This window comes from Pengzhenrongella phosphoraccumulans, from assembly GCF_045689905.1.
Classification (GTDB): Bacteria; Actinomycetota; Actinomycetes; order Actinomycetales; family Cellulomonadaceae; genus Pengzhenrongella; species Pengzhenrongella phosphoraccumulans.
Genome location: NZ_CP144210.1, coordinates 4,907,659 through 4,958,599, shown reverse-complemented (window position 1 = coordinate 4,958,599; position 50,941 = coordinate 4,907,659). Strand labels below are relative to the sequence as shown.

General features: G+C 65.8%; 31 protein-coding genes and 1 pseudogene (1 of these 32 cut by a window edge). 20 read left to right on the top strand and 12 right to left on the bottom strand.

What is annotated here, in order from left to right; translation table 11 throughout:
* The first annotated feature begins 551 nt into the window (after positions 1-551).
* A complete protein-coding gene (locus VTA80_RS23000; protein ID WP_407343383.1) occupies positions 552-719 on the top strand; it encodes a hypothetical protein in 168 nt (55 codons plus the stop codon).
* Between the two features lie 515 nt (positions 720-1,234).
* On the opposite strand, the gene VTA80_RS22995 is transcribed toward VTA80_RS23000, so the two are convergent.
* Positions 1,235-1,705 (bottom strand): hypothetical protein, encoded by a 471-nt coding sequence (locus VTA80_RS22995; RefSeq protein WP_407343382.1) that lies wholly within the window; start codon positions 1,703-1,705, stop codon positions 1,235-1,237.
* Positions 1,706-2,300: 595 nt separating this feature from the next.
* On the opposite strand from VTA80_RS22995, the gene mobF reads away from it, so the two are divergent.
* The 4 genes from mobF to VTA80_RS22975 all read left to right on the top strand — a co-directional run bounded on the left by mobF (position 2,301) and on the right by VTA80_RS22975 (position 11,635).
* The gene (gene mobF, locus VTA80_RS22990) at positions 2,301-5,846 is read left to right on the top strand and encodes a MobF family relaxase (protein WP_407343381.1); all 3,546 of its coding nucleotides are present in this window, start codon (positions 2,301-2,303) and stop codon (positions 5,844-5,846) included.
* Between the two features lie 173 nt (positions 5,847-6,019).
* On the top strand, positions 6,020-6,370 hold the full coding sequence (locus VTA80_RS22985) for a sulfate permease (RefSeq protein WP_407343380.1): 351 nt from the start codon (positions 6,020-6,022) through the stop codon (positions 6,368-6,370).
* A gap of 88 nt (positions 6,371-6,458) precedes the next feature.
* Positions 6,459-6,821, top strand: a complete 363-nt coding sequence (locus VTA80_RS22980) for a hypothetical protein (protein WP_407345844.1) — start codon at positions 6,459-6,461, stop codon at positions 6,819-6,821.
* A 281-nt stretch (positions 6,822-7,102) separates the two neighbouring features.
* Entirely contained in the window at positions 7,103-11,635 is a 4,533-nt protein-coding gene (locus tag VTA80_RS22975; protein WP_407343379.1) for a DUF3883 domain-containing protein, read from the top strand.
* Between the two features lie 9 nt (positions 11,636-11,644).
* Here VTA80_RS22975 and VTA80_RS22970 read toward each other — a convergent pair whose 3' ends face one another.
* Together VTA80_RS22970 and VTA80_RS22965 are read right to left on the bottom strand one after the other, a co-directional pair.
* Positions 11,645-14,416: an ATP-dependent helicase gene (locus tag VTA80_RS22970; protein ID WP_407343378.1), complete on the bottom strand. Its 2,772-nt coding sequence runs from the start codon at positions 14,414-14,416 to the stop codon at positions 11,645-11,647.
* A 13-nt stretch (positions 14,417-14,429) separates the two neighbouring features.
* Positions 14,430-14,999 carry a hypothetical protein gene (locus VTA80_RS22965; RefSeq protein ID WP_407343377.1) on the bottom strand — a complete coding sequence of 190 codons (570 nt, stop codon included), beginning with the start codon at positions 14,997-14,999 and terminating at the stop codon, positions 14,430-14,432.
* Positions 15,000-15,473: 474 nt separating this feature from the next.
* Between VTA80_RS22965 and VTA80_RS22960 the strand changes: the two genes are divergently transcribed.
* The 6 genes from VTA80_RS22960 (at position 15,474) to VTA80_RS22935 (ending at position 26,028) form a co-directional block, all read left to right on the top strand.
* Entirely contained in the window at positions 15,474-18,119 is a 2,646-nt protein-coding gene (locus tag VTA80_RS22960) for a hypothetical protein (protein ID WP_407343376.1), read from the top strand.
* Positions 18,120-18,121: 2 nt separating this feature from the next.
* Entirely contained in the window at positions 18,122-19,636 is a 1,515-nt protein-coding gene (locus VTA80_RS22955) for a hypothetical protein (protein WP_407345843.1), read from the top strand.
* A gap of 105 nt (positions 19,637-19,741) precedes the next feature.
* Positions 19,742-20,161, top strand: coding sequence for a hypothetical protein (locus VTA80_RS22950; protein WP_407343375.1), 420 nt, complete (start codon positions 19,742-19,744; stop codon positions 20,159-20,161).
* Positions 20,162-20,260: 99 nt separating this feature from the next.
* Positions 20,261-21,628 (top strand): ISL3 family transposase, encoded by a 1,368-nt coding sequence (locus VTA80_RS22945; protein ID WP_407341623.1) that lies wholly within the window; start codon positions 20,261-20,263, stop codon positions 21,626-21,628.
* 99 nt (positions 21,629-21,727) lie between these two features.
* Entirely contained in the window at positions 21,728-23,389 is a 1,662-nt protein-coding gene (locus tag VTA80_RS22940) for a site-specific DNA-methyltransferase (protein ID WP_407345842.1), read from the top strand.
* A complete protein-coding gene (locus VTA80_RS22935) occupies positions 23,386-26,028 on the top strand; it encodes a DEAD/DEAH box helicase (RefSeq protein WP_407343374.1) in 2,643 nt (880 codons plus the stop codon). The genes VTA80_RS22940 and VTA80_RS22935 overlap by 4 nt, the downstream gene beginning before the upstream one ends.
* 30 nt (positions 26,029-26,058) lie before the next feature.
* Here the strand turns inward: VTA80_RS22935 and VTA80_RS22930 are convergent, their stop codons facing one another.
* Positions 26,059-28,974 carry an ATP-dependent helicase gene (locus VTA80_RS22930; protein ID WP_407343373.1) on the bottom strand — a complete coding sequence of 972 codons (2,916 nt, stop codon included), beginning with the start codon at positions 28,972-28,974 and terminating at the stop codon, positions 26,059-26,061.
* A gap of 401 nt (positions 28,975-29,375) precedes the next feature.
* Here VTA80_RS22930 and VTA80_RS22925 point away from each other — a divergent pair, with 401 nt between their 5' ends.
* Entirely contained in the window at positions 29,376-30,770 is a 1,395-nt protein-coding gene (locus tag VTA80_RS22925) for an IS1380 family transposase (RefSeq protein ID WP_407343372.1), read from the top strand.
* Between the two features lie 348 nt (positions 30,771-31,118).
* On the opposite strand, the gene VTA80_RS22920 is transcribed toward VTA80_RS22925, so the two are convergent.
* Positions 31,119-33,923, bottom strand: a complete 2,805-nt coding sequence (locus tag VTA80_RS22920) for an AAA domain-containing protein (RefSeq protein WP_407343371.1) — start codon at positions 33,921-33,923, stop codon at positions 31,119-31,121.
* Between the two features lie 564 nt (positions 33,924-34,487).
* Positions 34,488-35,165: an NUDIX hydrolase gene (locus VTA80_RS22915; protein ID WP_407343370.1), complete on the bottom strand. Its 678-nt coding sequence runs from the start codon at positions 35,163-35,165 to the stop codon at positions 34,488-34,490.
* A 117-nt stretch (positions 35,166-35,282) separates the two neighbouring features.
* Here VTA80_RS22915 and VTA80_RS22910 point away from each other — a divergent pair, with 117 nt between their 5' ends.
* Genes VTA80_RS22910 through VTA80_RS22895 form a run of 4 tightly spaced genes read left to right on the top strand, consistent with a single transcriptional unit; the run spans position 35,283 to position 38,694 of the window.
* On the top strand, positions 35,283-35,771 hold the full coding sequence (locus tag VTA80_RS22910; protein ID WP_407343369.1) for a T3SS (YopN, CesT) and YbjN peptide-binding chaperone 1: 489 nt from the start codon (positions 35,283-35,285) through the stop codon (positions 35,769-35,771).
* Entirely contained in the window at positions 35,768-37,333 is a 1,566-nt protein-coding gene (locus tag VTA80_RS22905; RefSeq protein WP_407343368.1) for an ADP-ribosylglycohydrolase family protein, read from the top strand. Before VTA80_RS22910 ends, VTA80_RS22905 begins: the two co-directional genes overlap by 4 nt.
* 24 nt (positions 37,334-37,357) lie before the next feature.
* A complete protein-coding gene (locus VTA80_RS22900; protein WP_407343367.1) occupies positions 37,358-38,326 on the top strand; it encodes an IS481 family transposase in 969 nt (322 codons plus the stop codon).
* Positions 38,327-38,346: 20 nt separating this feature from the next.
* Positions 38,347-38,694 carry a hypothetical protein gene (locus VTA80_RS22895; protein WP_407343366.1) on the top strand — a complete coding sequence of 116 codons (348 nt, stop codon included), beginning with the start codon at positions 38,347-38,349 and terminating at the stop codon, positions 38,692-38,694.
* A gap of 94 nt (positions 38,695-38,788) precedes the next feature.
* On the opposite strand, the gene VTA80_RS22890 is transcribed toward VTA80_RS22895, so the two are convergent.
* Positions 38,789-40,285 (bottom strand): hypothetical protein, encoded by a 1,497-nt coding sequence (locus tag VTA80_RS22890; RefSeq protein ID WP_407343365.1) that lies wholly within the window; start codon positions 40,283-40,285, stop codon positions 38,789-38,791.
* A gap of 147 nt (positions 40,286-40,432) precedes the next feature.
* Positions 40,433-41,695 (bottom strand): vWA domain-containing protein, encoded by a 1,263-nt coding sequence (locus tag VTA80_RS22885; RefSeq protein ID WP_407343364.1) that lies wholly within the window; start codon positions 41,693-41,695, stop codon positions 40,433-40,435.
* 95 nt (positions 41,696-41,790) lie between these two features.
* Between VTA80_RS22885 and VTA80_RS22880 the strand changes: the two genes are divergently transcribed.
* Positions 41,791-42,300, top strand: a complete 510-nt coding sequence (locus VTA80_RS22880) for a helix-turn-helix domain-containing protein (RefSeq protein WP_407343363.1) — start codon at positions 41,791-41,793, stop codon at positions 42,298-42,300.
* 555 nt (positions 42,301-42,855) lie between these two features.
* Positions 42,856-44,514, top strand: a complete 1,659-nt coding sequence (locus tag VTA80_RS22875; RefSeq protein WP_407343362.1) for an NERD domain-containing protein — start codon at positions 42,856-42,858, stop codon at positions 44,512-44,514.
* Between the two features lie 835 nt (positions 44,515-45,349).
* Here the strand turns inward: VTA80_RS22875 and VTA80_RS22870 are convergent.
* Positions 45,350-46,567, bottom strand: coding sequence for an ion channel (locus VTA80_RS22870; RefSeq protein WP_407343361.1), 1,218 nt, complete (start codon positions 46,565-46,567; stop codon positions 45,350-45,352).
* A 1,307-nt stretch (positions 46,568-47,874) separates the two neighbouring features.
* Here VTA80_RS22870 and VTA80_RS22865 point away from each other — a divergent pair.
* The gene (locus VTA80_RS22865; protein ID WP_407343360.1) at positions 47,875-48,453 is read left to right on the top strand and encodes a helix-turn-helix domain-containing protein; all 579 of its coding nucleotides are present in this window, start codon (positions 47,875-47,877) and stop codon (positions 48,451-48,453) included.
* A 106-nt stretch (positions 48,454-48,559) separates the two neighbouring features.
* On the opposite strand, the gene VTA80_RS22860 is transcribed toward VTA80_RS22865, so the two are convergent.
* Both VTA80_RS22860 and VTA80_RS22855 read right to left on the bottom strand, forming a co-directional pair.
* Positions 48,560-48,712, bottom strand: coding sequence for a hypothetical protein (locus VTA80_RS22860; RefSeq protein ID WP_407343359.1), 153 nt, complete (start codon positions 48,710-48,712; stop codon positions 48,560-48,562).
* A gap of 160 nt (positions 48,713-48,872) precedes the next feature.
* On the bottom strand, positions 48,873-50,192 hold the full coding sequence (locus VTA80_RS22855) for a hypothetical protein (RefSeq protein ID WP_407343358.1): 1,320 nt from the start codon (positions 50,190-50,192) through the stop codon (positions 48,873-48,875).
* 448 nt (positions 50,193-50,640) lie between these two features.
* Between VTA80_RS22855 and VTA80_RS22850 the strand changes: the two are divergent.
* Positions 50,641-50,766, top strand: a pseudogene (locus VTA80_RS22850) (CpaF family protein); the annotation flags it as partial.
* 141 nt (positions 50,767-50,907) lie between these two features.
* On the opposite strand, the gene VTA80_RS22845 reads toward VTA80_RS22850, so the two are convergent.
* A protein-coding gene (locus VTA80_RS22845; RefSeq protein ID WP_407343357.1) for a recombinase family protein crosses the window boundary here: on the bottom strand, positions 50,908-50,941 show its end. The gene runs 587 nt beyond the window's last position; only the last 34 of its 621 coding nucleotides appear in the window; its start codon lies beyond the right edge, outside the window; its stop codon occupies positions 50,908-50,910.

Genomic DNA, 50,941 nt, shown 5'->3' with positions numbered 1-50,941 from the left:
CGCGCAGTTCCGAGATCACTCGCCTCGATGACGGCGCCGCGGGGGGACCTCTCCGGTGACCACGAGGACCTCGCTCGCCGTGGTGGTCGAGGTCCACACCCAAGCGATGGTCACCGATCGAGGGCCGCTGCAGCAAGGGCTGCGACAGCCACCGCGGGCGTCGGCGCATCCTCGGCAGCGGGCCGGTACTGGAACCGGGCCCGCCGCCTGTTCAGCGGTCTTGTCCCGTGTGTCGCTGTGCTGGTCATGTCCTGCCCCTCATTTGGTGGCGAACCTCGCGTGCGAGGTCACGAAGTCACGAGCACCTGCACTTCACCGATCGAGATCTTCACGGACTGGGTGAGTCCGTTCATGCGGATGGTCCCGGTCTGGCCCGCGCCGACCAGGCGATCACCCAGTCCGAGGTCGCCGTGACGGTGAACCTGTCGCCCGGCCTGAGCTCGAGGTCGTGTAGATGTGGCCGCAGTCAGGCGACTCGCGTGTCCATAGCTCGCGTTGTAGGGGGTGCGGCACTGCGGCACACCACGGTGCTGCCGTCGCCCATATCCCACGTGATCGCGTTGAGACTCGCGGTCGCGGTGATCGTGATGCCACCGGCGGATGCCGACGCCGTGACCGGACCGACCGTGCTGGGGACCGGGTCCGCCGCCCACATCCAGACGGGCATCCCCACGATTCCCACCGATCCCGGGCCGGCGGCGGCACGATGCCAACGGTGATCGAATGCAGGTCCATCGAGTCCACTGCCATCTCGGCGACCTGCCTCGGAGACGGGCCCGCACCCGACGCCGGTGGCGGGCTCGCCAGCCACAGGTAGACGCTGATGTCGAGGGGGAGCGGCTGGTAGCACTCGTAGATCGCTCCGCCATCGGCCGGAGCTGTGACCCTTCCACGCAGGGTCATCGGACCTGGTTGCGGGTCTACCGCTCGGACGTAGCACTGAGTTGAGTTTGACCAATACCCGTACTCACCGGAACAGAGGACCGGCCCGGCTGGGATCGACGGATTTCCCTGCTTCGACGGGTCGAAGAAGCACGACGAACCAGAGCCGCTGTCCGCAGGACCATCGGAGATCGGCCCCGCCACGGGCGGTGGCGAGGGAGGTTGAACCCATACGAGGCACGTACCGGTTCGCGGATTCACCGCGTTCGCAGGTGGGGCCCGTCGCTTTTTGCCGTCCCAGCCGTGAGGAACGTCAGACTCGCCGCGGCGAGGACGATGAGGGTTACGTGTGTCAGCCGGCTACGCATGGCGCCTGCTTCAGATCCACACTCGTAGACACGCGCCACCCGTCCGTGGGATCGGTGTCCCAGGAATAGTTGCTCACCGTGTGACGAACCCAGCCCGTGGCGGCCCGATCGGGCGTGACGACGGAGGTGCCACTCGCATCGAGTACATCGACGTCGGTGACGTCGAAACAGACGTCGACCTGAACAGCCGGGACGCGGCCCGTGGCTGGGTCAGAGTTGTCGAGGTTGACCGACTGAACCTCGAGCCTTGCGAGAGTGGTCGCGCCGGTCTGGTGCCACGCATCCCGTCGCTCGCGCTCGAACTGATGCAGCCAGATGGAGAGTTCCTTCGAGATCGCGACGGACTCGAGCTCAGAGAGCGGGCGGGATGGATCGATCGCAAGTTCGTCGATCACGCGGTAGTACTTGCGGACGAGGTCTTCGGCGTTCGCTGCAGCGAGCTCAGTCTCCGACATTGGAGACGGCGAGCTGCTCGAAGTCGGCACGGGCGACGTTGATGACTCGGTGATCGTCGGCGTCGGGGAGCGTCGTCGGGTGCCGTGACGCATGCCGAGACGACAGCGAGCACCGCGACCACCATCGCTACTGAGCCAATTCGGCGTCCACCCTGCATGCCCCCTGAACTCCCCCCAGAACGGCGCCGCCTGCGCCCCGTCGACATGAGTACAACCCCGTACCGCTGTGACGGCGTGGGGTCGTGCGCCCCAAGTCTGATCATGGGAACCGCACCTCCGCAATCGGTAGGTCGAGCGGCCAGCCGCCGGCGGGGGACCAGCACGCACCTTCATCTACCAGGTGTGCGCCCGGCACCACGCCGACCACCACCCGTTGCTGACCGATGGGGTCGGCGTCCGTAGCCCCAGAGGGCGAGCTCGGCTTGACCCGACGCTGCTGCTGCGTATCCCCTGGCGTATCCCCTGACACCGCTGCACCCCTCAGAGCGATCACACGTCTGGCAGTCGAGGATGACGCCGTGGCTAACGGCCTCGGTGACGGGCAGCGTGGGTCTCGGTGGTGACCCGCGCACACCTCCAATGAGGAGGTGCGCGGATGACGGTCTCGTTGCGGGTGATGACGGCCGGTGACGGCGTGGCGTATCTGTTGCGTTCGGTCGTGACCGGTGATGGTGACCGGTCCTTGGCGACGCCACTGACGCGGTACTACGCCGAGACCGGCACCCCGCCGGGGATGTGGATGGGATCCGGGGTAGGGGAGTTCGGCGAAGGCCAGCTCGCACCCGGCGATGTCGTCACGGCGCGTCAGTTGGAGAACCTGCTGGGTGGCGGTCGTGATCCCCTCACTGGAGAGCCGCTCGGGCGTGCTTTCGCGACGTACGAGCCGCTGCGCGACCGGATCGCTACCCGGGTTGCCACGCTCGACCCGCACCTGAGCGTGCTGCAACGCGCGAGTGCGGTCGCGCGCATCGAGGGCGAGGAGACCGGCTGTGGTACCCGGCGCGCGGTGGCCGGGTTTGACCTGACGTTCTCGGTGCCCAAGTCCGTCTCGGTGCTGTGGGGGTTGGCCGACGCAGGCACCCAGGCGATGCTCGTCGAAGCCCACCACGCCGCCGTGGAGCAGGTCCTGGGGTTCTTCGAGCGGGAGGTCGCCGCGACCCGGGTCGGTGCGGACAACGGACGAGGCCTTGTGGCGCGGGTCGATGTCGTCGGGGTCGCGGCCACCGCCTTCGACCACTACGACTCCCGGGCCGGCGACCCGCAGCTGCACACCCACGTCGTGGTCTCGAACAAGGTCAAGACCGCTGTTGACAACAAGTGGCGCACCCTGGACTCCCAACAGGTGCACGCCGCCGTCGTCGCGGTGAGCGAGTACTACAACGCCGTCCTGGCCGACCGGCTCACCGCCACCTTCGGTGTCGGCTGGCAGCGCCGCCAACGCCCCGGAGCGAACCGGTCCGAGAAGTGGGAGATCAGTGGCGTCAGCGAGGAGATCATCGATGAGTTCTCCAGCCGGTCCCGCGCCATCGACGTGGCCAAGGATCAGCTCATCGCCGACTTCGTCGCCACGCGCGGGCACCAGCCCTCGCGGCGGCAGATCATCAAGCTGCGCGCCCACGCCACGCTGGCGACCCGGCCCGAGAAGGAACTGCACGCCCTGAGTGACCTGACCGCATACTGGCGGAACCGTGCCCGGCCCGTTCTGGGCAAGGGCCCGACCGAGTGGGCACGTGACCTGACTACGAGCCGCAGACCAGCGATGCTCACGGCCGCGCAGATCGACCCAGACCTGCTGCGGGAAATCGGCGACCGCGTGGTGGGGATCGTGGCGGAGAAGCGGTCGACGTGGCGGCACTGGAACCTGTGGGCCGAAGCCTCCCGCCAGACCATGGGCTGGCGGTTCGCCACCATCGCCGACCGTGAGCGGGTCGTGACGATGATCGTCGACACCGCCGAGTCCCGATCGGTCGCCTTGACCCCACCGGAACTCGCGAGCAGCCCGGCCAACTACACCCGACCCGACGGCACCAGCGTGTTCCGCCCCAAGCACGGTGTCGTGTTCTCCTCGGCCGAGGTCCTTGCCGCAGAGGACCACCTGCTTGAACGCGCCGCGAGCCTTTCCGCTCCTACCGTCGAAGCGAGCGTGATCGAGCGCGCGGTCGCTCGCACGCACGACGGGCGCCGGCTGTCGGCCGAGCAGGCCAGGGCGGTCGAAGCGATCGTGACGTCGGGCAGGCAGGTTGACCTGCTCGTCGGGCCGGCCGGGGCGGGCAAGACCACGACCATGCGGGCCCTGCTCGCGGCCTGGATCGGCCAGCACGGCGCGGGTTCCGTCGTCGGCCTGGCCCCCTCGGCCGCCGCTGCGGCCGTCCTGGCGGACGAGCTCGCGATCGCCTGCGAGAACACCGCGAAGTGGCTGTTCGAGCACGACCGCTACCGAGCCGACTTCACTGCCGGGCAGCTCGTGATCGTGGACGAGGCCACCTTGGCCGGCACCCACACCCTCGACCGGATCACCAGCCTCGCTCAGCAGGCCGGAGCCAAGGTGCTCCTGGTGGGCGACTGGGCACAACTGCAGTCCGTCCAGGCCGGCGGCGCATTCTCGATGCTGGCCTCGGCCCGCACCGATGTCCCCGAGCTCGCAGAGGTGCACCGCTTCACCCACCAGTGGGAGAAGTCCGCGTCCCAGGCTTTGCGCACTGGCAGCACCGACGCGATCGCGGCCTACGCGCGACACGACCGGCTGCACGGTGGCACCACCGAACAGATGGTCGACGCTGCCTACGCCGCCTGGCACGCCGACCAGCTGGCCGGGCACGCGACCGTGCTGGTCACCGACTCCAGCGCGAGCGTCCACCTGCTCAACGACCGCGCCCGCGCCGAACGCATTGCCACCGGAGAGACCACCGCCGACCGCGACGTCGCGCTGGCCGACGACGCGCGCGCGTCCGTCGGCGACCTGGTGATCACCCGCCGCAACGACCGCAACCTGCGCACCGCACGTGGCGGTTGGGTGCGCAACGGGGACCGGTGGAAGGTCACCGACGTCCGCAAGAACGGCGCAATAGAGGTCCAACGCTCCGGCCGGCGTTTCGGGGCAAGGGTCGTCCTGCCGCCCGCGTACGTCGCTGAGCATGTCGACCTTGGCTACGCACTCACCGCCCACCGCGCCCAAGGCATCACCGTGGACACCGCGCACGTCGTCGTCACCGGGTCGACCACCCGGGAGAACCTCTATGTCGCGATGACCCGCGGCCGCGACACTAACACCGCCTACATCGCCCTGGACACCCCCGACGACCTGCACACCACACCCCAGGTCGACGACATCGACGCAGCGGCCGTCCTGACCGGTGTCCTGCACCGCTCCGGCAGCGAGCAATCCGCCCACCAGACCATCACCGCTGAGCAGAACACCTGGAGCGGCATCGCCCAACTCGCAGCCGAATACGACACCATCGCCACCGACGCCTCGCGCGACCGGTACGAGGCGATCATCCGCGACGCGCTCACGCGCTCTGGTGACCTGACTGCCACCGACATCGACACCACCATCGCGTCCGACACCTTCGGGCCGCTCGCCGCCCAGTTGCGCCGCGCCGAAGCCGCCGGGTTCGACCTCAAGACCATGCTGCCCGGTCTCGCCTGCGCGCGAACCCTGCAGGACGCCGATGACGTCGCCGCTGTCCTGCACCACCGCGTCGTGAAGGCCACCAACCAGCAGGTGGGGACCGGCGAGCTGGACCTCATCGTTGGCCTGATCCCCGCTGCCAACGGAGAGATGCCCGACGATGTGCGCCAAGCACTCGACGAGCGACGCGGACTCATGCAGACCCGAGCACGCACGCTCGCGCTCGACGCAGTACGAACCGGCGAGGCATGGGCGCGGAGCCACGGCGAGGAACCGATCCTCGGCGATTCGGTCGGGTCGTGGCTGCACCAGGTCGAGATCGTCGCGGCCTACCGGGATCGCTACGCAATCACCGACGACGACCCGATCGGCCAGGACCCGACGACACTCGTCCAGCAACGCGACGCCACACTCGCGACGACCGCCGGAGGCCGCGCGATCGAGATCGCCAGCACCCAGCAGGATGACGAACTCGACGATCCGCTGGGCAGCGGGCTCGAGTTCGCTTGAGCCATTTCCCGCAATCAGTCGTTGGCGCACCCTCATGTGCCGATTCTGGGATCAGGTACCCACACGGCACGAGAGGCCAAGCCGAAGTTGTGGATAACCATCAGGTGTCGGACCGACTGCCTAGCATCTCAAATCGGACGCTGACGACCATGTTGGCCCTAGGGAGGCTCCCGATGATTTGGTATTTCAGCTCGTGGATTGCTGGCGCGACGATCCGCCTCATGCAGGTCTACGCGCCGACGAACATCCTCGCGGGCTTCATCCGCACCCGGCGTGGACACATGTGGGGCATGCCCCTTGCTGCGGTACTCGTGCCCACGTACGCCTTCGCGTTCAGCCGCGTCGCGGACACCGCAACTGCTACGAACTCCGGCTGGCTTTACCTACTCGCACTACTCATGTTCTGGAACACCGGCAAGTTCGTCGCCCTAGGCATGCTCAGCGTCGTCTTGCTCATGCGCGCGGCAGCCCGCGAGTGGGCGTGGGACCGTCGGGCGCTCAGTGCGCTGCAGTTTGGGCGCTGAGGGTGGAGACGTGTCCGACGCGCGCGGGATCGTAGACGTGAGGGAGTCTGCGCACCGCAAGACGCCACGGTATCGGGGACGAGGCCGGATGCCGCGACGGTGCGCCAACACGTACATTCGGAGAGTGGCGGGGGTCGAGTCCTGGGCATCGAGCGCCTCAACGCGCTCTGTGATGATGGCGAATTGCGGCCGGAACACCAAGCCAGAGGTGACGTTGCGGAAAGTTCTGCTTCGCGCTGGGATGCGGTTTCGAGTGAACTATCGAACGGCGGATGCGCCACGCCGCACAATCGACGTCGCTTTCCCTCGTCAGAGGGTGGAGGTTTTCGTCGACGGGTTCTTCTGGCATGGCTTCGCCGCGCAACACCGTCCGGTCCCACCGAAGCCGGGTCCCGTCAGTAGCAGTCTGGGTCGCGTCCTTTGCTGCGACGATCGCCCCGATCACCCGTGAAGGCAGCGTTCAATTGCGCCGCGCCCTGATCGACCTCGGGCTGGGTCTGTGGCAATGGGACGCCCGGCCCGCGGCTTCGCCCACGAGCCCAAAACCCGAGGCAAACCCGGCGGGATCGTCGCCGCAGCGATTGCGCACCGAGCGAACGAAGATCGCCTACGCCCGGGTCCGCGACCAGAGCCCCTGCGCCAGACCCGCTGGACCCACCCACCTCCGGTCGGTGGGCTGCGCCATGATGTACCCGGCGCGCAACGCAACAACGAACGAAGTGGGTATTGAAAGTGGGCTTGGGACTTGAGGGGCTTGACAGACTCTCCAGGACTTCGGACTACCTGGGGAGCCTGGCGAACGTCTTGTCGGTCCTCGGCGGTCCGACGACGATCCTGCACGAACTGACTCAGAACGCCGACGACGCCAAGAGCGCGACTCGGGTTGCCTTCACGGTGACCGATGAAGAGCTGGTGGCTTGGAACGACGGCGAGTTCACCTCGTGCGGCGTCCCGGAACATCTCGTTTGCCCCATGAGGGCGACCCATGGGCGGAGTTGCGATCTTCACTCCTTCCGGACCGTTGCAGGCAGACATAAGTCTCACGATGTCGACACCACGGGCGCATTTGGCGTTGGCTTCACCTCGGTCTACCAGATAACTGACCACCCAGAGCTGATCTCCGGCGGTGACCACCTGGTGCTCAACGAACTGGCAGACGAGAACGATCGGATCACCGTTTGCAAGGGAAAATGCGGCCGGGACCACGACGCCTCGGGGACGAGCTTCTTCCTGCCGTGGGCGAATGTGGAGTCGGCCCTTCGAATGAGGCTCGGCGCGCAGGTCGTGACAGAGCAGGTGATCCAGGCGATGGAGGTCGCGCTTCTCGAACGCGCCTCCGACGCGGTGCTGTTTCTGAAACGGATCGCCAGGATTGAAATCCGGACGCGGTCTGCGCACGCGACCGTCAGGCGGGCATGCGTCGAAGACCGCGTAACCATCACAGTCGGCCAGTCCTCAAGCGAGTGGTTGTTCCTGGAGGGCGAGTACGACAGCTCCAAGCACCTCAAGGCGCGGTTTCCGCAGATCGACCAGAACCGATCGGAGCACGTGACGGTTGCGCTCCCGATCGGCGACAACGTCGATGGGCGCATCTATGGCGGGCTCCCAACCCAGACCCGTCTCGGGTGGAGCGGCCATTTGAATGCGTCCTTCTACCCACGCGAGGACCGCAAGGGCGTTCTCTTCGACGACTCCACGTATCAGTCAGACTGGAACAGAAATCTGATCGACTCGGCAGCGACACTGATTCGGGACAATCTCGAGCGCGCTAGCAGGATCATCGGCTTGGGAGCGACGTGGGAGCTCATCCGAGACTTCGAGCTGACCAGCCGTGCTGGCCCTGCACACGAAGTCGCATTCGAGCCATTCTTCGAGCGAGTCAAGAATGAGATCGGCGACCTATCGATCATGCGAACGATCGACGGGAAGGTGCGCCCTCCCCGCGGGTGCCTAGTTCCGAGCACTTCTGACGAGTACAAGGCAGAGTCTGTCCTCGTCGACCTGTCAATTCCAGTCATCGACTCCACGCTCCATGCAACGGTCAGGCCGCTCACGCTGACGGCATATGGCATGGAACTTCTCAAAGCCGCGCACGTGACAGGGGCGCTCATCGCGCATGACGTCATCGAGCCATGGGACCTGACAACCGGCAGATTTACTAACGCCGAGATCGAGTCCCTACTCGTGACACTTGAGGTCCTGCTATCGCGGAGCAAGACTGCAGCGTTCGAGTCCGAGGCGTCCAAGCCTGCCATCGTGCCTTGCATCGACGGCCGCTTCGCCGCCGCCGAGTCGACAGTCATCATCGATGAGGCAGACCAAGCGTTCTTCGTCGCACTTGGCGAGGACCGGATCGCGGACATCGTTCGCTTACGGCAGTTGTGCCCCAGTCTGGCCGAACTCTGCCCCGAACTCGACGGCTCGATTGCACTGGACATCCTCGAAAGCGCTGACTCGGTCGACCTCGCTGCGGCTGCTGACCAAGTTCTTGCGTGGCTCGGCAATCGTAGATTTGAGCTTACCGGCGAAAACCGGTCACGTGCAGCAGAGCTGGCGATCTACCCATCGTCGATCGGCGGGCTCAAGTCACTCCACGAGCTCTACCTACCCTCGGACTTCGAGGACCACCTCGGCCTCGCTGAGCTGGTCGACGTCGGCCTAGTCCAAGGCCATGTCGATCTGCTCCGGATACTCGATGCTCGCGAGCTGAACGCTGTCGACTACCTGACCAAGATGGTGGCGCCGCTGGCGGACGGCGAAACGTTTCGCGACCGCGAAACGCTCGACGCAATCCTGCGGGTCGTCCGCAATGCGAGGCCCCAGCTCGACGAGGACGCCGATGCGGCGACCACCCTCCGGAGTGCTCGGCTTGTGTTCTGCGTTGACGGAGTCGTCCGCCAAGCTACCGAAGTGCACCTTCCGAACGCCGCCGTGGAGCTCATCGATCCCGATGCGCCTATCGCCGACGCGGCGCACCTACCCGAGTACCTCGTGGACACGCTTGTCTGGCTCGGCGTCGGAACCACACCTAGCCCAAGTCTGCTGAACGCGGCGGCGCGCCGACTCGCGGACGGCGAGCGCGACCCCAATCCCGACGTGGTCCTATCGATTCTTGACGCCATTCACGGGTCACCAGAGCTCCACCGGTCGGTACCTCTGGATCTAAGGCACCTTCAGGAACTTCCATGGCTGCCGGTGGAGGGCGGCGGCCGCGAGCAACCGAAGAACCTCCTGCCGACGTTCCGAAGGCACCTCTTCGAATCTCAGGGCCACAAGTTGGGGCTCCCCCGTGACGCCCAGCAGGTTCATGCTGACACCCTCCGCTGGCTCGGCATGCCCAGCGACCCCCCGACTTCGATGATCATCGCTCACCTGCGGCACTGTGCCGAAGCGAACACCCCAATGCATCCGGACGTCTACCAGGCACTCGGGGCCGCCAACGAGGATCGGCTTGTACGGGAACTCTCCGGGGAGGCGTGCATCCAGGTCACGCCAGGCGAATTCGTCGAGCCGGCCTTCACATTCTGGACGGAGACCGGCCTGGGGCAATGGGTTACTCGGCTGTCCCAGGACCAGCGTCGCTACCAGGAGTTCTTCAACAGGGTTGGCGTCGAAGAGGCGCCGAACGCCGCGCAGCTTGAGCGGCTGCTCGTTCGAATCTCGAAGGACTTCGGCAATGACCTGCTCGATGAGCAAGCTCAGGCGGTCGTACACCAGGCGTGGAGCCAGCTCCAGGCCTTGCTTGTGGAAGACGAGTCGGCGGTCCTGCCGTTCGTGGTAAGGCTGCATCGCGTCCGGTCAGTCGTCGACACCCGGGGTGTCCTCAACATGCCAGATCTGCTCGTCTTCAAAGACGGACGCGGGCTCGCCGAACGGATCTCTCTCATTTCGCAGAACGTCATCCGGCGCGAGCGGCCGACCTGGCGGGCATTGGAGGCTGCAGGTGTCAGGCGAGCGGAAGACCTGATCGAGGTGATCGTCGACGAAGGCGACCGCGCGCCCGCGCCCGAGATCGCCGATCTTCTCCGTGAACGGCGACGGTCCATCGTTCGCGTCGTCGAGTCGGAGTTCGACGACGGCGACGAACAGATCGATTCCGGGAGTCTGTTCGACATCGAGTTCTCACGGGCGATCCACCTCTCGGTGAGATACCGGACTGAGTTCGGCCATCAAGTTCAGACGACGGACGCAGCCGCCGTCCAAGCGATCTACGTGGATGAGACCGGGACGCTGCTATTCAGCGACCCGCCCGACCTGCGGCGCATCGCGCGAGAGCTCGCCCGATGCCTGGTCGGTGAAGACCGCCCCGGACTGGCGCTCCAACTCGAAACCGTTCTCAGTGCAGCGAGCGTCGATGAAGCCGAGACGAGCCTCGACGAGCTCGGCGTGGCAGACCTGGCAGAAGTCGAGCGGGCGACGGTCGACTCCGGAACGATTGAGGATTTCGAGTACGAAGAGCAGGAGTCTGCCGAGCGAGACAACCCGCCGCCCGGCGCTACCGAGGGCTCAATCCTCGAACAGTCGTCGAAAGCGGAGGACCACTTTCCGGAAGAACCGACGCATGGTGGGCTCAACGACGGGGCCAGTTCGTCGGAGCGACCTTCACTACCCGGGGTGGTGGGCAGCAGCGACGTATCGGCGTTGGAGCCGGTCGGCGCGGCCGGCGCGACAGGAACCGAGTCTGGAAAGCGCACTGCGCCCCGACGTCCCGAGCGGGCCAACCCCACCGCTCGGGGCGCGCGGAGTGAGCACATGCGCTCCTACGTGTACTACGGCAGCGACGAGGACAACGAGACGGTCGGCGATGAAGCGCTCCGCAGTTCGTCGATCGACAGTGCGGGCGTGGCGCGAGTACTCGGATACGAGCGCTCATGCGGAAGGATCCCGGAGGAGCAGGACCACTCCAATCCCGGGTTCGATGTCCTCTCGCGAGACGCGACCGGCAACGTCCTGCGCCGGATCGAGGTGAAGTCCGTTGGCCGAGCCTGGTCGCTTCAAGGCGTCCTCCTATCGCGGCGCCAATACGTCGAAGCGACGGACTACCCGGACGAGTTCTGGCTCTACGTCGTCGAGAACGCCGAAGGCGACGAAGCGTTCGAGATCCACCGAATCAAGGACCCCGCGGCCTCAATCTCGCAGTTCGGGTTCGATGACGGCTGGAAGATCCTCCGCGAGCCCGACATCGAGCGCGAGGCGGGCGGCCAGCCCGCGATGCCGACGACCAAGAGCATCTTTTTAGCCTGGGGCGCTGACACCGAGGGGTAGGGCCTTTGGTTAGGCGTCGCGGCGTTTGCGGCAGAGCCCGACCAGGTCGCACTTGTCGCAGGCGGGCTCCCATGTCTCGAACTTCGGTAGGTCGTTCGCTCGAAGCGAATCGCCTGCTTTCTTGATCCGCTGCTTCACGCCGTCGAGCAAATCATCGCTGATCTCTTCACGGACGTTCTTGCCCTTCTCGTCAAGGTTTAGCACCTCGACGAGGTCGGCACCCTCGCCGTTCAGCTCCTTATAGCCGACCGCATACACGTGAAGCTGGTCGCGCGTGACGTCCTCTTCCTGGGCTCGCTCCGTCGACTTGAAGTCGACGATCGAGACCTCGTCGGTCTCGAGTCGTTTGACCAGGTCGATGCGCCCGTCAACAGTGATGCCTGGGGCGATGTGGACCTGGATCTGCTTCTCGGAGTGGACGGTGCGCGCGAGATCGTCACCGTGCAGGCGTAGGTATCGGTCTAGAGAGTCTCGTGCTGCCTGCACAAGCGCCTCACGTAGGGCGGGGTAGGCATAGGGCGTGTGCAGGTGCCGGTTCACTAGATCTGCGACGTCGGCCTTCGTCACCAAATCGCCATCCAACGCTCGCTTGTGCATCTCGGCAAGTGCGTCGTGAAGTCCCTTGCCGAAACCGAGCGCCTCGTGGAGCGGGGCGTTGAAGCCGTACATGAACCGCAACTTGAACTGGTACGAGCACTCGAATAGGTACTTCAGCTCCGAGAACGACAGTGTGACCCGCGGGAGCGCGACCTTTGGCTCCGGCTCGAGTCGCGCGAGGTCCGACGGCAGCCCGCTGTCGGCAGTCGAAACGTACGAGACCGCAACGACCTCCTGCATGAAGACCGAAGGCGTACTGTTTCGCGACGATCCGCCCGGGGAGAACGACAGGTACAGGTACTTCTGAGCACGTGTGACCGCGACGTAGAACAGCCGGCGTTCGTCATCTTCAGTGCCCCGGTATCGGTCGGCGTCGTCGATCGCCGTGTCGGGGATGACGTGGAACAGACTGAGCCCACCGTGACGCTGGCTGGGGAACCGATTCTTCCGAAGACACGGAACGAAGACGGCTGGCCACTGCATGCCTTTGGCTTGGTGCACGGTGGAGATCGTGACGGCATCTGGTGTCGCATAGCCCACGTCGGCGTCAGCATCGTCGTAGTAGTTGCGCGCTTGGTTGGTAAGCCAGTCGACAAAGGCCCGGTATTTCCGGTCGGGCGCCGAAGAGAAATGAATCTCCTCGAAGTCTGAAATGACCTGGCTGAACTTGCCGAGCTGGTAGAAGACCAGCTCGCTGCGCGCACCCTCGCCAGGGATGGTGTCCTCGCGGATGCCCATCCGTTCGAGTGCCTCGAGGTAGACACGCTGGATGTTGTAGGTTCCCCACCGCGCGCCGTGGGAGAAGTCTCCCGACTCCTTGAGTAGCTTCACGAGCGGGTCAAGTGATGTCCCATTGGCTACGAGACGTGCCGCCTTCCAACAAGCTTCGAGCATCGGCCGGTCGATGTCACCGAGGAGGAACTCGAACATCGCCTCGATCGCATGGATCTCGACGGCGTCGAACAGCCGGGTCAAGCCCTTGACGACATAAGGGATACCTCGCCGATCCAGCTCCTCGACGAGCGGACCGGCGTCGCCCGACACCGACCGGAACAGCACCGCCATGTCGGACCACGACAGGCCGCGCGGGTCACGTGCAGGTGCGTCAGTGAACGCGGCCCCGCGCAGTTCCTGGAGCCGGTCGGCGATCCAGGCTGCCTCCGCCTCGGGCGAGCTGTGCGTGAGAGCGAGGATGTCGCCACGCTTCCACTCCTGGTGGGCGGCGTACTGCATCTCCTTGGCCAGTCGGTGGCCCGCGGGGATGCTTTCGGCGACGGCTCGACCGAGTGCGACGATGCCCTGCGAGGATCGGAAGTTGTCGGCCAGGGTGACCTGGCGGACGTCGTCGTACCGGCCGGCGAAGGTGACGATGTTGGAGACCTGGCTGCCGCGCCACTGGTAGATGGTTTGATCGTCGTCGCCAACGACGCACAGATTCGCCCCGAACCGGGTCAGCGCCCGAACCAGTCGCTCCTGAAGCGGGTTGACGTCCTGGTACTCGTCGACGACGACGTAGCGCACGTTGTCGCGGATGTGGTGAAGCAGGGGATCGGCCTGAAGATCACCAAGGTCGGCCTCGAGAAGCTCGACCGCGAGCTCGACCATCGTCGTGTAGTCGAAGTACGCCCCCTGAGCCAGCAGGGTCTTGTAAGCGTGCTGGGACATGAGGACCTGCGGGTCGATTTGCGCTAGGTCGACGGTGTCCTCCGCGAGCACAGACATCACCTGCGAGTACAACTTCGAATGGATGTACCGGCGGAGCCTTGGGGTACCGCGGGACATCGTCGGGGTCTCCGTGAGCCCAGACCGGCGCGAGTTGCGGTCGATGTACAGCCGTTGGGTGATCTCGGTCAGGACGGAGAACTTGAACGTCTCCGGGATGTAGGTCTGGAGCAGGTTCAGGCAGTAGGCGTGCATCGTACCGATGAACATCTCGGCCAACCCGGTGGTCGAGCCGTGCTCCTGCTCTACGATGCCGAGCACCCGTTCTTTGAGCTCCGCCGCTGCCTTCTCAGTGAAGGTGAACGCAACAACGTTTCCGGGCTTCACATCTGGCAACGCAAGTATGTCGGCGATCCGCTGTGAGATGACTTGCGTCTTTCCTGAACCCGCACACGCAATGATCTGCAGCGTCTGATCCAGGCAGCCGATCGCTCTTGCCTGCGCAGGGGTGTACACCGTCACGTTCGTAGCTCCCCTACTCGATTTCGAATACCTTCATGACCTCGTCGCCGTAGTCGTTGATGACTTTGACAGCGACCTTGCCTGTCGAAGGCCGTTCGAATGGACGGGACTTAGTGTCGTGAAGCGTAGCCCAGGAGTCGGCGTCGATCTCTGCCTTCAGTGCGGTCTTGAGGCGTTTGAACGGGTCGTTGCCGCCGGTGAAGTAGCAGTGCCGAACGAAGAACGACTCGTCGTTGTAGTTGGTATCTATCATCCACAGCGCGATCTTGCTCGTGTCGTCGCTGCGCACCTCGCCGGTGGTGGGGTCGTAGATGTCGACTCCAAGTAGCTCGACGGTGTACTGCCCACCTTGCTCCTTGAGCACGATGTCAGGCTCTCCGAATACCGTGAACAGGTTGCCGGCACCGGTCTTCTTTAGGGCCGCACCCATGAGCAGGTCGACGTTCATCCGCACGAGGAGTGCCTTGATTCGTCCGAGGGAGCGTTCGCCCGCGACGTCGAAGCCATCGCGCGAAGCTTCGACCGTGAGGGAATCGTCCGGGGTCACGCCGATCGTCCGCGGGTCGAATGCGAAGCCCAGCACGCACAACTAGTCGACGCCGGCATCGATCGCTTCGCGAGCTGCCGACTTGATGAACCGTGGGTCCACGGTTCCGTACTGCGGTCCGACGGCGATTGCCACTCTGATCGCAGTGGCGTCGGCCGACTGCCTGATCGACAACGTCCCCGTGAAGGTTCCGGAGGACCGGGTCGGAGAGTTCTACGAGAGGTCCCTCGGATCTTCGAATCGGCTCTTACCTCCAATGGAGTATTCAGCGCCTCACGGCGCACGTGGATCGAGCCTGAGACCGACTCTCACCTATCCGTGCAGCAGACCTGGTCGGCCCACGGGTATGGTCGGGACAGGATGATGCACGTCAGAGCCGCTCACGTGGCGGTCTTCGGGAAAGCGAGTGGCGTGCCTCTTAAGGCCGTAGGCGGCGGGTCCAGCGCGGTCGCGTCATCGGCGCACGCCGCCTGCTCGCGATTTCGCGGCACAGACCCGCTCATCACCGGAATGACCCGCCGCCACCTAGCCGAAGCGGTCGGCTTCCGGGACAACGCCGGTGGCATTCCGCAGGCTCGATGGATGCGCGCGATGACATTTGAGCGCCTGGTGCGGCACGAGAACTTCGCGAGCCGTGTCGCCACCCGCACGGTCGGAGACCTCGGCCTGAAGCGCCCCGACGAAGTCGTCACCGTCGACGCCCATGTCAACGTCGATGTGACGGCTCGCCTCCTTGTCGAAGCGCACACTCGCGCCACCGCAAGTAACCACGTCACGCTCGTATACCAGCTCGCGGTTCCGTTCGTCGGCTTCGAGAACACCCGCGCCACCGATGTGAAGCCTGACTTTGCCGTCGTCGCCCCCAAGTCGGACTCACGCGGCTCCTGGCTGATCATGGGCGACGCCAAAGACTACGAGCGCGTTCGCTCCCGCATCGAGGACTCGCGGATGCTCAAGGGCTTCCTCCAGGTCGCGGTTGGTGCCGCGTCCGCTCGCTCCTGGTCAAAGCTCGCCGAAGGTATGGACGTACACAATTACGGCGTCCTGGCGGTCCCCCGGAACTCGTTCCTGCAGCCCGAACCGGTAGTCGAGAATCTTCATGACTACCAGGAAGAAGTCCTGCTCCAGATCGAGGAACGCCGCCGCGAAGCCGAGGCGACGTCGTATGAGCCTGCCGCCGATCCGATCAAGCGCTTGGTCGCCCACCTGGAAGCCAGGTTCGATCCGGCCGCCTGTGCCACCTGCACCCTCTTCTCGTACTGCCGGGCCGAGTTGCGCCGTTCCACCAACCCCGCCGACTTGCTCATCGAGTTGGGTCTAAGCCGTGACCTGCGCCGCCAGGCGATCGGCCTGGTCGATGGCATCACCAAACTAGGCCGCGTTCCCGCCTCCGTCGCAGCGAATATCGCAGCGACGCTGGACGGCGTCGCCAAACCTACGGGTCAGCGTCGCGTCGACCAGGCCGGCGTCCCCGGCACTGTGAACGTCGTCCTCGCCAAGTCCGACGCCGCGGCACTCGGAGTCCACGGGATCGGAATCCAGCGGGTATCTGACGACGGCCGGGGCCCGTGGGAGTTCCACGTGTACGAGGATCCGCAGTCCCCTGAGACCCGACGCGACATCATGCGCCGAGTCGGACGTGCCGTCAACGCCGCGATGCGTGATCGTCGCCACGCCCTTGCGGGGGTCCAGGCGCCTGACGCCGTCCACCTCGTCGTCCCCGACTCGACAACTGCAGACGTACTGGCGTCAATCGCCGACAACCTCGCCGGCATCGAGATCAGCCGCCTGGCGTGGCAGCGCGACAAGGCGATGGGTCGTCCGGCACTGACTTTCGACGGCGAGCCTGCGACCATCCCACTGAGGATCAGCGAGACCGAGCGCACGGCTATCGCGCTGCTCCTCGAAGACGACCGAGCCCGCGCCTTTTCGCTGCGCGACCCTGTGACCGACGTGCGCACCGTTCTGGCACGGCACATCGTGGCAGGTGGTCCTACGAGCAGCGCGGGCCGTCTCGACTACCTCGTCGGCTGGGCGGAGGCCGATCCCGGAACCCCGCTGAACCACCGCGAGTTCGCCGACGCCATCGAGCAGAACGAGCACACGTCGGGTGCTCGACTCGCGAACCAGAAGTCCGACGAGCTCCACCAGGCCCTCGTCGGCGAGCGCGGCCGAGCGCCCGGCGGTGGCGCCTCTGACCCGGTGACGTACCAGGCCGTGGCGGCGGCGGAACTCGAGTACAAGGCAGGCATCCTCAACCGCGCTCTCGATGCCCTTGACGCGCTGCCGGACTCGAAGCTTCGCCCTGCATCCCGCGCGATCGAGTCCGACGCTCAGGTGGTCTGGCGGCGCCGGCTGGAGCTGCACGCCTCCGACCTGGTGCGCTTCGGGCGCACCTACCGGCACTGGCGTAACGGCCTGGTTCCGATGATCGAGAGTGACAAGACGACGGCGATTCACCTGCTCGCTTTGTCGAACCCTCATGCAGCACACGACCTCGCTACCGACGCGGGCAACCGGTTCGTCGCGTTCGCGGCGGTAGTGTCTCTCGAACCTCTGATCATCGACGTCGACTCCCGTCGCATCACCGACGGGTACCGCATTGTTCTGCTCACGCTCAACGACCAGACACTCGTCGATGCACCCACGACCATCGTCGACACAGCCCCGAAGGGTGCATTCAAGATTGATGGCCTCGCGATCGGACCCCTGCAGCGCACCGGCGTCGACGAGACGGCGCCCATAACTCACATGAACTGGACGCCTCAGGTCCGCCCGCCGCTGCGTGTCGGCGACGCGCTCGTGATCGCCGACTTTGCTTGGTTCTCGAAGCTGAAGGGCAACCGATACCTCAGCGTCGACAAGCCCAAGCCCGACCAAACCTGGGCCCCCAAGGTCGACTGTGATCAGAACTCGTACGAGGAAGCGCCAGCCAGCCACCAGTGGTGCTGCCGATCGCACGAGAGCCGCGAGGCCGAGTGGTCTGACAAGCTTGCAGCACGCCGTGCACGCGGCGAGCTCAACCCCCAGACGTGGCCTCCGGTCCGCGACGGCGACGGTTTCGAGGTTTCTCCCGCGGGCGCAGCCACCGGCAACCCGTATGAGGGCGTGCAGTCGGTAGCACCTAGCGACCAGACGATCGACGACCTAGAGTGAGCATGGACCAGGCCGACTCCGGTCCCTTCGACCCTCCCGTCCGGTTCGAGACGAGCGGCGCCCACCACGAGCGGGCCGCTGCCCTCAACGCACGCGTCGCCGACGAGGCCTCGAACGAGCTGCACGACATTCTCTCCGGCGTCTCGCCCATGGAGCGGATCCTCCTCAAGGCCGCCGCAGGCGCGGGCAAGTCGTACGCGATCAAGCGCCTCGTCGCCGAGGCCGCCGCACATCCGAACTGCGCCCGCGTCGCGATCACGGCGTTCAAGAACCGGCAGGTGTGGCCGCTTGCCGTCGCGCTCGGCAAGTCGCTCGGCAAGGAGTCCGTTTGCCTGCTCGCGAGCAAGGACGCCTGGGCGGACGTCCCCGACGACGCCCACGAGCACGCCACCGTGGTGACGACAACAAGCCAAATCCCGGCACTCGCGACGGTGGTGCTCGCGACCGTCTCCCGTCTCTCGTACGAGCGCACCCGATTCCGCGACCACCTCGGCGCTGGCGCCAACGGCACCGCGCCCTTCGACGTCCTGTTCGTTGACGAAGCTTGGGAGATCGCGCACCACCTTTTCGACCAGGTGACCTGGCTCGCGCCGACGTGGGTCGGCGTCGGAGACGTCGGCCAGCTCCCCCCACTCGAGATAGGCGAGAACCCTTGGCGGGGCGACCCGGGATACAACCCCTACCGCGCTTGGCCGACCGACTACGACGACGACGCGCGCACCTGGATCCGAGAGCTGCCGTCTGTGTGGCGTCCTGCCGCCGGGCACCTAGGGCTTTGGCGCGCTTTCTACCCTGAGTGGAGCTCCCTCGACTGTGTCACCGCACCAGGCGACCGGCGCATCGACCTCGGAACTATGGAGGGACCGGCCGCCGAAATCTGGCGCCAGGTCGGCACCGGTGTGCCTACCCTCCTCGAGATCGACGGCCTGCCGGAACCCGAGGCAGCCGACGTCGATCTCCCCCTCACCCTGTTCGTCGAGGAACTCCTCGACGAGTTCTTCGCATCGTCACCAGCCCTCGTCGAGGCCCTTTACGACGAAGTCATCCCGGGGCGCGCGGTAGGAACTTGGACCGAGAAGCGCCCGGGCGGTGACCACACCGACCCCCTAATCGCGATCCTCGCGACCCGCAACCAATCCGTCGACGACGCTGAAGACACCGTCGGACGCCTCCGCGAGAAGTACGACCTAACGGAGCATGACCTTGTCGCCTCGACGGTCGACAAATGGCAGGGTCAGACCAACGGCATCACGATCGCGATCCACCCTCTCAACGGCGCGGCTGAACTCGACTCGTTCAACTCGGCATTCGGACGGCTGGCCGTCGCATGTACGCGAGCCACTCACGGCCTGCTCATGGTCGCCCGTGCCGGCCTCGATGAACTTCTCGGCGAGGCGCCCGCGCGACCGGGAACACCGTTTGGCGAACCGGGCAGCCGACAGCTTCCCCGTCAGACCCACCAGCGCATCCTCGCGACGTTCGCCCGAGGCCGCATCGATGTGTCTGACGAGGGCTGAGCGACTCACCCGGTGGGTGAGCCTGTCGAACAGTCATGTACAAGATCCCGCTGCGAGACTCATCCCAGCGGCCCCGCAACACAACAAGGGAGTTCCGTGTCCCGCTTGAATGACCTGCTGCGACGCCTCGAGTCTAACGACCCTGACTTAGCGAGGGACCTGCGCCGCGAGGCTGATGCTCTTGTCGATCGTCGTTCGTTTGGCCTCAACTTCGAGCGTCACGTCCCAGAGGCGGTCGAATTGCCTGGCCGTCCTGTGCGCAAGGGCGACAAGGTGCGAATCCTGCCCACGCGAGGCTCCAAGCCCAGTGCTCGCGACCAGCGCCTCTGGCGCGTGCTGGCCTTCGTTAGGGCCAACGACGGCGCACGGACCGCGTCCCTTGAACTACTCCATGGCAGCGAAGTCATGGCTGCTCCTATGGAAGACCTCGTGGTCGTCGCCGAGTTTAGAGACCCCATCTATCCCGGTCTCATTTCGACCGGCAAGGTCGAGCGCGGCGGCGACAAACCGGCTCTACGAAGTTAACCGGGCAACGGTGGGGTGGGTCGTGGACGTAGTGGGCCCGTGACCTCGGTGATCATGGCTGTATCGAGCAGGACATGGTCATAGAGCGAGGTCACGGGCTTGGTTCAGGGTACGCATGTGCAGGGGGTCCCTCCGGTCGTGGTTTCGGGGGTGTCGCGGTTGTTGGACCTGGAGGGGTTGGCGGTCCGGGAGATCACGGCGGACGGGTGCGGTGGTCGGGTCGTGCACGTGGTCACGGCGGACCTGGCGGCGTCGGCGTGCCCGTCGTGCGGGGAGTTCTCCACCGCACTCAAGGGCCATGTGACCACGAGGCCGCGGGACATCCCGTATGGGACCAGGCCGCTGCGCCTGGTGTGGCACAAGCAGCGGTGGCGGTGCGTGGACCAGCGGTGCGCGCGGGGCTCGTTCACCGAACAGGTCCCCGCCGCGCGGCCCGGGGCGCGCCTGACGCGGCGGTTGCGGGCCGAGCTCGCCGACGCGGTCGCAGTCCAGCACCGGTGCGTGGCCGAGGCCGCGGAGTTCTACAAGGTGGGGTGGTCCACGGTCCACGACGCGTTCGTCGCCCGCGTCGACCCGGTCCTGGCGAAGCCCCTGCCCCTCGTGCGGGTACTGGGCATCGACGAGACCCGACGTGGCAGACCGGTCTGGGCCCACGACCCCGACACCGGCCGGTGGGTGCTGGCCTGCGACCGGTGGCATACCGGGTTCGTGGACGCGGACGGCACCGGCGGGCTCCTCGCGCAGGTCGAGGGCCGCTCAGCAGCCTGCGTGTCGGGGTGGTTGCTCGCTCAGCCGGCGTCGTGGCGGGCCGCGATCACGCACGTGACCATCGACTTGTCCGCGTCGTTCGCCAAGGGTGCCCGCGACGGCCTGCCGGGCGCCATCCAGGTCGCCGACAGGTATCACCTGGTCCAGCTCGCCAACGACACCACGACCGCGGTCCGTCAACGCACCGTGCGGGAGGCCACCGGGCGTCGGGGCCGCAAGATCGACCCGGCCTGGCAGGTCCGGCGCCAGCTGCTCACCGCACACGAGCGGCTGCGTCCGGCGAAGTTCGCCACGATGTGGAACGCGCTGCTCGACACCGGCGAGGCGGGCGTGGAGATCCTGGGCGCCTACATCGTCAAGGAGGACCTTCGTGCGTTGCTCGCTCTGGCCGGGACCCATCCCGAGCGGGCCGTGATCTGTCGGCGGCTGACCACGTTCTACGAGCACGCCGCCGCGTCGAGCGCACCCGAGGTCCACCGACTCGCCGCGACCGTCGACCGGTGGTGGCCGGCCGTGCTGGCGGGCCTCGAGACGGGGTACTCGAATTCACGGTCGGAGGGCTACAACCGCCTGGCCAAACACGTGGGAAGAGACGCTTTCGGGTTCAGAAACCCGGTCAACCAACGCCGCCGCATACGCTGGGCATGCACCCGTCAGCACCGACGGGCGGCAGCCGTGAAAACCCCGCTGCCCGGCTAACTTCGAAGAGCCGACAAACCGTTCCACACGGTTGTCAATGCCGAAAACTTCCACGCTCTCCAGACGCTCCTTTTTACCCACCGCGGCAAGGTCGACTGCATCTATATCGACCCGCCCTACAATACCGGCGCCAAGGACTGGAAATACAACAACGACTACGTCGAAGGTGATGACCTCTACCGCCATTCAAAGTGGCTTGCCTTCATGGAACGACGACTTCTCGTCGCAAGAGGCTTGCTCGATCCGGCGGACTCAGTTCTAATAGTCACGATCGACGAAAAAGAGTATCTCCGTCTCGGACTATTGCTCGAGCAGACATTTCCAGATGCCCAAATTCAAATGGTCTCAAGTGTCGTAAATCGCGCAGGTTCACAACGATCGGGGCGGTTTTCTCGCGTTGACGAGTATATCTTCTACGTGCTGCTCGGCGGGAGCCAAATAGAACCCTGGATCTTCACGATGTTGGACGAGGCCTCGTCGAGCGTCCGTGCGGCAGGCGTGATGCCGACTGCGTGGTTTACGGCAGTCAGACGCGGTACGCCGTCAGCTCTTCGAGGCGCGCGTCCCAATCTGTTCTATCCCGTATATCTGGATGCACATTCGGGTAGTTTCGCAGGTGTCGGTGACCCGATCGGTAGGGCTGTGGACCGCAGGACGGTCCGAATTCCCGACGGGATAATTGCGATGTGGCCGGTCCACAGCGACGGCACCGAGCAGACTTGGCGATTCGCTGCCGAGCGGATGCGCGAGTACTTTGAATCTGGAACCGCGCGCCTTGGCAAGCGCGATCCACTGACTGGTGAGCGCTCCCTGACGTATCTTCAACCCGGCACCCTGGCAAATATTGCAAACGGAACGTTCGTGGTAACGGGGCGGTCGCAAGAAGGCTCGCTTGAGCTTGCCATGGCCGAGGGTGCCGCCAAGTCGGTAGCTCCGCGAACGGTGTGGAGCCAAACGAGCCACTTCGCGCGCGACCATGGATCGACGCTGCTCAAGACGATCCTCGGCGAGAAGAGGTTTGACTTTCCCAAGTCTCTCTTCGCCGTCGAAGATGCGCTGCGTTTCGTAGTTGCTGGAAAACCCGAAGCCGTGGTGGTGGACTTCTTCGCCGGCTCTGGGACGACCGCTCACGCGGTAGCGCGCCTAAACAAGCAAGACGGCGGTCGGCGAGTCTCGATCTCGGTGACAAATAACGAAGTTTCCGCAGAGGAGCAAGTTGCCCTCAGCGCGAGGGGGTTGCGCCCAGGTGACCCCGCCTGGGAGGCGTGGGGCATCCACGACTACGTCACGAAGCCGCGCATCGAGGCCGCGTTCACTGGCAGAACTCCTAACGACCAGCCGATAAAGGGCGACTACAAGTTCACCGACGTTTTTCCAATGGCCGACGGTTTCGATGAAAACGTCGAGTTCTTTACGATGACGTACGAATCTCCACTCAGAGTTTCGTCGAATCGGGAGTTCGCAAGAATTGCGCCCTTGCTTTGGATGAGGGCAGGTTCGTGCGGGCGCCGGATCGACGAAATTTCCAAAGGATGGGACGTCGCCGATTCCTATGGCGTGATCGCCGATTTGGACCAGGTCGACGGATTCTTCGCCGCGATGCGATTGAATGAGGCGGCGACGATGGCGTTCGTTGTCACGGACGAGGACCGATTGTTCGAGGCGGTCGTCAGGGAACTGCCCTTGGGCGTCGAGCCCGTGCGACTGTACGAGGCGTACCTTCGCAACTTTGAGATCGAGACTGGCAGGAGCGCGCTTTGAAGTTCACGCTGAAGGACTACCAGGAGGAGGCGGTCGCCGAGGTGCTGTCGACGCTTGAGAGCGCAAAAACAGTCTGGGAACGAGACGGTAAGGTGTCCTCGCTTGCTCTGACCGCGCCCACCGGTGCAGGCAAGACCGTAATGGCGGCGGCGGCGATTGAGGCTTTGTTCTTTGGTTCCGAGAAGTTCGGCTTTGATGCCGACCCCGGTGCCGTCGTTATCTGGTTCTCGGACGATCCGAACCTCAACGATCAGACGCGGACCCGCCTCATGGACGCGTCGGAGAAGTTCACTTCATCAGACCTTGTAACGATCCAGCCACCGTTCTCGCGGCCAAAGCTTGACCCGGGCAAGGTGTACTTCCTTAACACGGGCAAGCTGACCAAGAACTCGCTGCTGACCCGCGGACACGTTGACGACGCAGACAGCCAGCTCGATCTCGTTGCGACCCCGGATATGCAGGGCTACACCATTTGGGAAACGATCGCGAATACGGTTCAGGATGGAGAGCGCACCCTTTACCTCGTGCTCGACGAGGCGCACCGCGGATTCAATCAGGCGGTGACGCGCGACAAACCGACGATCGTGCGCAGACTCGTCCAGGGCCACGCCGGCTATCCCGCTATCCCGGTCGTGTGGGGCATATCGGCGACGATTGAGCGCTTCGAGTCCGCGATGAAGGAAGCCGACGAGTCCAAGACGCGTCTCCGTTTCCAGCCGGTCTGCGTCGACCCGGGTCTAGTCCAGGAGTCGGGCCTTGTCAAGGACGTCGTCAGCCTTAAGATCCCGAACGAGGCAGGCAACTTCGACACGACCCTCGTGAAACTCGGTGCCCAGGAGCTCGTCGACTCGACTAAACGCTGGTCCGATTACTCGCGTGCGCAGAGCCTCACTAAGATCGTCGTCCCGCTGCTCGTCCTGCAGACCCCGAACACGCCCGATCCGGATGAGATCGGTCGTGCCCTCGACGCGGTCGCTGAGGTGTACCCCGACCTCTACGGCCACAATGTCGCGCACGTGTTCGGTGACCACTCAACCCAGCGGTTTGGCGCGTGGGAGGTCGACTGGATCGAGCCGCAGCGCGTGCAGGATGAGTCGAAGATCCGTGTACTTCTCGCCAAGGACGCGATATCCACCGGTTGGGACTGCCCCCGCGCGGAGGTGATGGTGTCGTTCCGGCCCGCTCGCGAGAACACGCACATCACACAGCTGCTGGGTCGCATGGTGCGCAACCCGCTCGCACGTCGTGTCCCCGGCGACGAGCGCCTCAACGCAGTTGAGTGCATCCTCCCGTTCTTCGACCGGACCACGGCTGTACAGGTCGTTCGGTACCTGACCGGTCACCTCGAGGAAATGCCCGGCTCAGACACCAGGAAGGTCCTCCTCGATGGCCGAACCCTGCTGCCGAACCCAAATATCCCGGAGGCGGTCTGGGACGTGTGGGATGCCCTGCCCACGCAGACGATCCCAAAGCGTGGAGCGCGCCCCGTGAAGAGGCTTGTTTCCCTCGCGCACGAGCTCGCGGCTGACAATGTCCGCCCCGGCGCGCTCGCCCAGGCCGAAGCCGAGATGCACGCCGTCCTGGACGGGTACGCAGTCCGTTACCGAGACCTCTTCGACTCCGAGGTGTCCGAGGTTTTGCGCGTTGACGTGCAGGAGATCCGGGGGCGGGCGGGATCGGCCAAGCTCTCATACCGCGACTTCTCGGTTCGGGCAGACGACCGAGCGATCCGCTCCGCCTTCGAGGGCGCGAAGAAGGCGTTCGGCGCCGACATCGCCCAGTCCTACGTCAACCACCTCGCTGATGCGGACGACAACGACGCGGACGACGACGGACTTCGAGATGCCTTCGTCAAGGCCGCGGCGCTTGCCACCATCAAGGAAATACGCGAGAAGGTCGACCAGGAGGCGAATGAGCGTGTCTCGAAGTGGTTTGCCGAACATCGCGTCGCGATCAAGTCGCTCCCGGACATACGCCAGGCGCTCTACGAGGAGATTAGAGCGCTAGCCATCGACCCACAGCTCGGGAGCCTCGGGCGACCACGCTCACGAATGGAGGACTACGCCGAGATCGACGAGCACGGGCAGCAGTCGATTTCCCCGGTCGAGCGCCTACACCTCATGTCGGACGAGAACGGGGAGTTCCCACTTTCGTCCCTCAACAATTGGGAGCGACGCGTCGTCGCGTCGGAGCTCGCGCGCCCCGGCGCCGTCGGCTGGTACCACAACCCGCCTCGTGGCGCAACGGACTCTTTGGCGATTGCCTACCGGAACGCGCAAGGCAACTGGGCGTCCATGTACCCGGACTTCGTGTTCTTTCACGAGGTCAACGGAGTCGTGAAGGCGTCGATCGTCGACCCACACAGCCATCACCTCGACGATGCGACGATCAAGCTCAAGGCGTTGGCCGACTTCGCCGAGACGTTCGGTGAAGCGTTCCACCGCATTGAGGCGCTGTCCTCGATTCCGGATGCGCCACGCTCGATGCACGTGCTCGACATGACCCTTCCAGAGGTCCGCAACGCGGTCCGCAACGGGTCGAAGCCAGCCATTGAGATGTACCGATCCGATCTGGCGATCGTCTTCGACGAGGCGGGGAAGCATACGCACGGGCGCAAACGCGAGGGTGACGCCTTCTAGGGCCGAGCTGCTGGTGCGGTAGTCACGGGGCTACGGCACTACCGCGGCGTTGCACACCTTCCGCACATCGCACGCCCGGCATTTGGCTCGCTCCGGCCGCGGCTCGAACTTGCGCCGGCGCAGGTCCTCAACCGTCGCGACTACATGCGCTTCCGCCGTCGCCACGGTCCCGGGATCGACGGCTACGTCATGTCGCTGCGTCGTTCCCATGTCGTGGATGAACGCCGCAGCGACATCGAGGCCCTCGCGGCGGCCGGCGTCGGTGTAGATCTGCAGTTGCAGCGGCTCGATCTTGCCGCCCGTCGACGTCTTGTAGTCGACGATGGCGAGCTTGCCGATCTGGCCGTCGTGTTCGTCGTAGATGACGTCCGCACGCCCGGACACGACTGCGCCGTCGAGATAGAGCTCGAAGGACCGCTCCGTCGCCCACGTGCGCAACAGGTCACCGGGGTGATCTGCGACGTACCGCTCGACGAGCCTGCGTGCCTTCTCCCGCATCTCCTTGTGCCCGGGCTTGTTGGCGTACGGCAGGAAGAACTCCGCGTTCAGCAGCGCGTCGATCTGCAACGCCGTCGGCGAAACGCCCGTCGCCTTGGTGCGTTCGGCGAGAACACGCATCGTGTGGTGCACGGCGTTTCCGTAGCCGAGCTCAGCCTGGATGGTCGGCATGAAGCCCAGCTCGTTCTTGAGCAGGTAGCTGCGCGGACACGTCTCGAAAGCGGCGAGATCGCTGTAGCTGATCACCAGTTCGGAGTCCGTGCCGGCGCCCTTGCTCAAGATCGACGTCGGAATGGCGTCCCGTGTGAACTCCTTGACGAGGTAGTCGAAGTACCGCGATGCTCCGCGATTCTTGTTGCCACCGATCTTGGAGTAGCCCGAAAGCAGCACGGCCTCACGTGCCCGTGTGATGGCGACGTAGAAGAGCCGGCGCTCGTCGGCGTCGGTCCCCTCGTAGCGGGTCCGGTCGAAGCGGCCGATCAACGAAGACGGCCAGTCCTGCTTCGTCCCGTTCCTGCTCGACGGGAACCGGGTGGTGACCAGCGACGGCAGGAATACGACGGGCCACTCGAGGCCCTTCGACCCGTGAACCGTGCCGAGCGCAACGCCGTCCTGGATTAGGTCTTCCTCGCCAGCGAAGTCGTCGTAACTACCGACCGCGTAGTTGGCAAGCAGGATCGCGAAGTTCTTGTAGAACCACTCTCCACCGCTTCGTGCGGCGACCTGTTCTCCGGGCGCGTTCGGGTCGCGTCGCGACCGCCATCCGATCCCCTCGTAGTCGGCGAGGACATTGGTGAACCGAGCGATCGTGCCAAGTCTATTGCGTACGAGGTCGTCCGAAAGGTCCCAGGTGTTGACGCCGAGGACCGCCATCAGGTCGTAGAAGTCCCCGACGAGGCTCTCGTTGAATGTGCTCGCGAGAGCCTTCGCCTTCCAAGCCGGCAGGTGCAGGGCGAGACGCGAGCGGCGCTCGGTAGTCAGTTCGAAGACTCGCGTGTAGTCCGCGAGGAGGCGTTCGACCGTGACCGTCTCACGGTTGTATGAGTACTGCTGGGGCGACCAGTCGACGCCACTGATCCAGGCGTACGTCGCCGCGAACACCTCCGGCTCTGGTTGCGCAAACAGGCCGGTGCGTCCGCCCGGCTGCACGGGGATCCGCAGCGACGAGAGCGCCACCAGGATGGCCGGATAGGCCGCCTTACCGCGCACCAGGATCGCAATGTCCCTGTACGCGAGACCCTGCCCGTGGAACGTGAGGATCTGCTGCGCGAGCGCCGTCGCCTCATCGTGCTCGGTGCCAGGGTCGCGGGCGAACGCGACCGCGGGCCCCTCCGCTGGACGGAAGGGGCGCATCTCCTTGTCGATCCGACCTGGGATGGTCTTCGCGAAGGTATTTGCAAGTTCAACGACGTCGGGCCGCGAGCGCCGGTTGGTTAGGAGCTTGAACTGCGTCACATCCGGGTAGCGCTGATCGAATGTCACGATGTTCTCGACCGCGGAGCCGCGCCATTGGTAGATCGCCTGGTCGTCGTCGCCGACCACGACGACGTCGGCGGTGCCGTTGGGCTTGGCGAGCAGTTCGATCAGGCGCTCCTGGGCGGGGTTGACGTCCTGGTACTCGTCCACGACCAGGTGCCGCAACGGTGCGGTGACCGTCGCGTGAATCTCCGGGTTCTCGAGCGCCGCGACGGCATGGACGATCTGTGTGCCGAACGACATGAACTGGTGCCGGTCGAGCATCGCGTAGTACTCGGTGGCCGCATGCTTGAACTCGTCGTCGGGCAGGCTTTCAAGCGGAATGAGCTCGTTCTCGATCACGTCGATGCCACGCTGAAACATGGCGATGGTGCGGAACGTGCCTTGGTCTGGCGCGACGTGCCTGACCCCGAGCAGGTAGTTGTCGCGGTAAACGAGGTTCGTGAGCTGGTTGGCATCGAGCGGCGTATAGGTCTCGTACCGAGGCACGTACGTCTGGAGCATCCGGAAGCAGTACGCGTGGATCGTCCCGACGAACAGCCGACCGAGCTGGTCGCTCGCATCCGGGCCTTGCAGCGCGGTGACGCGCTCGCGGATGCGCTCCTTGAGTTCGCTCGCGGCCTTCTCGATGAAGGTGAAAGCGACGATCGACTCGGGCGGCTCCCCGCCGGACAATAGGGACGCGACCCGCTGGGCGACAACTTCGGTCTTGCCAGACCCCGCCGCAGCGATGATCTGTATGTGGCCGCCGCGGTGCGCTACGGCGGCTGCGGCGTCGCCATCGAGCTTTGGAATTTCGGAGACGGCTGGCGCGGGGAGCCTTCTGGTCTGGGTGGTATGCGCCGGCAACAACGGTAACGGCGACGTGGATTCTGTTTGCGGCGGATGCGGCGGTGAAGGCGTCGCGAGGATACGGGGCGGAGGCCGTTTGGCCACTGTGCCCGCGGTTCGCGGTGGCACGGCCGATTTCACGACGAAAGGTGCTGGCGGTCGAGGCTTCGTCGTGCTGGACGACGGTACCCATTTGAACTTCAACTCTCCGGCCTCCGAACCTGTTGAGCGCAGCCTACGCACAGCGCGCGGACGGGGCGCACAGCAGTCGTAGTCGCAAGTGATATCTGGGATACCCAGACTCTTCATCGGCGCCGCGTCGCGCCGGAACCTCGATTTGCGCCCCGGCTCACGTTCCTCTAGGTGCATCGGCTCGCCGGGCACCGGGCTTTATGGGTGGACCTTGAAGAGTCACATTTAACCTGGATTCACCGATTGGGGTTTGTCGGTGATGGGCGTGGTGACGTGAGAATGCCCTTCCGACCTGGGAAAATAGGACTTGCGTAGGGTCCTGTTCACCGGTCAAGAAGGGCATCCTGCAGATGCAACTCTTCCACACCGCGCCCGTGGCGTCAGCGGTCTTCGACGAACCGAATCTCGTGTCGGCGGCGGGTCTGGTCCCGCTGATGGCCCTGGCCCGGCGGGCCGGTCTGGCCGAGCTCGCCGAGTCGTGGTTGAGCGTGCCGACGGACAAGGGCGCCAACGCCGGGGTCAAGGTCGCCTCGCTGGTGGCGGGTATGGCCGCGGGCGCGGACAGCATCGACGACATGGCCGTGCTGCGCCACGGTGGCACGGCCCGGGTGCTGGGCGCAGCGCCGGCGCCCAGCACGTTGGGGTCGTTCCTGCGGGCGATGACATTCGGTCACGTGCGTCAGCTCGACGCGGTCGCGTCCCGGTTCCTGGTGGCACTGGCCGACGACACGAAGCTCCTCGGCCCACCGGGGGCCCGCAGCACGGTGATGGTCGACCTGGACGACACCATCGTCGAGGTCCATGGGCACGCCAAGCAGGGCGCCGCGTTCGGGTACTCCGGGGTCCGCGGACTCAACGCGATCCTGGCCACCGTCTCCACCGACACCGTCGCCCCGGTCGTTCTCGCTCAACGGCTGCGCAAGGGCAACGCCGGGTCCTCGCGCGGGGTGACCCGACTGGTCCGCGACGCCCTGGCCACCACCCGTCGCACCCACCTGGCCGGGCGAGATGTGCTCGTGCGCGCCGACTCCGCGTTTTACTCCCGGGCCCTGGTCGGCGCCGCGCTCACCGCCGGCGCCCAGGTGTCGGTGACCGTGCGAATGGACCCCGTGGTCAAACGGGCCATCGCCGCGATCAGCGAGAACGCGTGGACCACGATCCGCTACCCGCAGGCGATCTACGACGAGACCACCGGGGCGTGGGTGTCCAAGGCGCAGGTCGCCGAGACCCCGTTCACGGCGTTTTCCTCCAAGAAGCCTGCCGAGCAGGTTCGAGGGCGTCTGGTGGTGCGGCGCATCCCGGACGTGAACGCCCGCGCCGGGTCCGGTCAGGCCACGCTGTTCGACACGTGGCGGTTCCACGCGTTCTTCACCACCACCGACCTGGACACCGTGTCCGCCGACCAGACCCATCGCCGTCACGCCGTCATCGAGAACGTCCACGCCGACCTGAAGAGCTCCGCCCTGGCGCACCTGCCCTCAGGGGTCTTCACGGCGAACGCAGCCTGGTTGGTCTGCGCGGTCATGGCCTTCAACCTCACCAGGGCTGCAGCCACCACCGCGAGCCCGGGTTTGGCCAGAGCGACCACCGCGACGATCCGCCGCAAGCTCATCGCCGTCCCGGCCCGCCTGGCCACCACCGCGCGCCGGGTCCATCTGCACCTACCCGCGCACTGGCCCTGGGCCGAAGCCTGGACCGACCTGTTCCACCACGCCTGCGGACCACCCGCACCCGCGGCGACCTGACCAACCGCCCTCACCGGCACGACACCAACCCGCAGTGGAACCCCCGGGCAGCGAGGCCCGGCAGGCAATCACGCCCAACAGCGAACCTCAGCCCACAACCCCGAATCCAGCCTCGAGCCCCAGGTCATCGGTGGATCGAGGTTTAAGAGTCAGGTCGAGCACTCGCAATCATCCGGATAGTCGTCGACATTCGATCCGTCAGGCGGCGCTCGGGGCGGGCGCGCCCCGCTACGACGCCGCGGGAGAACGACGCGATCTCGACGCCGCGCACCTACTGCAGGTTCCTGAATTGGCCTCGGGCGAGACCGGGGCCGGTAGGCGCGGCAGATTCCGACGGTGTCGCGCCAGTTACGCGAGCTGTGCGGCGACGTTCCGAGCGGCCGTGTCGGGGTCCTGCAGACAGCGCCACGCGGGAACGCGGATGACGCGGATCGCGAGCCGGTTGAGGACAGCGTCGCGGGCAAGATCTTGGCGGCGCTGACGTCCGCGTTGGTCGATGTGGTGGTCGCCGTCGACTTCGATGTCGACGAGGCCAGTGGGTGTCTGGACAGCGAAGTCGAGCTCGTAGCCCTCGATGATCGGCTTGAGCCGGACGGGCACCCCGAGCCGCAGCAGCGAGGCGTACAGACGTTTCTCGGCGTCGGAGTGCAGATCGGCGACTTCCGCTAGTTCGGCATCCGTGGTGGCAGGAGCTGCCATCTGGGCGACCCCCGTGTCGCGCGCTGCCTTGACCAACGCGTGCAGAGTGGGAACTGGCAGATCTGCGAGTGCATCGCCGTTGCCGAACACGATCAGCGCCCGCTTTGCCCGGGACACTGCGACGTTGACGAGGTTGCGTTGGCTCTCGACCCATTTCGCGGTTCCCAAAGGCGCATCCGCGGCTAGGACGAGTGAGAACAGGACGACGTCGCACTCACCGCCCTGGAAGGCATGGGCCGTTCCGATCGTGATTCGTGTTGCTGCTTCTGCACCGACGGCTGCGCGCACGCGCTGGCGCAGCAGGTCAACCTGGGCGGCGAACGGGGTGACGATGCCGAGCGTGCCGGAGGCAGGCGTGTGGTGGGCGAGCACCCAGTCGGTGATTGCGTCCGCCTCGTCGCGGTTGAACACGCCGCTGGTCTGGCCGCGTTCGCAGGTGCCGTTGACGTTCACGAACGACAGTCCGCGGGGGTCGCGGTCGAAGCCGGACACGTCGGTCAGCACCCGTAGTGCGCCGCCGTAGAAGTGTTCGTTGATGAACGCGGCGATCTGCGGGTGGCACCGGTAGTGCTCGTCGAGCAGGTAGGGACTCGTGCCGGTGCGCGCGGCGAACGCGTTGTGCGCGGAGTCGGCGCCCGCGGAGAGGTTGAGCTGGCGGACTGCCGCTTCGGTCGTGCCGCAGGCGGTGGCGATGGTGTCGAGGTGGGCGCGGTTGAGGTTGACGATCGGGGTGAGCTGGTTGGGGTCACCGACCACGACGATCCGGCGAGCCCGGTAGGCCAAGGGCAGGATCTGCGCGAGGGAGCACTGGCTCGCCTCATCGATCACGAGCAGGTCGAACAGGCCTGCGACGAGGGGGAAGTTCTCCCGCACCGGCAGGGTGGTGCACGCCCACCCGTGCAGATACGGCAGGCTCTGGGCGATGGCTTTGGTGCGTGCCGCGCGGTATTGGCGTCGGGTCGTGGCCAGGTGGTGCAGCGCGTTGCCTCCCGTTGCCATGGCCGTCTGCACGGTGTCGGCGAGTGCTCGGTGGCCGGCTTCGGACCAGGCGTGGTCGGCGTCGACGAGTGCGGCGTTGTCGGCGTCCGGGTCGGCCGGCCCAAGTGCCGTCAGGTGAGTGGTGAGCTCGTCTACGCGGGCGTCGAGGGCTGCCCAGTGCAGGACGTCGTCGAGCGTGGCTGCGGGGGACTGGGGATGGGCGAGGGTGAGGATCTTGCGCCCACGGCCGGCCGTGAACCAGCGCGAGTCAGCCCGCTTGCGCGCCAGGGCGTGGAGCCGGCGCCGCTCCGCGCGGCTCGGTTCAGTCTGCGGCCCGCCCCACAAGATGGTGCGCAGGCCTTCGACGTCACGAAGGGCCTGGGCAAGCTCGCTTTCAATCGCCGCTCGGCCTGCGAATGTCTCGAACACCAGAGTGCGGCTGGCGGCCGCGGCCTCGAGCTGACGGCGGATGATGTCACGCGAGAGTCCTGGTGACGCGGGACCGACCTTCAGCTTCTTCACGATGTCGGGCAGTGCCTCGCGGTGCTCCTGGTTGCCGGTCCGCACCAGGAGCGTCGGGTCGATCGACGCGCAGCGGTCAACGGCGACCTTGACGGCGGTGTTGTTCGTGGACGCCACCAGGACCGTTCGTCCGGCGAGCCACTGGTTGGCCACGATCCCGGCGACCAGCTGGCTCTTGCCCGTGCCCGGGGGACCCGTCACGACGGTGACCCGGGCACCGGCGGTCGACGTGAGGGCTTGCTCTTGGGAGTCGTTCAGCCGGAGCGAGCGCACACTCAACGGTGGCAGGCCGGTCACGAAGCTCACTGGTAGATCCTGAGGCGGTGCGGCGTCGGCCGTGGTGGAGCCAGCGCGCGGCTGGTGGTCGACCAGGACCGCGGCAGCGGTCTCGTGCCAGTCGGTGCGATCACGCAGCTCGGCGAGCTCGAGGCTGAGGGCGCGGGTGGCCCCATCGGAGGGCCCCTTGAAGACCATCGCGAGGTTGTGAACGCCCGGTCGCAGCTCGGGGTGGCGCGCAAGCCAGCGCGGGTTCACTTCGCTCGCCTCGATCCCGACACCGGTCAAGATCTCCGCCACCCGATCGCGGAGCGCCTCGGGCTCGCCGAACGGCAGGGGAATCGCCAATGACGCATCGATGGACGCGAGCGCCTCGGCGGGGAAGTAGGTCTCGTTGAACAGGCCCGGGTTCAGGTAAGGCTGATCGTCGTGGGCGACGACGCGCTCGGCGTCCGGTTCGGGCTGCTCGAGCTCGGTCATCACTACGGGTGCGATCTGTTGGGCCCCGGTGCGGTCGGTGGTGATCACCACCGGCCAGCCGTAATACACGGCGTCGCCGACGGGGAGGTCCGTGAACAGCTCCTTGATGGGGCCGGTCGCGGCGAGATCCTCTACGACGCCGGTCACCAGACCCTCACTGGGAAGGTCGAGGATGCGCCACGAGGCGCGACGGCTCACCGAGACAGGCTCGGTCACCGACGCACGCGCCACGGCACGTCGGTGGTACTCGAAGAGGCGCTGCCACGGTGAGGCAAAATCTGGTCCGCTGGGGGCGGGATTGTTGGCCGCGCCGGGTGCGGTGAACCTCTGGGGTGATCTTGAGGTGGGATCCCGCTTCGTCGAGCGTTGGGGTGTTCGTGCTGGGGCCTCGCAGCGGACGCAGGTCGTTGCCTTCGTCTCGCTTGACCATTGGGCGCGGACGCCGGCGGCCAATTGCGCGCCGCAGCGGCGACAGGTCGCGGGGTACTTGAGGGTCAGTTCGCGCGCGGCCATCAGGACAATCCACCCGGGCGCACTGCAGCGCCCATTCCGTGGACGAGAGTGCCTGCTCCTCGGCCACGGCAGTGGATCAATGATCGAGAACAGCCGATCTCAACTCGCGTCCCCCCGCGATTCTGAACCATGGCGGCCATTCTGCCGCGTGCTACCCACAGCCACGGCATCGCGCCTTGATGGTCGAGCACAAATCACCTGATAAAACGGGCGCAATCGGACGACCCCGGCGACGTCGCCTGGGTATTGCTAGCGGGTGCGCACGTGTTTGAAGAGCAGTGCTGGCTTGCCGACCTCGCCCTCTTTGTACGTACCGGTCGGACGAACAAGGGGCTGCATGTGGCGCCGGAAGGTGTCCTTAGGGAGTTCTTGGCCGAGAACGGCCTGGTGCAGACGTCGCAACTCCAGCAGGGTGAACGGATCTGAGAGCAGCTTGTCGGGGTCGGGTCTCATCCGGTAGGAGTCCCGCAGTTCGGTCACCGCCAGGGCGACGATCGCGTCGTGGTCGAACGGTAGGCCGGCGACGTCGGCGACCGGGATGAGGCGGACGTCGTCGTGCATGGTGACGGTGCGTTCGAGGCGCGACCAGGCGACCACGTCGAGGTGGGCCACCGACAGCACCCAGCCGCGGTCGTCGCGGTGCGGGGCGTCGAAGACGTGCAGCTGGCGGGGGCGCAGGCCTTCGACGCCGGCCTTGTCGCGCAGCGAGCGCAGGACGGCGTCGGCCAGGCGCTCGCCGTCGTGCAGGAAGGTGCCGGGCAGGGCCCACTCGCCGTGCTCGTGCGATCCCTCGCGCCGCACGAGAAGCACGTGGAGCGTGTCAGACCCTGCGGGGACAGTGAGGAGTGCGGTGTCGACGGCGACGGACGGGCGGGGGTAGTCCGTGAGGGACTTGCCTGCCGTGTCGGTGAAGTTACTGGGGGCCATGACCGTCATTCAATCACTTATTGTCTCAGGCATGCGCTAACCTGACAGCAGAGGTTGGCGCGAGGACGCGCTAACCAGGCAGCTGGGGTCACTACCCGGGGGATCGAGGTTCTTGCCATGGAACACACCAAGGCAGTCGAGGAAGCGCGGCGCGCCAGGACGTTGCTGCGCTCGCACCTGGAGCGTTGCTTGCAGGACATCTGGGGCACCCCGGAGCTGGTGACCGACGCCGACCGCGACTACCCGTACCGCAAGGGCACCGCGATGTGCTGGGTGTCGCTGATGAGCGGACCGGTGCCGGGAGTGCAGGTCTTCGCGCACGCCGCGTATGGGCTGCGGACCTCCGCCAAGCTGCTCAAAGAGGTCAACGAGATCAACGCGCGTACCCGATGGGCCAAGGTTGCCTTCCGTGACGGCATCGTCATGGTCTCGGTCGCCCTGCACGCGGCGGCCGTCGACCGGCTCGCCCTGGCCCACGCGATCGAGTCCGTCGGCGAGGTCGCCGACGACATCGGCTCCCTGCTCGCCGGCGTCTACGGCGGCCGCACCCCGCACGCTCCCGAGCTCGAACCGCACGACCAGAACGCCACCGAGGAGGCAGCATGACCCATTCAGACTTGTCGAAGTTGACCGTTGCTCAGATCGATCGCGCGGCGGGGGTGCTGCTGGCCACCGCGTGCGGGGACGCGCTCGGCGCCGGGTACGAGTTCGGGGACCCGCTGCCGCAGAGCACCGCGGTGGGCATGGTCGGCGGCAACGGGGCTGGGTGGGCGCCGGGGGAGTGGACCGACGACACCTCGATGGCCGTGGCGATCGCCGAGGTCACCGCGACCGGGGTCGACCTGCGAACCGCGGCCGCGCAGGACGCGATCGCGGTTCGCTGGGCCGGGTGGGCCCGGGACGCTGCCGACGTCGGCATCCAGACGCGCGCCGTGCTGTCCGCCGCGGGGCGCGCGCCGACCGGCGTCGCGCTTGCCACGGCGGCGCGGTCGCACCACGAGCGGACCGGCAAGTCGGGCGGCAACGGCTCGCTGATGCGCACCGCCCCGGTCGCGCTGGCCTACCTCGACGACCCGGACGGGCTGGTCGAGGCTGCGCATGCCATCTCCGCGCTCACCCACTACGACCCCGAGGCCGGTGAGGCGTGCGCGCTGTGGTGCCTGGCGATCCGGCACGCGGTGCTGCACGGCACCTTCGACGGGCTGCGGCTCGCGCTGGACACCCTGCCCTCGGATCGTCGCGCGGTGTGGGCAGTGCGGCTGGACGAGGCCGAGGCCAATCCGCCGTCGTCGTTCAACCACAACGGATGGGTCGTGCAGGCGCTGCAGGGCGCGTGGTCGGCGATCACTCGGACCGCCGTGCCGGACGAGGACCCCGCGGCCGGAGTGTTCGAGGCCCAGCACCTGCAGCTCGCCCTCGAGGCCGCGGTGCGAGGAGGCCGGGATACCGACACCGTCGCGGCGATCGCCGGCGGGCTGCTCGGCGCCCGCTGGGGAGTCTCCGCCGTGCCCGCGCCCTGGCGCCGGATCGTGCACGGCTGGCCAGGGCTGCGCGGCCGCGACCTGATTCGGCTCGGCGTGCTGACCGCGCGGGGAGGACAGAGCGACGGCCAGGGCTGGCCCGAAGGGGCCGTGTTCGACTACTCCGGCTATGGCGATCTCGAGGTGCTCTCCGTCCATCCACACGACGCGGGTGTTCGCCTGGGCGCCATCGGCGCCTTGACCCACCTGCCCGACGACGTCGACGCCGTGGTCTCGCTGTGCCGGCTCGGCGCCGACGAGATCCCGAAGTGGGGCGTGGAGCCCGAAAATCATGTCGAGGTCTGGCTGATCGACAGCCCCGACCCGCCGGCTAACGCGCACCTGGACTTCGTGCTGCACGACGCCGCGCTCGCGGTCGCCGCGTTACGCGCCGAGGGGCGCACGGTGCTCGTGCACTGCGTCCAGGCGCAGAGCCGCACCCCCGCCGTCGCCGCGCTGTACTCGACGCTGTCCTGTGGGATCCCGACACGACAGGCGATGGTCGACGTGAGGCAGGCCCTTCCCGAGTCCATGCCGAACCGTGGATTCGTCCTTGCGCTCGACCGGCTAGGTGTACTCGGCCACGAGGTTGGTGACGGTTGGGGTGTTGACGTGAGGAGGACCTCCGGGCGTAGTGGAGATGTCTGACGTCTTCACCAACCGGAGGTCCTCGTGTCTCACGCTAACGCGCGGCTCACACCGCATGGCAGATGGTTGCTCGTTCAGCGCGTCCGGGTGCACGGTCGCCCGGTCGCCCACGTCGCCCGGGAGCTCGGTGTCTCGCGCCAGTGCGCGCACCGCTGGGTCGCGCGCTACGACCAGCTCGGCCGGGCCGGCCTGCTGGACAGGTCGTGCCGTCCCCGCGCCAATCCCCGCGCCACCCCCACGAGCGTGGTCGAGGCCGTGGTCGCTGAACGGGTGCGCTCCCGGTGCGGGCCGGACGAGCTGTCCCGGACCACCGGGGTCCCCGCGCGCACGATCTCGCGGGTCCTGCGCCGCGCAGGGGTGCCCTACCTGTGGCAGTGCGACCCGATCACCGGCGACGTGATCCGCGCCTCGAAAGCCACCGCCCGACGCTACGAGCACGACCGGCCCGGTGACCTGGTCCACCTGGACGTCAAGAAGCTCGGCCGCATTCCCGACGGCGGCGGCTGGAAATCTCACGGCCGCGCGGCCGGATCCACTTCACTGCGCCGCAAGACCCGGCTCGGGTTCGACTACGTGCACTCCGCGGTCGATGACCACTCCCGGGTCGCGTACTCCGAGATCCTGCCCGACGAGAAGGGCCCGACCTGTGCCGGGTTCACCGACCGAGCGCTGGACTACTTCGCTGCCTTGGGTGCGCCGGTGCGCGCGATCCTGACCGACAACCACTGGTCCTACTCCCGCAGCCGGGACCTGCGCGAGGTCCTGGCAGCACACGGCGCCGACCACTGGTTCATCAAGGCGCACTGCCCGTGGCAAAACGGCAAGGTCGAACGCTTCAACCGGACCCTGGCCACCGAGTGGGCCTACCGTCGCCCCTACCTGTCCAACGACGAACGCACCGCGGCCTACCCCGCCTGGCTCCACCGGTACAACAATGAACGACACCACTACGCCGTCGGCGGACCACCGATCAGCCGACTGTCACCAACGTGACGGCCGAGTACAGCTAGGCGGTGGGGCGTGATGCGGTCCCGATCGGTGTTCGGGGCGCGGCAGCGGTGACGGCCGTCGAGATCTGGGACGTCAACGGTTCCACTGTCTGGGTCGACTGGGGCCCCGACGGAAAGGTTGTGTTTCAAGGGCAGGCCCTGACCGGCCGTGCGGAGTACGAGTACGCGATCTCGGTGCCGAGCGTCGACGTCGCCAAGCTCGTCGCGGCGTTGGGCGGCGAGGCCGACGAGGACGTCATCGCGCTCATCGCGGCGAATGGTGAGGCGATCGTCCGGCGGGGAGAGAAGGCCTGGGTCGAGAGTCTGGGGATCACGCCCGAGTTCTGGTCGCGCTATGACGATGGGCTCTGAGCCGTTACCGCGGTGACTGTCCTCGAGCTCGGCGCCCGCCACGACTGAGGCGACGTAGCCAACGGAACCCTCGCAGGTCGTGCGCACGTCGAGGTTACGGGCGCAAGCTCGTGACGCTTTGCGCGTGGTCGAGGGCCGCACGGAGGCTGATCTCGCCGAGCTCGAGGACCTGGCTGATAGAGATCGCTGGCACCTTGACGTAGTCGTAGACGAAGTCCGGGGCGAAGTGCTTGTAGGTGCTCGACGGCGCGGGCGCGAACGGTCCGGCCTTCTGCTCGTCGTCGAAGGCGAACCATCGGCTGTGCACCGCGTCGGCATAGGCGACCTGCTTGGCCTTCGCAGCCTCGCCCTTGCCGCGCAGGGCCTCGGGCACGATGAGGAAGCGGCGCCACTGCGAGCCCTGGAGCTGCCAGCCGACCGTCGACCCGTCGCTGACGTCCACGTGCACGGTCAGGATCGGCATCCCCTTCGAGAAGCTCGCCTGAAGCCCGTCGCACCGCAGCCCCAGCTCCGCGAAGCGTTGGCCGAGCTGGTGCGCCATGGCGAAATTGCGGAACTTCTGCAGGGCGTCGTGCAGGCTCACCGGGCGCAGCAGCTCGACGGTGTCCCCGTCGAGCAGCAGCGGGTCGGCGGGGTCGTGCGGGCTGACGTGGTCGGTGAGGGTCTGGAGACCGTCGATCATCAGGGCCCACCTCTCGACCAGGCCGAGCGTGAAGTCGTCGTCGGGCAGGTGACGCTGGATCGCGGCGGCGACGCGCCGGGCCAGGTCCGGGTAGCGGACCCAGGTCCAGCCGTCGTAGGTGCCGCCCGGCCAGCCCGGGTCGGCGAGCGAGAGGAGCAGCTTGGTGGCCGGCGCGAGGCCGGTAGCCGGGATGTTCGTCGCGGTGTACCCGTCGAGCTGGCCCTCGTCCGGGAGGCTGAAGACCTTGTTCTCGACGACGATTGGGCGCGCGCCATCGAGCTCGACGATCAGGTCGAGGTGGTGCAACTCGTTGAACACGCGGTGGCCCGTGTGGGTCGCGGACGCTTCGAGCCACGGCGCCAGCGCGTCGCGGGCGACGGCTGGTGTGGCGAACAGCCAGCCGAGCAGATTGCTGTGGAACAGCTCCTTCGAGCCGAGGCTGAGGTGCAGCACCGGGTTGGCCTGCAGGGCGGCGCAGGTGTCGCGCACGACGGTGACCCGGCTGTCGGCGAGGTCCGACGGCTCCTCCCAGCTGACTGTGGGCGCGGGCTCCGTCTGGTTGAGGTTGAGGTACTTGACCGGGTTCGCGGCGCCCTGGGGGAACAGGTGCTTGACATCCAGGCCGATGAGGTGGGTCTGGTCGGCGGCGGGCTCGCCGTCGAAGGCCCAGCGGACCTTCTTGGCCGGTGTCAGGCCGTCGTCCTCGTAGTGCCGGGGCCGCCAGTCGTGCACGAGGAACACGCCGCGCACCACACCCTTCGCCACCGCGACGGCGTACTGCGCCTGCTCGCGCTTGGGGCCGACGTGCCACCAGCCGCGGGTGATGTCGTAGACGTCGTCCTCGGTCATGCCCTCGGACCAGAGCTTGTTCACGCGCAGCAGGATGCAGGGGAGGGTGATCTCGGTCATGGGAGGGCTCCAGCTTCAGGCTTCGTCCGTGCGAATTGGTCTGACCACTGCTCACGCTAGTGGGGGAGCGGGCCCTCTTCGGCGACCGCGCGGCGCGCCACGGCACACTTCACCCCGAGGCGGGCGCGGACCCTGGGCTCCACCCGGTCAGCGGTCTCGCCGGCCTCGGGTGCGGGACTTGAGCGAGGAGTCGGCGGACATCCGCTTTGAGGCCCGGCTCACCTGGCCGTCGGTGGCGTCGTCGATCAGGCCGTTCAGCATCGCGGACTCCTCGCGCAGCTCGGCCGCCAGAAGCGGGGGCGCCGAGGCGATCGCGTCGTCCACGGACACGCGGGCCGCCCGGAGCTGGTCGAGCGCCGCATCGGTGTCGCCGGACTGCAGGCGGCGCGAGGCCTCACGTTTCGAGGCCTGCGCGCGCAGGTAGACGAGCTCGCTGACCACGACCGGGTTGGGGATCCGGCCGGCGGCCTGGTCGCCGGGGACGACGTTGACGTGCACGGGAACGGTGAGGGTCTCCTCGACGAGGGCAGGCAGGGTGACGTACCGCAGCTCGAGGGTTGCGATCGACGCGAGCCCGAGGGTGGGCAGGCCGGGCACCGCGAAGGTGAGCACGAGCTTGCGCTGCTCGCCGGACAGGAACCCGCCGAGCTCGATCATGATGCCGTCGGGGACGGCGTGGGTGGGCAGGTCGTTGGCGATGCGGACCCGGGCGACCGCGGGGTCGAGCCGCAGGAGCAGGGACGCCGCGGCCAGGGACTGCGCGAGCAGGCCGTCGACCTCGTGGGCGATGAGGCCGATGGCGGTGTCGGCGTCCTCGGCGAACAGCTCGGCGCCGTTGCCGCCGCGGGCGATCGCGCCCAGCAGCGACTCGTCGTACCCAAGGCCGAAACCGAGAGTCGTGGTGGAGACCGCCTTGCCAGCGGCCTTGGCCGCGACCTGCGACATGCGGTCCGGGTCGGTGATCCCGGCGTTGGCGTGGCCGTCACTGATCAGCAGGACCCGGGACGTGCCGATTCCCACCACGCGCCGGACCTCTTGCAGCCCGCGCAGGTACCCGGCGGACAGGTCGGTCATCCCGCCGGGAAGGACGGCGTCGATGGCCGCCTTGATTCGGTCCTTGTCCTTGACCGGTCCGGCGGGGATAACGACGGCGGCTTCGTCGTCGAAGGTGATCAGACCGAAACTGTCCGCGGGGTCGAGCCGGTCGACCAAGTCCCGAAGCGCGCGCTGGGCGCCCTCGAGGCGCTCCCCGGCCATGGACCCGCTACGGTCCAGGACGACGACCAGAGTCGCCGGAGCGCGCATCTGGGTGTCGGCGATGACGGGCGCGGTGAGCTCGAGGAGGAGGTTGAGCTCGTCGTGGGTCTCGACCGCGACGACGTCGACGTCCAAGCTTGCTGTGACCTGCATGAGGGACACCTTTCGTCGCGGGAAGCCACCAGGACGACTCCTTGGTATGCTGCGCTTAGCATAATGCAGACCTCGGAACTATGCAAGGAGCATTGGTGATAGCTGGGCGGAGCAGCAAGGGCGGGAGCGAGGAGCTGGCTGCGGTCCTGCGCGAGCGTCGGGAGGCGACCGGGATGTCTCGGCGCGACCTGGCCGAGGCATCGGGGCTGTCGTATCCATACATCTCCCAGCTGGAGACCGCCTACCGGTTGCCCTCGCCGCGCGCGATGAAGTCGTTGGCGAATGCGCTGGAGGTGCCTGTTACGGACTTGTTTGACGCGCTGCCCCAGGAGCCCGAGCCTCGAGGAGAGATGCTGATGGTGGCGGCACTGCCGCCGGATGCGTCGTGGTCCGATTCCGGGGCCGCGGGAGAGCAGTGGATCGTCAACCCGTCGCACGTACGGAGGAGCGCACCACCGTCGCGGGTGGGCAGGCGGGAGGCCGCGCGCTCGGCGATCGCCTCGCTGGTGGAACTCGACCCTGAGCAACGGTTGGCCGCGCTGAGCGAGGTCCAGGCCGCCGTCGTCGCCTCTGTCGTGCGGGATCAGGTGCGGACCTTCGAGTGACCCCGCGGCCCAGGCGAAAGCGGCTCGGCAAACGTCTAACCCCAGATCCGTGAACACCGCGGCCATCGCGTCGAACAGCACCTCGAGGCCGTGCCGAGCACGCGCGCCGGACCGACGCTCGACCTGGACGCCGCAACCCTGGGCGGGTCGGCGAACAGCGCCGGCTCGCTGGACTCCGAGACCAGGCCAATCTCAACGATCTCGACGATGACACGACCACCGGGCTACCGGTACACCCCCTGAGCGAGTGAACCGAGGCTCTTGCCTCCCCGGCCACTCGGGACGGCGAAGCAACCCGACCCTCGCACGCGAGGCGCGGAAGCGCGTGGGCCAGTTGGCCAGACCGTGGAGGATGTCCTTGTGACCCGTGACAGCGTCGCGATGCGAGACTGGGCTGATCTTGCGCGCCGGGTCGTCCACGAGTCCACGATCGCCCAGGCCACACAGCAGTGGAGCCAGCGACTTCCTTCACGGACACGCCACTGGGCGTAACCGGCGCGCTCCGGCCGGTGCCGCCTGGTCATCAGCGCGCGTCGGGTCCGCTACACATAGGTCATGCCATATCTGTACCCTGCGGAGCCGAGGTTCCCCGACGATGGCGGTGCCGAGCGAGTGGTTTGGCAGCACCTCGTGGACCAGTTGCCCGACGGCGCGGCGCTGTTCCACGGCCTGCGTCTTCTGGACGAGTCGCACGAGCGGGAGATCGACCTGCTCGTCGCGTGGCCGGGCGTCGGCATCGCCGTGATCGAGGTCAAGGGCGGCCACATCAGCCGAACCGACGGGGCCTGGTACCAGGGCAACGACCGGCATCGGATTGATCCGGTCGGCCAGGTCCAGGCCGCACGCCACATCCTGACCAGATTGCTCACGCGCTGGGGCGTGGGCGCACGGTCGGCGCAGATCGCCCACCTTGTCGCGTTCCCGCACGTGTTCGTGCCCGCCGATTGGCAGATCCCCGAGGCGCCGCGAGACACCATCGTGGATCGCGGTGATCTGACCAAGGTCGCGTTTATCGTCAAACGCGCCATCGAGAACCACGGCGTCGGCGACGGGTTCCTGGCCGACGACGCCGCGCTCGACGAGCTCGTCGTCGCCCTCACCGGGCGGTTCATGTCCCAGGCCGAGCACCTGGCGCTCGCCGCGCAGCACGAGGACCGCATTGACCAATTGACCCGTGACCAGGCGCGCCAGTTTGAGCACCTGCGCCAGTTCCGTCGGCTTCGTGTGGTCGGGGGAGCGGGCAGCGGCAAGACCTGGATGGCGTTGGAGCAGACGCGCCGCCTGGTCCGCGATGGCGAGCGCGTAGCGCTGGTGTGCTACTCACGCGGGTTGGGGCGCTATCTTCAGCGCGTCACCGGGCAGTGGCCCGGCACGAAGCGGCCCGCGTTCGTCGGTCCCTTCCTCGATCTCCCGCTCAGCTGGGGTGCGGAGCCGGGCGCCGATGACGACTCGGACTACTGGGAGCGCCGCCTTCCTGAGCGGCTCGGCGAGCTGGCCTCCGAACGGCCGAGCGCCGACCTGTTCGACTCGATCGTCGTGGACGAGGCGCAGGACTTCAGCGCCACGTGGTGGCCGCCGCTGATCGGGTGCCTGCGCGACCCCGACCATGGTGGCCTCTTCGTCTTCTCCGACGACTCCCAGCGTGTCTTCGCCCGCGAGGGTGCGGCTCCCATCGACCTGCCCCCGGTCACCTTCGATGAGAACCTGCGCTCCACCAAGCAGATCGCCCAGCTCTTCGGGGCGTTCACCGACGTACGGGTCAATCCGCGCGGGGAGGCGGGCAGCCCGGTGCGCGTCGTGGACGTCACGTTCGAGGAGGCACTGGGCGCGGCCGACGACGCCGTCGACGCTCTGCTCGCGGAGGGCTGGCAGCCGGGCCAGATCGCGCTGCTCACCACCGGCGCGCGGCACCCGATCCAGGTGGACGTCGTGGAAAGGCGGGGCCACGACGGCTACTGGGACGACTTCTTCGACGAGACGGATGTCTTCTACGGTCACGTCCTGGGTTTCAAGGGTCTGGAGCGGACCGTCGTCGTGCTCGCTGTCAACGGGTTCCGGGAGCTCGAGCGTGCCCGCACCATGCTCTACACCGGCCTGTCCCGGGCCCGCCTGCTTCTCGTCGTGGTCGGACCGCGCGATGAGATCGAGCGCCTAGGCGGAAAGTCTGCTCATCACCGCCTGGGAGCCGCTGAGGTGTGGGTCCCGGCGTCATGAGGCTGGGGCTGCGGGGACCAGTGCGACGCCGTCAGTCGCGTACGTGCCCGGTCTGCTCCCGCACGACCCCCTCAACGATGGCGACACTGGGATCGAACCAGTGACCTCTTCCGTGTCAGTCTTGAGAACGGCGTTCACTGCGGTCCGATCCAGTGCGTCGGTGCAGGTCAGGCGGGTGCACGGTCCAAAGCCCATGGCGGCGAACTGGGCAGAACTCGGCGCCGTTGGGGTACGCGTTGGGGTACGGCGCGACTCTCGGGGCCTGGGTCGCAGCCGGACGGAGCGATCGAGCTTCGTGAGGCTGCGGCTATTCGAAGTGCGTTTCCAGTTCCTCCGGGGAGATGACGACGGCGAGGAGGGTTCGCCCATATTGCATCCGTGGCGACGATGGCGGGCAGTTCGGCGCGAGGTCCGGGTCGGTACACCAATGGCCCTACCTCGCGGGATCTGACCTGGTCGTCGGGTCCACGCGCCAGATCCATCCCTCCGCGGAGCAGCGGGAGAGAATCTCGTGCACTGCGTGAAACGATTATTATCCGCGTATGCGATCCGCTGATTGTCTCAATCGAATCGTCACGCCCAACTGCTCCTGGCAATCCGAGGATGTTGGTCGTTTCTCGGGAGTGGCCATGATCGCAGCGGTAGATGCGGTCTAGGATTCCGGCAGGTCGTTGTGAAGTTCGTTGACGTGTCTCAATGTCCTCCATTAAGCGGATGAAATGGATGAGTACGCGTGTCCGCGCTTGATTGAGATCCGCCAGCAGTGGGGCGCAGTGGGCGATCACGAAAGCCAGCAGCCGGGATCGCTTCGGCAGATTGGCGTTTGAAAATGGTGCTATTTCTTGCGCCGTCGTGGCGGCTGAGCCCGAAAAGGCAGAGGGGGGTCGGTACGCGGAGGCATCCAACTAGCTCGAGCCAAGGCGGCTGCTACGCCAATCGATACAGCGAAGAACCCGAAGATCATCTGCAACGACACCAGAATTCGCGAAATCTGAGTCGCCGGTTGAATATCCCCAAATCCGGTTGTTGTGAAGGTTGTAAGAGTGAAGTAGATAGAATCGACTTTTGATAGACTTGCGTTGAATGACATCGGTTCAAGCGTTGACAGGACCCAATACGCACCGCTAAAACTGCCAATGAGAAGCGAAAACAAGGTGACGAATCTCATAACAAGAAAGCCGTAGCCGTTGTTTCTCGCCACCTGCCACCAAAAGGATGTCTTGCCTGTTCCCTCAAGAAGAAGCCTCACGACCAGAACGGATTGGGCGACCAGTAGTGCACCCGACCCCGCACAGACGAGCCACACTGCGTCGCCATCCCTGATAATTGTCTCGTCAGACATTGGTAGCCAGATCGCAAATGGCAGAGCAGCTAACGAGATCATCGACAGATTGTTCATTGCGCGGCTTCGAGTCGAACGAATGAAGACTCCTTCATGATCGGCTCGCGCAAGTTCTTCTCTGAACGAAGTAGAATGCAGTACCCATCGCCAATCCCTGTACTTTTCGGGATCTTTCATCATATCCACGCGGGTCGGCGCCTCCGCTTGCCCGGTCCGCGTCTTCTGGGTACCTGTTCTTTTATTGACGATATCCATTTGCAGCGCCCACCGCCAAAGCCCGAATTCGAGACGAGGTTCTTCCAGTTCCGCGACCCAGACCTCTGATTTGAAGTATTCTCTGAATGCTCTTGGATTCATGAGGAGGAAGTTTGCGGTGGCTCGCCAACCATGCCAATCAAGTACGTGTTTCAGTCTATTGATTCTCTTGATACGCGCGGCGATCGAACTTAAGCCTAGGGTTGCGATCAGAAGACCAAAGAATTGAATCACCCATCCTGGTCCGATAGGAACAAAACTTGAGGACCAAGAATCGAGCATTCGTCTGGTCGTCGAGAGATTGATAGCCAATTGACCGCCGAGAAATGCGATGCCGGCATCAAACATTAGAATGAAGAGGATCGTCCGTTCGCGGCCATGCTCGTGGCGGAAAGCTGGCACATGTTCCGGGAGTGGTCGTCCGAAGAAATCGCTTTTCCCGGATTCTTCATTCACGGCGACGTGCCGTTCGTCGATTTGCGGTAGCTGTTTGGTTGGCCAGATGAGGTTGGGCCGCGCAGTATGGTCAGTGTGCTGGCCAGTGCGGACATAGGGCTCGTCGTGCCCGTTGCCCTACCGCCAGGAAGGGTCACTCTCGTCTCGTCTGCGTCACTCACGTCCGCAGTCTCTCGCTTGTCGTGCCGCCGCGGATGTCTTTGCAACTTTTGGGGTTGTCCGCAGGTGGACCCATGCGTCGCACGTGAGGACGCCCCGGGGTCGCATCTGCTCAAGTTCGGTCGCCGTTGTAGACGGCCCACGGAGGGGTCGCGAGCAGGTCGGCCGGCATCTCCGCAGGGCGAGTACTGCGTGAAACTGCGGCTATCCGCAGCGCATTCATCCGCGGCCTTCGCGCTCGGGGATGGGAGCGGATCTCAGTGCTACAGGTTCCGGGCCGGCCACGGCCGCCCTCCAGCGGTCTGAATCAGACGCAGCACTCCGGGCATGGCGTCCGCGCGCCCACCAGGTCATGGTCGGTGACGGACAGGTTCTCGTTCTTGTCCCAGTAGTTGGCAATCGTCTGGCACCACCCCTGGTGGAACAAGCGCCCGTACCTCGTCACGAAGACCTGCCCGGGACCCAATTCAGGAGCCCCGTCTACTCGGCGACCCGCAGGCTCCACCGAGGTGATCGGGCCAAGCTCAACCGCAAGGGCGGCGAGCTCTTCGCGTGTCGGCTTGGGTGGGGGCCGCCAGCGACGGGGAGCCGCACCAGTGCGAGCAGCAGCAGTACCCCGCTCCTGTCTGCACCCTCGGGCCGCCGGACCTTCTCTTCGCCATACGAGAAGCGTAGGCGGACCGAACAGGCCACTGGCGCGGTCCGCTGCCCATCGTATGACTGACGAATCGACCTACAGTCTCCCGACTATTCCCGCTTCGCTGGCGTCGTGCGGCAGTCGCGCACGCGCGGGCATTTACCGCGAATCATCGCTTGAGCCAGCCCTCGTGGATCTCGGTTCACGCTGCCGTTGGACTGCCGGCACGATCCCACGAGCGGCGAATCTCCTCAATGAACTCGACGGCGAACGCTCGGAGTGCGGGGTCGTTGGCTACCCGTTTGGCGCGCTGACCGACCTCTTTGACGTACTGCTCCACAGCTGCTCCAACTTCGTTTGCAATCTCATTCATCTTTTCCACACTCCGCCGATTGAGGTCCAATGCATCGGGATGGGGACCTGTTCAGGTACCCGATGCGTACTCTGCTGGACCTAGAGTGCTGGGCCGAGCATGGACTTGTCAAGCACCGAGCGGGTACCCTTCTGGACTATGGACGAAGATCAGAAGCGCAGTCTGGGTGCCGTTGTGCGCACTTTGCGCGAAGCCAGAGGACTCACGCGCCAGGACCTCGTCGAACGAACGGCCGCAGATCCCAGCGATCGGGTGAGCCTTGAGATGCTCGCCAAGGTCGAGCAGGGCAAGAAGGCTCCCAGTGCAAGAACCTTGCGAAAGCTCGCTATCGCGCTCGGTATGGAGCCCACAGACCTAGCCGGCAGGGCTGCATGGTGGGAAGTCAACGAGTTGGACGGAGCCAGCGCGGCACTCTTGCGGCTCGGTGTCACGCAAGGGGTGCGGCTCGGCGTCTCGCAACGCAGGGCGCTCGGCGTCCTTGCCGGGTTCCGCGTCTCGGGTGGCGCCTCGGGAGCTATTGGGGGAGCAGCCGCCCTAGGAGCAGCAATTGGTGGTATTGCTCTGAGCAAGGAATTCGCAGACCGAAAATCGCTTTCCGACTGGTTTCAAGAGCAGGCAAGGGTAGCGACAGAGGGGTCTGTGAGCGAAGTCGCGGACATGACTGAGGCACTCGGCCTCGTGGTTCGCGAGGTCGGGGACACCGGGGAAACACCGTAGACGCCAGTGCCGCTCGGCGTCTGAGGCATCCCCCCGCTGCCCAGAACGCCCGAGCGCGCCCACCCCCGGGTCGTGAGGCTTCGAGGATGGGCGCAGGCGTGTCGGACTAGCGGTACCGGCGCAGCATCCCGACGGTGATCATCGCGATGCCCATGCCACCGATGAGCAGCCCCGTGAAGATCAGCGGCGTAAGCGTCATCATGACGCCGACGACTAGCAAGATCACGCCGTAGCTGGCGAGCATGGTTGTGTCTCGCACGGCCGTGGCCTGGGGCTTCTCTGTTGTGTCCAAACTCGCATCCAACCGCAGAGCGCGCTCGAGTAGGGCCGCTCGGACGCCGTCGGGAGCACGTCAGCGGTACACACGCCCGCGTTCTTCCCTTTCGGAGCGTGAATTTGTCGCGAACTCATCTCGGGATCTATGTGCGCAAGCGTGTCGAGCGGTTCACAATTACCCGTTGAGCGAGCATCCGAAGTAGGTCAACCTCAGGCGGCAGAGCATTCGACTCGGCGCTCGACGGAAGTAATAGATCAACTCCCGGTGCCCCCCCGTCTTGCTTCGTATGAACAATCCGACACCTGATTGCGTAGATCCGATCCGCTAGTTGATCAATTAGTTCAGCCGATCCTTTGGCGGGGGTTAACCGAAGAGAATCGACGCCTTGAATGGACTTTGCTTGACTGCTTGTGAAGTGGGCAGTATATTCCGGTGTACTCTGGATGAATTTTATTAGGGTGTCTTCGTCGACACATGCCCGAATTGTAGAGCGCAGCTGGTCTCTTTCTCTTCCGAGGTTTGAACCTCCTCCCAGTGCGAGCGCAATGATCTTCGAGATTGCTTCATCGCTTGAAGGACTGAATCTTGGATTGGCCAATTCTGATCTGACTCTCTGCGCAACCTCCTCGCGCGCGAAGATCGGAAAGAAATACTCAAGTGTTTGATAGAAAGCTAGGTACTGAAGTAGGGGCAAGCCGGATGCCGCGCGCCCGTACCTGTAGAGCGAGAGCGGTGCGTCCGAGTAGCGGTTCTGTGGGTAGTTCGGCGCTTCTTCTAGTGCCTGGACTGCGGAGGTCGGGCGACTACCGCGCCGCTCAGCGAAGGAGATATTTGTGTCGTAACGCATGTCCAAATCGAAGAGGAAAGCATTCCCGGTGGTCTCAAGAATCGCCAATGCCTCTTTTTGAGTTCGACTAGTTTCGCCAACAATCTTCAGCGATGTTTGATTGGCTCTGCCCGGAATGAAGGCTTTTAAAGTCGAAGACGATGGGGAGATCTGTAAACTGCGGTCACCACTCGCGACCGTAACGTGCCATTTTCCTGGCTTCGCTCGCCGGAGGGGAGGTGCGATGTCCGACTCGGGATAGTTCTCGTCGAGGACTTCCACCCCGGGAAGGCGCCAGAGGCTCGAGACCATAGTCACGCCGTTCGAAGATGTACCCGAAGCAAGAGCCGCCTCGATTTCACCAGTGGTGGTATTCAATATTGCATTGTAGTCACCCAGGAAATGAAAAGCCTCAAACTGAATAGCAGCCAAGTCTTCGATGTGCGTCGACTCGACCTCAATAGTTCGAGTCGTCTTCCCATTTGGAATGTCGATTTCTAGCATGCCGACATCTGGGTAGCCTTCGGATGAAATTATGAATCGCGCCGATTTGATTTTTGCGATCGTCGCTCGACGCTCGACGTCGTCGAACGCTGACCGAATGGTCTCTGCGGTTGGATCTCCCTGCATTGGCATAGTCCAAGACTATGGGGATCCACGCGTCCAGTAGGCCTTCGCGAGATCCTAGGCTGGCTCTGTCTAGCCCCCGGCGGAAGGACGAGGCCCCCGGGCCGAATGACCGAGGGGGCGTGCTGCCGCTAACCGTGGCTCGGATCGGGTCGCTGCTCCGCCCAGGCGGACAAAGCCGCGTCGTCCGGTGCCTCGATCCAGCCGAGGCCCTCGGGCCTCTTCCACTCGAACACCAGTTGGGACAGGATCCGTGCGGCCGTACTGCGACTCGGACGGCCACGAACGACCCACACCGCGACCAGCGCATCGTCCAGCACGGCGCGCTGGTCTTCGACCGCCTCGGCCTGGTCCCAGTTGTCGCCGAACGTCTTTGTGTCGCCGACCCAGCGCTGGATGACGACTGGCGCCTCGGAGCGCTGCTCGTCGCGATGGTCGACCAGTTTGCCTGCTCGTCCTGCGCATTACGGACCGCGACGTCGTCGCGCTGCAGTGCCGCCAGCCGAGCCTCGAGGGCACGGGCGAGATCCCGCTGCGCCGACTCGTCACGGACGACCTGCGCAAGCGACCGAACTGCATCCTTAGTGATGGCCGGATCTGAAGCGTCCGTGCCGCACAGCGAAAGTCGTCCGAAAGCACCCGTACTGGAAGCAACGTGCCCCCGCTGCGGACACTTTGGTACGCACCAGCGTTGCCAGGACGGCACGGGGTAAGGGCGGTCGTTTCAGCGCTTTGGGTTCTCGGCCGAAAAGGCGCGG

Bases quoted from the DNA above. Each gene is read 5' to 3' on its own strand.
- VTA80_RS22915 (WP_407343370.1), bottom strand. From the start codon at position 35,165: ATGGCCCCCAGTAACTTCACCGACACGGCAGGCAAGTCCCTCACGGAC.
- VTA80_RS22955 (WP_407345843.1), top strand. From the start codon at position 18,122: ATGGACCAGGCCGACTCCGGTCCCTTCGACCCTCCCGTCCGGTTCGAG.
- VTA80_RS22995 (WP_407343382.1), bottom strand. From the start codon at position 1,705: ATGTCGGAGACTGAGCTCGCTGCAGCGAACGCCGAAGACCTCGTCCGC.
- VTA80_RS22980 (WP_407345844.1), top strand. From the start codon at position 6,459: ATGCCGCGACGGTGCGCCAACACGTACATTCGGAGAGTGGCGGGGGTC.
- VTA80_RS22875 (WP_407343362.1), top strand. From the start codon at position 42,856: ATGCCATATCTGTACCCTGCGGAGCCGAGGTTCCCCGACGATGGCGGT.
- VTA80_RS22925 (WP_407343372.1), top strand. From the start codon at position 29,376: ATGCAACTCTTCCACACCGCGCCCGTGGCGTCAGCGGTCTTCGACGAA.
- VTA80_RS22985 (WP_407343380.1), top strand. From the start codon at position 6,020: ATGATTTGGTATTTCAGCTCGTGGATTGCTGGCGCGACGATCCGCCTC.
- mobF (WP_407343381.1), top strand. From the start codon at position 2,301: ATGACGGTCTCGTTGCGGGTGATGACGGCCGGTGACGGCGTGGCGTAT.
- VTA80_RS22885 (WP_407343364.1), bottom strand. From the start codon at position 41,695: ATGCAGGTCACAGCAAGCTTGGACGTCGACGTCGTCGCGGTCGAGACC.
- VTA80_RS22960 (WP_407343376.1), top strand. From the start codon at position 15,474: ATGACCCGCCGCCACCTAGCCGAAGCGGTCGGCTTCCGGGACAACGCC.
- VTA80_RS22905 (WP_407343368.1), top strand. From the start codon at position 35,768: ATGACCCATTCAGACTTGTCGAAGTTGACCGTTGCTCAGATCGATCGC.
- VTA80_RS22890 (WP_407343365.1), bottom strand. From the start codon at position 40,285: ATGACCGAGATCACCCTCCCCTGCATCCTGCTGCGCGTGAACAAGCTC.
- VTA80_RS22855 (WP_407343358.1), bottom strand. From the start codon at position 50,192: ATGCCAATGCAGGGAGATCCAACCGCAGAGACCATTCGGTCAGCGTTC.
- VTA80_RS22910 (WP_407343369.1), top strand. From the start codon at position 35,283: ATGGAACACACCAAGGCAGTCGAGGAAGCGCGGCGCGCCAGGACGTTG.
- VTA80_RS22865 (WP_407343360.1), top strand. From the start codon at position 47,875: ATGGACGAAGATCAGAAGCGCAGTCTGGGTGCCGTTGTGCGCACTTTG.